Below are 57024 nucleotides of genomic sequence, written 5' to 3'. Positions count from 1 at the left end.
GACCGGGTGAAGCCGGTCGCCTTGGCCGTGTCGAAGTCCAGGGTGGTGTCGTAGCCGCCGCACACGGCGGGCCGGTGTTCGACCACGGTGTCGGGGTCGGCGACCTGGGCCAGGTTCGCGCCGGGGTGTCCGGGTTGTGCGCCGGGGCGGCGGGTTGTGGTCCCGCGTTGGGATCGGGGTGGGGGTTTGCGGTAGGGATTGTCGGAGGACGGCGGCTTGGAGGAGTTCGAACTGTCGGCTGCCAGAAGGCGTTTCAGCTCGGCGATCTCGATGTCCTGCTCGGCGATCCTGCGTTCCAGCCGTTCGATGGTGTCGGCCTGGTCGACGATCAGGCGTACGAGGTCGTCGTACGACGGACGACGCTTCGACAGGCTCACGGTCAGTCCAACGAGCTGATCATGCGCAGGTCACACCACCACATGAGTAGTTACGCAATCACGTTGCGCTACAACCAGACGGTCCCGACGGGAGGCGTTGCCCGGTTAACTTCGAAGTCCCGGAAAACCTAGGAGTTATTCTTCGACGGCTCCCTGGTTACGGGGCAACCTGTAGCCCGACTTCACTCATTTATTTGAGGAGTGACTCTCGGGAATCCCAGTTGCGGCAAATTTGGGACCTGATGGAGTCGATTCGAGAGGGGCGTTAGAAATAGAAGACATCTTCCATTCGCCATTCTCGAGATGCATCATTTCACGAACATTGAGCTGCTCTCCAGTGTCTCCGCGAGTCCCGTTGAACGTGACTAGCCAGAAATCAGGAAAATCGCTCCGCCAAGTGAATGAGACATCCTTCCAATCTTGCCCGCCGTATTTGTCGATACGTTTTTGGGCGTCACCCTCCTTGACTGTCGGACCAAGATGGGTATTTAGTTTGCTTGTATTCTTTGAATTCAAGAGAGTCACGTAATCCCTGAGGTATTTTCTCAGTGACGCATCTTGACTTTCATTGGATTCTCCACTGCATCCGGCTGAGAAAATCAGGACTGCGAAAATTGCAGCCGACAGCATTGCGCATGCCCGAAGTGGGGTGCCGAGAAAGGCGCCCCACTGCGGCTTTGAGCGAGAGTAGGTCATATACCAGGTCCGCCAGGCCCAGAACGAAGAACCAGAGGTGCGGTCGAGGAACGCTTGCATGGAGATGTCGCGAGTGTTGTTCGTGTGGTACGAAAGATACGGGGAATCGGCCGACCGGTAATTTAAACATTGCCGAATGGTCTTTCACTCCGTCGTTGTTAAAGTCTATCTGGAGCACGTCGTCTTTGCCCATATACCAGACGTTGCTGAGTGTGTAAGCCCTGCCCGTGTACGCGGTGAAGTTGAACCAGGAGCCCACGTTGATCCACGAGGAGGTTTGGCTGCTCTGGCTGTACCACCAGTTGTCCGAACCGTATGGGTTGTATCCGTCGTACGCATCGGTCCATCCTCCGTAACGGAGGGCCTGGCTGATAAAGTTTGTGCAGTCATTTGACCACGAGCGGTACCACTGGTTGTAATCCAGTGCGTAAGTGTACGCATATCATCCCATGGCGTCGTAGTTCAGCCCCGACATCGACCGGCCGGAAATGATCGCCTTGTCGTTCTGCGGTACGGCCAGCCTCGTCCCCGACGATTCGGGAACATCGGCACTACGCTCCGCCCCGACTGCGGAAACCGGTGGAAGGGTGCGGGGCGTGATCTGGTTGATGGTGCCGCCGCCATCATCCAGCGACTTGTTCTCGGAAAGCTGCCAACGGCCGTTCGAAGTTTGGTTGAATTTTACGACATGCCTGGCCTGGAAGGCCGTATCGTGCGGCTCGTCGCCACGTATTTTCTTGTAGACCAGTGAGGTCGTCTCGGTCAGGTCGAGAGTCACGCTTCGGCCGGACTTGGTGGTCTTTTCGACCGATACTTGAACGTTCGAGCTTGTGTAGGCCTCGCCGCCCGAATTCAGTCGTTGTTTGCGTTCGCTGAGCTTGGTGCGAGTCTGCTGATCGTTTTTTGCGACCCCAGAGGCGGCTTTGATTTTGGAGTTCGGAAGAACCTTTGCTGCCATCTTCTGGTCTGCACCATCAACAAGTGCATCGGTTCGTTCTGTAATTAGCTGCTTTACGGCGTCAGTCATGTCCTGAAGTTCAGCTGCGCTGGGGGCGGCCGACGCGGCTTCTACGGGGGTGGATCCCAGGAGGGCCACCCCTAGTGCCATAGTGCAAAGGACGGAAATCGATTTTGCTTTTCGCACTTGCTCTCTTTCTTCCTGCATGCCGGATACCTTGTCGGTATGATCGCTTTTTGACAGTAACTGGAGGTAAGCGATGTAGCAATAGAGTTCGTAAACTGGAGGCAATTATTCCTCTTTTGGAGATGATTCGATGCAAACATTCAGCTGGTTCACGCCGTGTGACGGTTTCGGGCGTGGGGTGACGGCTGGTGACCGGTGGTCAACGGTTGGACGCGGCGGTGGCGGTCAGGCGGGAGCGCGAGCCGCGGGTGGGAGCCAGGTGAGGCCGGTGAACGCACCGCGTAGGACGGTCCGACGGAAGGTGGCCAGGGAGCAATGATCATGAGTTAAAGTCTTTCGTGTGATGATCTTCGGGTGAAGCTAGATGAAGCTGCGGCTGCGGGGCGGCTGGCGGATGACGTGTCGATCGGCCTGTTGGCCACGGTGTTCTCCGAGGAGATGGTGGCGGCCGCGATCGATGAGGCTGGTGCCCGGGAGTGGCGTGTCCGGTCGTTGCCGGCTCGGCTGATGGTGTATCTGACCTTGTCGTTGTGGTTGTCCCCTGGTGTGGGCTATGTCCGCACCCTGCGGGGCCTGCTGGAGGGGTTGCGGTGGTCGCGGGGCGGCTGGGACGGCTATCGGGTGCCCAGTGACGGGGCGATCTCCCTGGCCCGCTACCGCCTGGGTGAGGCGCCGTTGCGGAACCTCTTCGACGAGGTCGCCGCCCCGGTCGCCGACCCGGTGCGGCAGCCGGACGCCTTTTGGCGCGGCCTGCGGTTGATGGCGGTGGACGGCGCGGTGTTCGACCTGCCGTCGAGTCCGGACAACCGGGCCGCGTTCGACACCCCGGCTGGTGGGTCCCGTCCTCAGGCCAGGATGGTGGTGCTGGCCGAATGCGGCACCCTGGCCCTGGCCGGCGCGGTGTTCGACTCCACCGGGGTGGGTGAACGCGCTCTGCTGACCCGACTGCTGGACCGCCTCAAACCCGGTCAACTCCTGCTGGCTGACCGGGGGTTCCCGTCCTATGCGCTGTACATCGCCGCCGCGGCGACCGGTGCGGATCTGCTGTGGCGGGTGTCGTCTACCTTTGCCTTGCCGGTCAAAGAACGTCTGGCGGACGGCACGTACCTGTCCGAACTGTGTGGTGACAGGCGGTCGGAGCGGGCCACGGTACGGGTGGTCGAGTACAGCGTGGCCGACGACGACGACGACGGCGTCGGTGAGGTGTTCTGTCTGGTCACCACGTTGCTGGACCCGGAGGCCGCCCCCGCTTTGGAACTGGCCCGCGTCTATGCCGAACGGTGGCGGGTGGAGGTCCTGTTCAAACTGGTCAAGGTTGACCTGCGGACCCCCGGCGGGGTGTTGCGGTCGGGGAAACCCGAAGGGGTGCGCCAGGAGTTGTGGGCGTTGTTGTGCGTCTACCAGGCGCTGCGGACGCTGATCGTGAAAGCCGCTGTCATCGCGGGTGTCGACCCCGCCAAGATCAGCTTCCCGCCCGTCCTGGATGCCGTCAAACGGTCCGTCGGGGCGGCTTTTTCCCCCTGAGCTCCTGGCCCGCGCCCTTCAGTTCCTGATAGCCGACCTACCCGGGACGCTCATCCGCGACCGGCCGCCACGCGCCGCGCCCCGCGTCACCAAACGTCCCTCGCTGAGTTACCGGACCCGTGGTCCGACCGATCCCGGCACCCGGCGCGTCACCCGCACCATCGCGCTTCATTCACTGACACCTGAACATCTCTAACTCATGGCCATTGGGGCAGGGGAAGGCTCGACCACCCGAAATCAGGTTCGGGATTCCGGCCCGGCGTAGGCCCGGCATCGGCCTGACCAGAGGTGCGGCATCGGCCTGACCGGAGGTGCGGCCACGCATGTTGTTCCTACAAGAAGACTATCGGGCTGAAGGTGTGGCAATTCGTGGCGTTCGGATTCAATAGGCGCGCCCCGCACTGAATCGGATTCCCGCTGGTGAAACTGTGGCGTATTCCACCTGGACGACAAAAATGTCGGCGATGGTCGTCTGAATTCGCCGGCACGTCCAACGCTGCAGCTGAATTTTGGGAAGGACGACGGTGAGACGTTCGATCAGTATCTTGGCGGCCGGGACTCTCGCGGCGGCCGCCATGGCCCCCGTCGCGACGGCACAGGGCGCCGACGGGGTATCCCGGCAGTGGGGCCACGGTCTCCAGCGCGCGGCCGACGGGGACGACGCCGACGGCACCGGCGTCCTGCGCAGCCGGACCATCACGGTGGACCCGGGCTCGTTCGCCGCACTGTGCACACCGGCGGACGGTGCCGCGGACGTACGCGAGGTCAAACTGTTCGACGACGTGACGGTGTCGGCGACCGCCGAGGTGGTGCGCGTCAACGGGATCGGCGTCCTGGAGTGGTCGGGCAGTGTGACCGACGTCGAGGACACGGCGGTCAGTTTCGCGGTCACCGGGGCTTGCGGTGGCGGCGGGAAGTCGCTCGCGGGCCTGATCCAGCTGGGCGAGCTGTGGTATCGCCTGACCCCGGTGAGCGCGACCACCTCGCTGGTCGAGGAACTGGAGTCCGGCGGGATGCCCGAGGCCGAGGCGGACGAGCAGCCCGGTGACGGCGATTCCGCGGCGCTGCCGCGGACGTCCCGCCCCGCACTCCCCGACACACCTGACGCTCCCCGGGCGGCCGCCGACAATCCCGCGGCGAGCACCATCGACCTGGTTCTGGGCTACACCCCCGCCGTCGTCGCCAAGCTAGGTTCCAAGGCCAATGTGGAGACCCGGCTTTCCGCCGCTGTGAACGCCGGCAACAAGGCGTACCGGGACAGTGGGGTGCCGGTCCAGGTCAACCTGGTTGCCACCCTGGAGTTGACCGGGTGGAAGTCGTCGGACGCGATCAAAGACATCGCGGGCAAACTGAACGACAGGAACGACGCGGAGATGGCCCCACTGCGTGCCCTGCGTGAGGAGAAGAAGGCCGACCTCGCGCACGTGGTCACCCAGTTCGACCCGCCGCAGGGCGTTACCTTCTCCGCCGGTGTGGGCAACTACGTCGACAACCCGCAGGCGTCGGTCACGTCCCACGCGTCTGAGGGTTTCAACGCGCTGATTTTCCTGGACGGCACCCTGGCCCACGAGATCGGCCACAACCTGGGTCTGACCCACGACTACGTCACCGAGCCGGACGCGCCCGCGAACAACAACAACGATTTCCCGGACAACCGCGGCTACGTCCCGCCGTCCAAGAAGTGGCACGACATCATGGCCTACGGGTCGGCCTGCAACAACTGCGCCAAGCTCATGCAGTACTCCTCTCCGGACCGCACCTACAACGGCGAGGCCATGGGCGTCCGCCTGGGCCAGCCCAAGCCCGCCGACACCACGCGCGTGCTGAAGCTGACCGCGCCTGAGGTAGCCAAGTACCGCATCGCGGCCGCGCCGCCGGTCCGCTACTCCCTGGCCACGGCGGGCGAACCGGCCGCGGGCGGCACCGTCGACCGGAGCGCTCCCGGTGAGCAGGACGCGGGCACCAAGGTCACCGTCACCGCGCAACCCGCCTCCGGCTACCGCCTCGCGGGCTGGACCGTGGACGGCGTCGACGCGGGGAAGACCAACCCGCTGCAGCTGACGATGGCCAAGAACCGTACGGCCACGGCCCGCTTCGAGGTCGCGCCGCCGGTCAACGTCACCGTCACCGCGACGGCCGATCCCGCCAGCGGCGGCGACGTCGAGGTCGTCCCGGCCGGGACCAGTTTCCGCGAGGGCACCAGGGTCGTGGCGACCGCGACCCCCCGCCCCGGCTTCGACTTCGTCCGCTGGGAGGACAAGGGCCGCGCCCTGAGCACCTTGCCGCGTCTGGAGCTGACCGTCGGCGTGGACCACGCCTTGGTGGCCAGGTTCGCGCCCGAGCGGTTCGCGCTCAGCGTGACCGCGCAGGACGGTCACGGCACCGTCACCCCCTCCGAGGCCGGACCGCACGCCGCAGGCCAGGGCGTCGTGGTGTCCCAGAAGCCCAAGCCCGGCTACAAGTTCAAGGGCTGGACGCTGGACGGCAAGGACGTCGGCATGGCGAGTCCGCTCACCGTGCGGATGACCGCCAGCCACGCACTGGTCGCCCGCTACGAGACGGCGTGCGCCATTGCCTCCACCGGGCCCATCGGTGACACCTGGCGCTCCCACGGCGCCGACCAGAGCGTGCTGCTGTGCCCGACCGGGGCGCAGAAGCCCACGGCGGACGGCAAGGGCAGCTACCAGTTCTTCGAGGGCGGTTCGGTCTACTACAGCCCGGAGACGGGCGCACACCCGGTGACCGGCGCTATCAGTGACGCGTGGGAGCTGACCGACTCCGAGTCCGGGCCGCTGGGCTACCCCGTGGAGGATGCCAAGGGCACCATGGACCACGGCTTCACCCAGCGGTTCAAGGGCGGCATCGTCGCCTGGAGTCCGAGTACGGGTGCGCACCCGGTGCGCCGTGGCATCCTGCGCAAGTGGAACGAGACGGGTGCGGAGCGGGGCGAACTCGGGTTCCCATTGGACGATGAGTCCCCGAGGGACGGGACCAGGCTGGTGCAGCGGTTCCAGAAGGGCACGGTCGTCTTCGACCCCGCGACCGGCGAGACCAAGGTCGGCTAGCCGGCACCCGGGGGCCGGATCTTGACGGGCCGGTGGGGTGTCCGCGGCACATGCCGCGGACACCCCACCGGCCCGCACTCTTTGTCAGGCCCGGTCGCCACGGCGTCTGCGGGCGATGGTGATCTGCGCGACCGCCGCAAGGCCCATGAGCGTCGAGCCGGCCGCGAGAAGCAGTAGGCGGTCCGACTCTGCGGCCCCGCCGCCACCGGCGCGGACGCCGTTGCGCGGATGCTGGCCCTTGGTCTTGTGTGGCGCCGTACCGGGCTTGTCCGGCTTGGCGCCCGGGGGGACGCCGTGGCCCGGTTTACCCGCGGGTTCACCCGGACTACCGGGCGTCTGCGGCGTGGTTTTGGTGGGCTGCCCGGGCTCGGCGGGCTTCACGGGCTCAGCCGGCTTGACCGGGTTCGCCGGTGGGGCGGCCGCGACCGAGGCGACCACCCGCACGGTGCCGGTGGCGGTATCGCCGCTGGTGCACGTCACCTTCACCGTGTAGGTCCCGGGGGCGGTTCCGGCGGGAAGGGTGAAACTTCCCGTCTGGGCTTTCTTGTTGCGCGTCGGCCGGGTGGTGAAGGTGCCCCCCGACGAGACGGTGCCCGCCGCTGCGGTTTCGGTCTCCCCGCACGCGGCGGTGTTGACCGCGACGCGCTCGTCGTCCACGTTGGCCACCACACGGGGTGTGACGTTGAGGGGTGAGTCGGCGGCGACCGCCATGGACGACGTGCCGAGGGCGGCCCCCGTCAGCACTGTGACCGCGAGGGTGCGCGCGACCCGCATTCCGTACCTCCGAAGCGTCCGGACGCCTCCAGCAGGTGTCCTTCCGCTCCAGCAGAACGTGAGCGCGGCCGCCCCGCACCTCGGCCCGACGGGTCCGGTTGCGCCGAGTGGGCGCTACAAAACAGCAGATGAGCGTATGACTACTGCGTCAGTGAGTCCGGGGTGTATTCGCGGTTCACTCGTGCGAGTGACGCCCATCGGGTTGGGGACTCGCCCGATAACGGTGTTGGTGCGACTTCTCTGTGCAGTCGCCTGTTGGCACAAGGTTGCCGCTATGTCGTTCGTCAAAAAGCAGTAGACCGTTCTGAGGTGGTTTTGTCCTTGGCGGTTTCATGCGGCTGCCGTGGCACAGACGGGCATGCGGGATTTGTGTGCCGTCGCGGAGCATGGCGGACAGGGTGCTGATGCGTTGGCGGCCGAGGCGGAGCAGGTTCTGGTCACGGGAGGTGCGAAGTTCTCCGGCATTCCCGGCATCACCTGTCCGGTGGAGACGATCCGCTGATCCGGTCTTCCACCGGTAGGCCTTCTCGGCGGTGTCGGTTGATGTGCTCCACAACCGTGCACAACACGACGGAGGCCCACCCCGTCGGGGTGGGCCTCCGTTGCTTTTCCTTCAGATTCCGTACGGTGCTTCAGGTCCCGTACGGCCTACTCACTTGCCCGACGGCGGGTGGGGCTTCTTCGAAGCCGTGCCATCACCTTCCGAGGTCTTGCCCGCTGTCTTGCCGGACCGGAACTCGTCGGCCGGCTTCCGTGTCTTGACCTCGTCGGCGACGACGCCTTCGGGGGCGATCACCGGGACGGACTGCGTGAGGTCACTTGCGTCGACCTTCTCCACCGAGGGGGTGCCGGGCTTGGTGACCATGCCCAGGTCACGTTCGACTGTGGCGTCCTTGGTCGAGCCGACCCGGCTCGGGAAGGCGGGCGCCAGGTCGGGCTCGTCGGTCAGCCACTCGGGGTCGGTGTTGCGCCGACGCCACCAGTGCCAGCCGGCCGCGGCTCCACCCAGGACGGCGGTGACTGCCAGGAACCTGCGGCGCCGCCGTACCCGTACCTTCTTCTTGGCCAGTTTGTTGATCTCCTGGGCGGTCACTTCGCCGCGCAGCGCGTGCATCGTGGCCTCGGTGCGCAGCCGGGCCTCGTTGCGTACGGGAGCGGTGGAGGTCCGGGCCACCTCGACGGCGTGCTGCACCCGCGGGGTGACGTCGCGGTCGATGCGGTGGCGGGCAGAGTCGACCGCGTGTTCGACACGGGGAGCCATCGCGTCCCGGGCCTGCTCAAGTGCGGGGACCACCCGTTCGCGGGTGACCACGACAGCCCGGTCGCGTGCGGTGCCCAGCACCGGGGCGACCCGGTGCCCGGCTTCCACACCCTTGTCCTTGGCCAGGGCCAGGGCGTGTTCGAGTTTCGGGCCCATCCGATCGCGGGTCTCAGCTGCGTAGTGGACCGTTACGTCACGGGCGTGCGTGGCGTGCGGGGCCAGGCGGGTCATCGTCTTGCCGGTCGCTTCGCGCACCGTGTCCTTGCGGCTCACGTCAACCTCCTCCTCGGCGAGTACTGAGCTGTTCCTTGTGCCTTTGAGTGCTGTCGGGCTGGTGTCCGCCCCACGCTCTGTGACGGGCCGACGCCCGGCAGTGTGGTGACAACCCGAAGACATTCGCTATGTGTTCCCGTGGGTCCGGGCTTCATGCGCCACTGACCCGGATGATCTGACTGTGCGGCGGGAGCGGCCGAAAAGGTCGAAGCGGACGCGCTTGTCCGGTCGCCTGGGTGCCTGGACGCCGTGCGTGCGAGGATTCTCGTTTGTGTGTGGCATCCGGCCGGCGGCACTGCCGTCGGGTTTTTGCCGCCGCGACGACCGTGAATTCTGTTCGGAAGGTTTTCCTGTGGCCCAGGACCTGTACGCGACCCTCAAGACCAACCAGGGCGACATCAAGCTCCGGTTGCTCCCGAACCACGCGCCCAAGACGGTGGCCAACTTCGTCGAGCTGGCGGAGGGCACCCGTGACTGGGTCGACCCCCGCGACGGTGAGAAGAAGAGCAAGACGCCGATGTACGACGGAACGATCTTCCACCGGGTGATCTCCGGGTTCATGCTGCAGGGCGGCGACCCGGCCGGCACCGGGCGTGGCGGCCCGGGTTACAAGTTCGCTGACGAGTTCCACCCCGACCTGCAGTTCGCCAAGCCGTATCTCCTGGCGATGGCGAACGCCGGTCCTGGCACCAACGGCTCGCAGTTCTTCATCACGGTGAAGCCCACCCCGCACCTCAACCGCAAGCACACCATCTTCGGCGAGGTCGTTGACGAGGCCAGCCGCAAGGTCGTCGACGCGATCGAGGGCGTTGCCACCGGCGCGATGGACCGTCCGAAGTCGGACGTGGTCATCGAGTCGGTCGAGATCGAGCGCGTGGGCTGAAAGTTCTCATGGTGTTCCGCATACCCGGTCGGGTGAGCAGTCGGGAACGACAGTCTTGATCATTCCGTTGGTCGTCCTGTGACGACTTCGTACAACGGACCAGAAGACGCGTCGGCCGACCCCCGTGGGGGACCGGCCGCCGCGCCGGTCTGCTACCGCCACCCGGGCCGTGCGGCCAACGTCCGCTGCGTGCGCTGTGACAAGCGGATCTGCAGTGAGTGCATGGTGAGTGCGTCGGTGGGTTTCCAGTGCCCCGACTGCGTAAACGAAGGACGTCGTACGGTTCGCCAGGCGCGGACGGTGGCCGGTGGCACGGCGCGGGACCCGGCGGTGGTGGGCCTGGTCACCAAGGTGCTCATCGGCCTCAACTTCGGCGTCTTCGCGCTGGTCTACATCGTCGGTGACGTCGTGATCGACCGGCTGATGCTGGTGGGCGGCCCGGTCCTGAGCCCCCGCCTCGGCGAGATCATCGGGGTCGCGGACGGTGAGTGGTACCGCCTGCTCACCGCGATGTTCCTGCATGAGCAGCCGCTCCACATCCTGATGAACATGTGGGCGCTGTGGGCGCTGGGGCCGACGCTGGAGTACGCCCTGGGTCGCCTCCGGTTCACCGCGCTGTACCTCGTGTCGGGCCTCGCCGGCAGTGCGCTCTCCTACTTCATCGCCGCGCCGAACCAGGGATCGCTGGGTGCCTCCGGGGCCATCTTCGGCCTGTTCGGCGCGATCATCGTGCTCGAACGGAAACAGAAGTTCGACCTGCGCCCGATGTTGGCGCTCCTGGCAGTGAACCTGGTCTTCACCTTCACGGTCAGCAACATCGACTGGCGGGCCCACGTCGGTGGCCTGGTCGCAGGCACGCTGCTCGCTCTGGGGCTGATGTACGCGCCCAAGCAGCACCGCGACGTGGTTCAGGCGGCGGCGGTGGCGTCGGTTCTCGCGGTGGTGGTGGTTCTGGTCCTCGTGCGGACGGCGCAGCTCAGCTGAGCCTGCGGGCGGCCCGACCGTGACCCCGCGGGGTCCTCGGTCGTTGAGTCCTATGAAAGTTGTCCACAGGCTTGTGGTCGGTTATCCCCACTGTGGATAACTCTGTGGACAATCATGTGGGCTGATGATTCGGAAGTCAGTCCGGTGCAGGTCAGAGGGCTAAGCGAGTGTGGAACCGACGGCGGAGCCGATGCGGCGTGCTCCCCCGTCAACGGCAGTGGTCTGCTGGTGGGACGTGCGAAGGCCGGGGTCTGTGATCAAGACCCCGGCCACCGGGAAGACTGTCGGGAACAGCACCCGAGGAACAGCGACTTGAAGAACGGCGCAGCGATGGCTGCGTTACTTCCACTGCGTGGAGACGGCGAACCCACCCGCGATGAAGCCGAAGCCCACCAGGATGTTCCAGTTGTTCCACGCCTCGACCGGGAAGTCGCCGCCGGTCACGTAGAAGGTGACGATCCACAGCAGGCCGATGAGGAACAGGGTCACCATGAGTGGCGCGACCCAACGCTGTGAATCCAGCCTGACCGAGATCTTCTTGGCCGGGGGCGGCGTGAAGTCGGTTTGCTTGCGGGTGCGGGACTTGGGCACGGGGAGCTCCTGCTTGTCGAAGCAGTCCTGGCGCTTGCACGAGATGTCTGCATTTGCGTTCGGCTGCGACACGACCTGTGGACGTGTCGGCTAGCGTAGTGGCTTACATGTCGTGAAGGAGGACGCGGGACGTGCGAATGTCCGAGGTGGGAGCCCCACGCTCGTCCTGGCGTGCGATCGTACCCCGGTTGTTGACCGTTCTGGTGTTCGCCATGGCGGGTCTTCTCTTCTGGATCAGCGCCGACACGTCGCACGGCAAGAGCCTGCGCAGTGACAGTTCGCTCCTGGAGATGTCCGACCTGGTGCGTAAGCAGGGCCAGCGCAACGGTGCCGACGAGCGCGATCTGGCCCGGCTGCGCGGCGAGGTCGACCAACTGACCCGGGAGCAGGCCGTGGACCCGGCCACCCAGGCGAAGATCGACGCGCTGCAGAATCCGTCCGGGCTCAGCCCGGTGACCGGACCCGGCGTGTCGGTCACCCTGACGGACGCGCCGCCGGACGCGGTGTCGAAGATCCCCGGTGTCCGGCCGCCGAACCCCGACGACCTGGTCGTCCACCAGCAGGACATCCAGGGTGTCGTCAACGCGCTGTGGTCCGGTGGCGCCAAGGGCATCCAGATCATGGACCAACGGATCATCGCCACCAGCGCGGTCCGCTGCGTGGGCAACACGCTGATCCTGCACGGCCGGGTCTACTCCCCGCCGTACGTCATCACCGCGGTCGGTGACCCTGACAGGTTGCGCAAAGTCCTGGACACCGACGAGGCGATCTCCGACTATCTCCAGTACGTGGACGCGTACGGGCTTGGGTGGAAGGTGGACGACCGCAGAAAGGCCGACCTTCCCGCCTACACCGGCCTGCTGGGCCTGCAGTATGCGAAGGTGCCTTCTTGATCACGATGTTGGTTGTGCCTGCCACGGCGCAGAGGGGATTGTAGACAGCGCATGCGTACCGCGATCCGCGGCCTGGGTGAAATCTTCATCACCCTGGGCGTAGCCATCCTGCTGTTCGTCGTTTACCAGCTGTACTGGACCGGCGTTCTGGCGGACCGGGCCAACGCTGAGGCGCTGGACAAGCTCAGGGCGCAGAAGAAGGTTGCCGCGCCCGTCGCCCCGCCGGCCCCGGGCAAGCCCGTGGAACCCGTCAAACCGCCGCCCTACACGCAGGGTGAGCCCGTCGCGTCCATGTACATCCCACGCCTCGGCGCGGACTGGCACAAGGTGATCATCGCGGGCTCGTCGCCGTCGATGAAGGAAGACCTCAAGAAGGGCCTGGGCGCCTACCAGGGCGGTGCGCAGGCCGGTCAGGACGGCAACTTCTCCATCGCCGGCCACCGCAAGACCTACGGCGACCCCTTCATCGACTTCCCTGACCTGAGGGTCGGTGACAAGGTGATCGTCGAGGACGCGTACAACTTCTACATCTACACCCTTGACCGGCCACAGGTGATGGGCGACAAGGACAAGGCCGTGTACCTGACCCTGCCGGAGGACGTGCATGTCGTCGACACGGTGCCGGAGAAGGGGTACGGCACGACTCCGGGCAAGTACATCACTTTGACCACGTGCGACCCGGAGTGGGGGAGCAGCCACCGGCTCATCGCGTGGGGTCACCTGGAGCAGGTGCTGCCGAACACGGGTCAGAAGCCCGACGTCCTCAAGGGGTGAGCGGGCGGGTGCGGATACTCAGGTCGACGAGGTCGGAAGGGTTTTGATGTACGGCTGGATCTGGCGTCATCTGCCGGGCAACGTATGGGTGAAAATGCTGATTTCACTCCTGCTCGCGATGGCGGTCGTCTACATCTTGTTCATGTGGGTCTTCCCGTGGGCCGAGCCGCTGCTGCCCTTCGGTGACGTGACCGTCGACAGCGACAACGGCACGACGATGAACACCCCGGTACCCTCTGACGCGGGGACGGGGCTGCCGGGATGAGCGCGCGCATCCTGGTCGTCGACAACTACGACAGCTTCGTCTTCAACCTGGTCCAGTACCTCTACCAACTGGGCGCCACGTGTGATGTCCGGCGCAACGACGCACTCACCGCCGAGGACGCCCAGGGGTACGACGGAGTGCTCCTCTCCCCGGGGCCGGGCACTCCGGAAGCAGCCGGGGTGTGCCTCGACATGATCCGGGCCAGCGACGGCACGGTCCCTGTGTTCGGCGTCTGCCTGGGTATGCAGGCGATCGCCACCGTGTTCGGGGCTACCGTCGGCCGCGCACCGGAACTGCTGCACGGTAAAACGAGTCTGGTATCCCATGAGGGGGCGGGGGTCTTCGCGGGCCTGCCGTCGCCGTTCACTGCAACGCGCTACCACTCGCTCGCGGTGGACCCGGAGACCGTTCCGGACGAATTGGAGGTGACCGGATGGACCGCGAGCGGCGTCATCATGGGGCTGCGCCACCGCGACCTGCCGGTCGAAGGCGTGCAGTTCCACCCCGAGTCGGTGCTGAGCGAGCACGGACACCGGATGCTGGCGAACTGGCTGGTGACCTGCGGGGACAAGGACGCGGTGACACGATCGTTGGGTCTGGCGCCCGTGGTGGGACGGACCGGCCTTCCCCTGATGTCACAGCCCCCGACTCCATAGCCGTGGGCGGCCGGGCCGCCCGCCGCAGGGCCGCCAAGCCGTCCCTGGGCGCCCGGACGATCACCGGTACAGCCAGGTTCGTCGGCGAGAGCGCGATGACGCTGGGCGTCATCCTGGTGCTGTTCGTGGTCTACCAGATGTGGTGGACCAACGAGGCGGCCAAGGCGAACGCCCAGCAGAACGTGGAAAGCCTGGAGGACGAGTTCAAGGACGGGGCCCCGGCGGGCGACCCGAGGAACCCCGGGACCTTCAACGCGGGCTCCGGGTTCGCGCTCATCCACATACCCAAGCTGAACGTGAAGGCCCCGATCGCGGAGAGCGTCGACAAGGTCAAGGTGCTCGACAAGGGCTGGGTGGGGCACTACACCGACCCGAAGACCGCGATGCCGTGGGACACACAGGGCAACTTCGCCATCGCCGGGCACCGAAGGCTGCACGGCGAGCCCTTCCGGTACATCAACAAGCTGGTGGCCGGCGACGAGGTCGTGGTCGAGACGGCGGGCGTGTATTACACGTACATCGTCGATTCGACGCTGCCGGAGACCTCGCCCGGCAACATCGGCGTGCTAGCCCCCATCCCCAAGGGCGGCCCGTACACCAAGCAGGGGCGCTACCTCACGCTGACGACCTGTACGCCGGAGAACGGCTCGACCTACCGGCTGATCGTGTGGGGTCACCTGCAGGAGGAACGGCTGCGCAAGGACGGGAAACCGGACGCGCTGCTCAAGGAAAAGTGACAGGCGACGTGCCTCTGTCGGCGAACCCTTGTCTGTGTCAAGCTGACCCGTCATGAGCGTATTGCGCAAAGGGATCCGCGGAGCCGCAGAGATCGCGGTCACTCTCGGGCTCGTCGGGCTGCTCCTGTGTGTCCACCAACTGTGGTGGACCAACTTCGAGGCTGAGGCACGCGCCCAGGACGAAGTCTCCGAGCTGCGGCAGGCCTGGGGCTCGCCCAAGCCCGGTCCCGCCGAACCTGGTGCTGTGGCCTCCCCGGGCCCTGAGTCCACCGACACACCGCCGTACCTGGCCGACGAGGACGCTGGCCCGGCGGACGTCGGACTCGACGGGCAGAAGGACGGCACGAAGGTTCAGGGTTCCGGCGGCACCATCCGCGGCAACGTCTTCGCGGTGATCCACATCCCGCGGCTCGGGAAGAGCTTCGAGAAGCCGATCGTCGAGGGCACCAGCCTGAAGTCGCTCGCGCAAGGTGTCGGGCACTACACCTACGAGCCGTACGCCGGTGCCGGGCAGGTCGGGAACTTCGGTCTGGCGGGGCACCGCAACGGGCACGGGGAACCGTTCCGCTACCTGAACAAGCTCCGGGCGGGCGACGCCGTGGTCGTGGAGACGAAGGACGCCTGGTACACGTACAGGATCCTCAAGGGCCCCTACATCACCAAGCCCAGCGAAGGGGACGTGCTGGCCCCCGTGCCGCCGCAGTTGGACGGCCAGGGCGGGCAACGGCTGATCACACTGACCACCTGTGATCCGGAGTTCACCTCGAAGAACCGGCTGGTCTACTGGGGCAGCCTGGCCGCCACCGACGGCAAGAAGGCGGGGTTCCAGCCGCCCGCGCTGCGCGGCTGACTTTCCGCACGACGTCGTCCGTACGAGAATTCCGTACGCTGAAAAAATCAAGGTGGCCCGCATCCGGAAGTCGGCTGCGGGCCACCTTGGTATTCCTCAGTTCAGGTGGTTCTGGTCACCAGGGCCATTTGATATCGGTGCTGTTGCTGGTGCCCCCGTGGTTGCCCCGGATGACGCCGCCGCGGGTGCTGCTGGGCGTGGTGCTCGGCGGATTGGATGTGCTGGGGCCGCCGGTGTTCCCGCTGACCAGGCCGCCGAGGGGATCGGCGGTGTTCGAGGGCGGGGGGGACGTGGCGGGCGCCGGACCGGTGGAGACGGTGATGGTGACGGTGGTGCCCTTCGCGTACTCGCCACCCGGCAGCGGGCTCTGGGAGACCACGAGGTCCTTGGGCACGGTCTCGTTCGCCGCACTCGCATTGCCGACCTTGAACCCGGCGGCCTTGAGCGTGTCGGTGGCCTCCTGCTTGGTCATGCCGACCACCGACGGTGCCTGGATGGTCGTCTTGCCGCTGTTGACCTGGAGCTTGACCGTGGCGCCCTTTTCGACGTCGGTGCCTTCGGCCGGGTCGACCTTGCAGACCGTGTCCAAGTCGCACTTGTAGTTGGGGCTGCGGTCCGACACCGCGACCAGGCCGGCGTCCGTGATCGCCTTCTTGGCTTCGTCTTCCTTCTTGCCGGTGAGGCCGGACGGCACCTTCACCTTCGCCGGGCCGTCGGAGAACGTCACCGTGACGGTGCTGTTCTTCTTGACCTCGGACAGGGCCGCCGGATCGGACTTGCAGACCGTGTCCTTGGGCTGGTCGCAGTTCTCGTTCTTGGCGGCCTTGGCGTACTTCAGGTGGATGTTGTCCAGGGCTGTCTGCGCACCGGCCTCGGTGAGCCCGACCAGCGACGGGACCTTGGCCTTGTCGTCCCCACCGCCGTTCAGGAACTGCTGGCCCAGGAAGATCGCGCCGACCAGCACCGCGACGCACGCCACCCCGAGCAGGATCCACGACCCCGTACGGCGCCTCGGCGGGTCGTCGTAGTAATCGTCGTCGTCCAGTTGGTACTGGCCGTTGTTCGGGCCGTTGGGATGCCCGCCGTTGCCGGCGGGTGTCGGCGGGAGGTGCTGCGTGGCCGAGTCGTCGCCGTAGCCGCCCGCCATCATCCCGCCGACCGGAGCCGCCACCGGCTGGCCGCTGAGGGCCCGCTCGATGTCCGCACGCATGTCATCAGCGGTCTGGTAACGGTCGTCGGGGCTCTTGGCCAGCGACTTCAGCACGATCGCGTCGATCGCCGGAGGGACCTCCGGGTCGTACGCGCTCGGCGGCAGCGCCTGCTCCCGCACGTGCTGGTAGGCCACCGCGACCGGCGAGTCGCCGACGAACGGCGGACGCTCGGTCAGCAGCTCGTACAGCAGGCAGCCGGCCGAGTACAGGTCGCTGCGGGCGTCCACGGTCTCGCCGCGGGCCTGCTCGGGCGAGAGGTACTGCGCCGTGCCGATCACCGCGGCGGTCTGGGTCATGGTCATGCCGACGTCACCCATCGCGCGGGCGATGCCGAAGTCCATGACCTTGACCGTGCCCTGCCGCGTCAGCATGACGTTGGCGGGCTTGATGTCGCGGTGGATGATGCCGTTGCGGTGGCTGTACTCCAGTGCCTGCAGCACGCCCGCGGTCATCTCCAGGGAACGCTCCGGCAGGAGCCTGCGCCCGGAGTGCAGCAGTTCGCGCAGCGTCGACCCGTCGACGTACTCCATCACGATGTACGGATTTGTGATGCCGTCGATGTAGTCCTCGCCGGTGTCGTACACCGCGACGATCGCCGGGTGGTTCAGCGAGGCGGCCGACTGGGCCTCCCGGCGGAACCGGGCCTGGAACGTGGGGTCGCGGGCGAGATCGGCGCGCAGTGTCTTGACTGCCACGGCCCGTCCGAGGCGGATGTCGCGGCCTAGATAGACCTCGGCCATTCCGCCACGGCCTAGGACCGCGCCGATCTCGTACCGGTCGCCGAGACGACGCGGCTCGTCCATATGTGCAGCCCTTTCCCTTACCGGTCCACGGCCTTCGGCCCCAGTAGGGAAGCACGGCGGCCGGCCGGGGAGACCATGCTCACCCGGCACGTTCTCCGACACGGTACCGGGAGCCTGTGGCGCCCGGTTGTCACGAAGTGATGAAGTCCCCTAAGGGGCCTACGAGTGTCCGGTGCTCACTGAGGCCACTCCGGTCTGTAGATCATTGTGTGGGTCATTTGCCGAGCACCGCCTGCATGACAGCCTTGGCCGTCGGCGCGGCGAGGCTGCTGCCGCTGATCTCGCTGACTTTGGCGTCACTGCCGGAGACGACCACGGCCACGGCGACCTTCTTGCCGTTCGCCTCGCCGTAGGAGACGAACCAGGCGTACGGCGTGCCGTCGTTCTTGGTGCCGTTCTCAGCGGTGCCCGTCTTGCCGCCGACCCGTACGCCGTCGATCTGGGCTTTCTGGCCGGTGCCGTTCTTGACAACACCTTCCATCATCTTCTGCAACTGCGAGGCGACCTCGGAAGTGACCGGCTGGCTGATCTGCTCGGGGCTGGTCTTCGAGATGGTGCCGAGGTTCTGGTTGCGCAGCTCGTCGATCAGGTAGGGCTTCATCAGCTTGCCGTCGTTGGCGATGGCCGAGACGACCATGGCCATCTCCATCGGCGTCGAGGCGACCGAGAACTGGCCGATCGACGACTGCATGGTCTGTGCGGGGTTCAGACCCAGCGGGAAGATACTCGGCTCCACCCGGGTCGGGATGAACAGTGAGTTCTTCTGGTCCAGCGGCTTGCCGAAGTTGTTGAAGCCGAACTTCTCCGCCTGCTTCTGGACGGCGTCGGCGCCCAGGTCGGCGCCGATGCCGGCGAAGGTTGCGTTGCAGGACTGCTCAAGGGCGACCTGCAGGGTCGCCTTGGTGCAGATGCCCTCGTGCTCCCTGTTGCCGAGGTCGCTGTTGGTCTGCGGCAGCTGGATCGGCGAGTCGAACGGCGTGGCCTCGTCCGGCTTGTACTTCCCGCTGCTCAGCGCCGCGGCCGCGGTCACCAGCTTGAACGTCGAACCCGGTGCGTAGATCTGCCGGATCGGCCGGTTCAGCAACGGTTCGGCGGGATCCTTCTGCAGGGCGGAAAGCGTGTTGCCGACCTTCGGGTCGTGCGACGAGAGGTCGTTCGCTTCGTACGACGGTGTGCTGACCATCGCCAGGATCTTGCCGGTTGTCGGATCGATGGCCACCGCGGCGCCGGTCTTGCCCTGGAGGCCCTTGAACGCGGCCTCCTGCGCCTTGGAGTTGATCGTCAGCGCCACGTTGCCGCCGCGCTTGTCCTTGCCGGTGATGGTGTCGAGGGCCCGGCGGACGAACAGCCGGCTGTCGTCACCGGTGAGGATGCTGTCCTCGGTGCCTTCGAGCAACTGGTTCGCGAAGTACGGCGAGGAGTAGCCGATGACCGGGGCGTACAGCGGACCGTTGACGTAAGTCCGCTGGTAGACATAGCGCTTGCCGTTGGTCTTGACCTCGCCGGTGATCGGCTTGTTCTCGACCAGGAAGTCACCGCGGGGATGCGAGTAGATCTCGAACACCGCCCGTTTGTTCTTCGCGTGGTGTGCGTATTCGTCCGCTTTGACGACCTGGACGTAGTTGACGCGGATCATCAGTGCGGCGATGAGCACCAGGCAGAAGACCGCGACGCGGCGCAGTGGTTTGTTCATGGCTTACCCACCTCCTCAGCTGTTCCTCTGGTCGGACCCGTGGGACGGTCCGAACGGGTCGTCGGGGGACTGCGGCGCACCCGGTGGCGGCCCGGGGGGCCGTGGCGGGGGACCGGAACGGTTCAGTGGCGGGGACATCCTGGTCTCGTCTTCGGTTCCGGCCGGCGGCGCGGAACCGCCTCCGGGGGTGTCCGGCGGACCTCCGGCAGAGCTGTCGCGGTTGGCCGGACCGGTCGCCGGAGTCATCGAAGTCTCCGCGTCCGGGTCGTTCACCGGCTCGGTGCCGCCGTCGACCGGGGTGACGCCCTGCGCCGGAGTGCTCGGCGGAGCGGAGGCGTGACGGCGTCCGCCGCGCGAGTTCTGCACAGCGGCGACCTGGCCGCGCTCCACCGGGGGCGCGGGCCGGCGGGCGGTGTGGCTGACCACGATCAGCAGTGCCACCACAACCCAGTTGGTGATGACCGACGAACCGCCCTGTGCCAGGAACGGCATCGTCATACCGGTCAGCGGGATCAGGCCGACGACACCGCCGGCGACCACGAAGATCTGCAGACCGAGGGTGACCGAGAGGCCGGCCGCGAGGAGCTTGCCGAACGGGTCACGGGCGGCCAACGCGGTACGGAAACCCCGCTCGACGAGGAGCGCGTACACGACGAATATCGCCATGAGCCCGGCCAGACCCAGTTCCTCGCCGAACGAGGAGAGGATGAAGTCGCTCTTGACCGCGAACTGGACCTCGGTGCCCGCGTAGCCCTGGCCCCAGCCGGTGCCGAGGATGCCGCCGCTGCCGAGACCGAACAGCGACTGCGCGATCTGCTCCGTCTGCACGGCACCGGGCGGCGGCTTGTAGCTCGGGTCGTAGACCTGGAAGGGGCTCAGCCACGCGTCGACACGGGTCTTGACGTGGGTCAGGAAGGAGCCGACCGCGAACGCGCCGGCCGACGCCATCGCCAGGCCCATCAGCAGCCAGCTGGTGCGCTCGGTGGCGATGTACAGCATCACGATGAACAGGCCGAAGAACAGCAGCGAGGTTCCGAGGTCCTTCTCGAAGACCAGGATGAGCATGCTGAGCAGCCAGACCACCAGGACCGGGCCCATGTCCCGGCCGCGGGGGAAGTACAGGCCCATCACCTTGCGGCTGGCCAGCGCGAGCGCGTCCCGCTTCACCATCAGGTAGCCGGAGAAGAAGACCACCAGCACGATTTTGGTGAACTCACCGGGCTGGACGGAGAACGGGCCCGCCTTGATCCAGATGCGTGCGCCGTAAACCGCGGGGAACGGCAGCGGCGAGACCAGCAGCACCAGGGCCAGGGCCAGCGAGATGTAGGTGTATCGCTGCAGGATCCGGTGGTCCTTCAGGAACACCACCACGCCGATGAACAGGACTACGCCTATCGCGGTCCACATCAACTGCTGTGGCGCGGCCGAGAAGGCGAAGAATTCGTTCCGCTTCTTGCTGTACTCCGTCGGCTCCTTGTCGAGCCGGAAGATCATGACCAGGCCCATTCCGTTCAGGAATGTGGCCAGCGGCAGTAGCAGCGGATCGGCGTACGGTGCGAACTTCCGCACCACCAGATGTCCGATCCCGGCCATCAATCCCAGACCCAGTCCGTACGAGACCAGTCCGGCAGGAAGGGAACCATCCCCGGCCAGGCCGACGTTCGCGTACGCCAGCACCGGAACCAGGACTGCGAAACCGAGCATCATCAGCTCGGTGTTGCGGCGGTTCGGGGTGGACTGAGGAGTGATCGTCGTGTTGCTCACGGCGTTGCTCCCCTCATCGGCCCACAGGCGGGACATCGCACTGTGGGATCAAGTTCTCTTCTTCAGACGTGAAGCCGGCGGGCGGTGGCGTCTGGGACTGGGCGGTGTTCGGTGGTGCCTGCGGCGGTGCGCTGCTGGCCGGGGTGCTGCTCGCGGACGGGTCGGCGCTGGTGCCGGCGGCGTTGCCGCGCCCGGTGGCCTTCGCACCCGGCGCCGGGCTGCCGGTGATGCGGGAGACGTTGCCTTCCGTCCCCTCGCGGTTGTTGCGGCCGACCGTCCCCGCGGTGGACGCCGGTTCGGACGCGCGCAGCGCGAACGCCCGCACATCGTCCGCCGCGGGGTCGGTGAAGAAGCTGACTGGGTTGCCGCTCGCGGCACCCGTCGTGTTGCCGACCGCGCCCGACGGGCCCGGCGCGGGCTGCTGCCCGATTGGCGCCGGCGTGCTCTGTTGCCCGGCCCGGTTGTTGTTGTCGATGACCTTCTGGCAGACGGTGGCCTGCTTCTGGAGTTTGGCGACGATGCCGCGCGCCTCCGACAGGCTGCCGGTGTCCAGGGAGCCTTCGACCGCCTTGCGGTTCCCGGCGCCGATCAGGGTCAGTTTCACGTCGTCGTACTGGTTGTACGGGCTGGACAGGCCCACGCCGAGCACAGTCGCGTCGACCCCGCGGTAGACCGCTACGTGATCCCCGTTGGCGGCGACGAAGTACTGCTGCTGCGTCCACCAATAGGACCCGCCGACACCTGCCGCGACCACAGCGCCGACCACGACCCACGGCACCGTACGACGCCACATCGGCTTCGGCTTGCGCCGCCGGGTGCCGCCGCCCTCGCCGACCAGCTGCTCCGGCGCGTACTCCTCGTCGTCGTCGAACTCCCCGCCGAAATCGCCGTACTCACCGTGCGTCAGCTCCCGGGCCCGGGAGGCCGGAGTGGTCGGCAGAGTGGCGGTCTCGTGCTGGTGGACGGGCCGGTCGTCGTCGGCGACCGCGCCGACCACCAGCGGGTTGCTGTTGACCGCGTTGCCGGCCTCGACGACGTCGGCGACGACACACGTGATGTTGTCCGGGCCGCCGCCCCGCAGAGCCAGCTGGATCAACTCCTGTACGGCGTGCGCCGGATCGGCGTACGACAGGAGAGTCTCCTGCATGGTGTCCTGGGACACCGGGCCCGACAGACCGTCGGAGCAGATCAAGTAGCGGTCGCCGAGGCGTGCCTCACGCAGTGAGACGTCCGGTTCCACCGTGCCGCGGCCGTCCAACGCCTTCATCAGCAGCGAACGCTGCGGATGATGGTCGGCTTCCTCGGCGGTGATGCGGCCTTCGTCGACCAGGCGCTGCACCCATGTGTGGTCCTGGGTGATCTGCTCCAGGCCACCGTCGCGCAGCCGGTAGGCGCGGCTGTCGCCGATGTGGACGAGGCCGAGCTTCCCGCCCGTCCACAGCATTGCGGTCAGGGTGGTACCCATGCCTTCGAGCTGCGGATCGTCGTCGATCATCACCCGCAGCCGGTCGTTGGCGCGGTCCACTGCGCGGCGGAGGTCGTCCAGGAGATCGGCGCCGGGAACGTCTTCGTCGAGGTCCACGATCGTGGACAGCACTTCGGACGACGCCACTTCACCCGCGGCGGCACCGCCCATGCCGTCGGCGACCGCGAGCAGCTGCGGTCCGGCATAGCCGGAGTCCTCGTTGCCTTCCCGGATCATCCCTTTGTGGGAGCCGGCGGCGAAGCGGAGAGAGAGGCTCATTCAGGCTACCTGCGCAGCTCGAGTGTGGTCTTGCCGACCCGGACCGGTGTCCCCAAGGGAATGGGGGTCGGCGTGGTCAGCTTGGTGCGGTCCAGGTAGGTGCCGTTGGTGGAACCGAGATCTTCCACCACCCAGCTTCCGTCCGGAGCCGGGTAGAGCCGGGCGTGCCGGCTCGACGCGTAATCGTCGTCGAGGACGATCGTCGAGTCGTGCGCACGCCCTATCGTGATCTGCTGGTCTGACAGGTTCATGGTGGTGCCGGCGAGCGTCCCTTCGGTGATCACCAGCTTGCTCGGCGTGTTGCGACCGCCGCGGCGGCCGGACCGGCCGGAGCCGCGTCCACGCCCTGACTGTGGTGGTGCCGACTGCTGGGCGGGCCCAGCGGACGCACCGCCTGCGGCGGCGGACGGGGCGGCACCACGCCGCGCCGGCCGCTGGGTGACCCGCGTGCCGAATAGGTCGCTGCGGATCACCTGAACGGCGACGATCACGAACAACCAGAGCACAGCAAGGAAGCCCAGCCGCATGACGGTGAGGGTCAGATCAGACATCCGGCGATGTCACCCCTCGGTTTGGCGGAACACGACAGTGGTACTGCCGAGCACGATTCGGGATCCGTCCCGCAGGTCGGCGCGCTGGCAGTGCTGCCCGTCGACGACGATCCCATTGGTGGAGCCCAGGTCGGTGATCGACGGTGGATTCCCGAGGCGGATCTCGGCGTGCTGCCGGGAAACGCTCGGGTCGTCGACGCGGATATCGGCCTCAGTGCTGCGGCCGAGAGTCAAAGACTGGACGGTCATCTCGTGGCGCACCCCGTTGATCTCCAACCAGGTGCGCTGCTGTGCCGCCCGGGGCGGCGGTCCGGCAGACTGCTGCCGGGACTGCTGCTGACCCTGCGGCGGAGTGTAGGGGGACGGGCCCTGGCCGCCTGGCGGCGGGCCGTAGCCGGGCGGTCCCTGTGGGGGCGGCGGAACGCCGGGGCCCTGCGGATAGCCCGGAGTCGGCCCCTGCGGCGGCTGCCCGGGGCCGTACGGACCGTACGGGCCGGGTGCCGGGTGTTGTCCCGGCTGTCCCTGCTGGCCCGGCGGTGGTCCTTGCTGCCCCGGCGGCGGATAGCCCGCTCCGGGCCCGTAACCGGGTGCTCCACCCTGCTGTGCCGACTGCATCTCGTATCCCGAGTTCGGCGTCGCATCGAACGGCGACGCGCCCTGATGGGACTGGCTGCCGGCCAGGGCCTGGCTGCGCACCCGGTACAGGCCGGTGTCCAGGTCGTCGGCCTGTTCGAAGTGCACTTCGACCGGGCCGATGAAGGAATACCGCTGTTGGGTCGCGTAGTCGGTGACCATCGACGCCAGTTCGTTGCCGAGTTGCTGGGCGTACGGGCTCAGTCGTTCGTAGTCGTGCACGCCGAGCTCGACGACGAAGTCATTGGGGACCATCGTGCGGTCCCGGTTCCAGATCGTCGCGTTGTTGTCGCACTCGCGCTTGAGCGCGCTGGCGATCTCGACGGGCTGGACATCGGACTTGAACGCCTTGGCGAAGGCACCGTTGACCAGGCCTTCGAGCCGCTGCTCGAATTTCTTGAGGACGCCCACGGTCACCTCCTTCCCTACGCGTTGTGCGGTCCGGTGCGTTGAAGTCTTCCTACAGTCTGCTCACTGATCGTATCCACGCGCGGCAGCGGGGCGACGGTTCCCCGCCGTCGCCACTGTAAGGAGTGTCGTCGCGAAGCGAGACTCCTACACCCTTGTATGCCTCTGCGGTGCGCCGTACGGTCGGCCCGTAGCGGGTTCGGTAGCCGTTCCTGTCCGTTCCTGTCCGCGACGGCGCACGGTAAGCATGCCGTAGACGGCGCGTCCGTGGGTCGTCCGGGCGGCAGTTGCGGACCGATTCCTGCCTGTGAGTGATCGTTTTGTTGCGTCAGGTGTGAACCGATGGCCGCCGGGGAACTCTTTGGAGTCCTCCATGGTCATCGTGATATGGTTCAACCACAGCGAGCGCAAGTGGCGGAATGGCAGACGCGCTGGATTCAGGTTCCAGTGTCCGAAAGGACGTGGGGGTTCAAGTCCCCCCTTGCGCACCTCGCAGAGGCTCCAGATCTTCGGATCTGGAGCCTCTTCTGCGTTCCCGGCCGGTACGTTCGGCATCGTCGTGCTTCGGCGACAGGGGAGAACGGGGTTCGGGATGACCATCGGGACTGCTGCGGAACAGACGGAACAGATAGCACAGATAGAACAGACGGAACAGACAGGACATGCGGAATGGGCCGGACAGCCGCTGGCGGGGCGGGACTTCGACGTCCCGGGATTCCGCCGACACGGTGAACTCGGCTACCGCGAAACGGGCAAGGCCCTGCGCAAACGGGTGCCGCGCGGTGCGCACGCGGCGTTCACCCCGGCCGCGGACCGGCCCGGTGTGCTCGACATGGTCGAACAGACCAACGTCGGGCGGCTCCCGGAGCTCATACCCCTGCGGATCGGCCGGATGGCCGCGACGCCGTTCGCCTTCCTGCGCGGCTCGGCGGCGCTGATGGCGGCGGACCTCGTGTCCGCGCCGACGACTGGGCTGACCACGCAGATCTGCGGCGACGCGCACGCGGCCAACTTCGGGATCTTCGGTACGGCCGAAGGCAACCTGGTGATGGACGTCAACGACTTCGACGAGACCGTCCCGGGGCCGTGGGAGTGGGACCTCAAGCGGCTGACCGCGTCGCTCATCGCGGCCGGCCGGGTCGGCGGCTCGTCCGAGGCCGAGTGCTACGACGCGGCGCACGACGCGGCGAGCTCGTACCGGCAGACCATGGCGTTCCTCGGCGGGATGCCGGTCATGGAGGCGTGGCACGCGATCGCGGACGAGTCGCTGGTATCGCACGCCGAGGCGTACGACCTGACCGGCGTGCTGAAGCAGGTCGCCAAGAAGGCCAGGCGGAACACCAGCGCGAAGGTGGCGGCCAGGTCCACGGTCATGACTGACGACGGCCGCCGGCGCTTCGTGCCCGAGCCGCCCGTACTGACATCGGTCGACGCCGTCACCGCGGCGGCGGTGGCCAACGGCCTGGCGGGCTATGTGGACTCACTGTCGGCCGAACGCCGTCCGCTGCTCTCCCGCTACGCGGTGCACGACGTGGCGTTCCGGATCGTGGGCACCGGGAGTGTGGGTCTGCGGGCGTACGTCGTGCTGCTTGAGGGGACCGGCGGGGAACCCCTGATCCTCCAGGTGAAGGAGGCCCGCCCGTCGGCGCTCGCGCCCTACCTCGGCCTGCCAGAGCACGGGCACGACGGGCGGCGGATCGTCCGCGGGCAGAAGTGGATGCAGGCAGTCGGCGACATCCTGCTCGGCTGGACCACGGTGCAGGGGCGGCACTTCACCGTCCGGCAGTTCCGCAACATGAAGGGCAGCATCGACGCGTCGCTGCTGCCGGCCTCCCAGTTGGACGACTACGCGCGGATGACCGGCGCGCTCCTCGCCCGCGCGCACGCGCACTCGGTGGACCCGGAGGTGCTGGCCGGTTACGGGGGCACGGGCGACAAGTTCGACCGGGCCTTCGCCGACTTCGCGGTGACCTACGCGAACCGGACCGAGGCCGACCACGAGGCGCTGCTCAAGGGCATCAAGTCCGGGCGGATCCCGGCGGAGACGGGGGTCTGACCGGGGTCCGCGCGGGGACTTCCGAAACGGGCACTTCGAAGCACGGGCCTTCAGATGTCGCGCCAGACGGAGCCGGCCAGGTCGCGGTAGTCACCTGGGTGCCGGTACGCACCCCGTGTTTCACCGCGGCCTCGCAGGTGCGCCGCATTGTGGTGGGGGCACCCGCGCGGAAGTCACCGGCGACGTCGGCGTTGCGGTCGAGGCCGTGCCGCATGTTCTGTTCCACTGCCCCGTGAAGCCACGTCCTGCGGGATTCGCCCGTTCCTCACGAACCCCTCAGGCCGTCGCCCTCACTACGCGACCGGACTCTGGCCGACGTGGTCTTCCCGTTGGCCGGAGGGAGACGTCTCCGGCCGACGGTACCCGCATACCGCTGTTGTTTATGTGGTTGGTCCCGGTGGTGCGGACGCTTCCTCAGGCCCCCGTCTGACGCGCGGCCTCCACTGCCTTCCGGGTGAACTCGACAAGGTACTGGCGCTGTGCGGCCTGGCCCTCCGGGGTCTCCCCGTCGGGGCCGATGAGCACCCGGGCGAGTTGCGGCATGGTCGAATGCCAGGCTGCTGCGCCCAGGAGCGTGAACAGAAGACGCGCGGCCTCGGTGCCGGGCTTGAGGCCGAGGTGTTCGGCGAACTCGGCGACCTTGGTCTGGTAGGCGGCGGCACGGCGGTCCTCGTCCGGTATGGGCTCGGTGCCGTAGTACAACCCCTCCCACAGGAGCAGGCGCAGCAGTTCCGGGCGTTCGCGGACGAAGTCGTACACCTGGCCGATGTATTCGGCCGGGTCTGCGTTCGGCGCGGTGACCGTTGCGGTCAGTTCCTGCAACGATTCGCCCAGTACGTGCTGGAAGAGCTGCTCCTTATTGCCGAAGTAGGCATAGATGCGCTCTTTGTTCACCCCCGCTCGCATGGCGATGCGGTCGACACGGGCGCCTGCGATTCCGTGCTCAGCGAATTCGGCGCGCGCTGCGTCGAGGAGTTTTGCTCTGGTTCGTGCGGTGTCCGGCGGCATGGCTGGTTTGATTCCCCCTCTAGCCAACTGCTTGATTGGTCCCTCTCGTCAGGACCGTCCCCGTTGGTCTGGACGGACCTGACCATGCCTGCCCTACCACATACGCTGGGTCGTGGTCCCGGTTCTCAATTGATCTTCTCGACACCTGAGACATGCTGTGGACGGGCAAGGTCGAATCGGATACTCCGGCAAACCAAACGGTGACGCAACGTCAGAATGCCTGATTGCCAAGGTTGTTGCAGGCTTTCCTGAAACGTTGGCTGACTCTTGGTCGAAATATACTGATATGTACGGCCTGGCAGAAGGCCGGAATGAGTACTGAACGGCGGATTGATCTCGATGCGCGATGAGCGCGATGCGCGTGACGGAAATGACACCGGCACCGGCGACAACACGGGTCACCGGACCGAAAGTGCCGGTGACAACGGTGACAACGGTGACAACGGTGACAACGGCGGCAGCGCTACCGGCGGTCTGGAACAGCAGGTCACCGAGGCCGAGACCGCGCTCCTGGACGCCGAGGTGGACTTCGCCACCCTCCAGGTGGAGTTGGACAACTTCGCACTGCTGCACCACCGGGTCCTCGGGCCGCTGTACGAGCGGCTCGACGAACTCGACGCGCTGGTCGCCGAAGCGGTGGCGGCCCGCACCGGCGACCCGGAGGACATCCGCCGGGCAGTGCAGATCCGCGCGCTGGTCGAGCCGATGCCCGACTTCGACGAGCTGATGGCGGCGGTCGGCGGGGCCGCCCCCGAGGCCGCGCCGCCATCGGAGGTGCGCCGGGTCCGGCCGGCCGAAGAGGCCAAGCGGATATACCGCGAACTCGCCCGCCGGTCCCACCCGGACCTGGTCCAGGACGAGACCGAGAAGCGCCGCCGCGACGCGTTCATCGCCCGGGTCAACGCTGCGTACGCGCGTGGTGACATCGAACAGCTCAAGGCGCTCGACGTGGAGTGGGCGGCCGGTCCCGACTGCACCCCCGAGGTCGGCACCCCCGACCGCGGGAGCTGGCTGCACAAGCGCCTGGACTGGCTCCTCGAGCGGCGGCGGCAGCTCGCCGACCTGCGGGAGACGCTGCTCAGCGGGCCGATGGGCCAACTGCTCGCACTGGCCCCCGACGACCCGGACAGACTGCTCAAGGAGCTCGCCGAGCAGCTGCTCGCACAGGTCGAGGAGCGGGAGAAACTGCTCGCCGACGTGCTGGCGGCGTGAGCGAGCCGGTGGAGTCTTGACCGGTTCAGTACAGACGCTGCTGCTTCTGTGAAACCCGCAGGGGGTGCCGTCCAGTGGTTACTGGGCGGCAACCCCCTGCGGGCGATTTTGTCAGTGACGTCTGCGACAAAACATCGGAAAGCAGCCGTACGGCGCGGCTGCTGTGCCGATAGCCGACAATGTGTGGTGTCCGAGTGAGCCGAAGACCGCGGCCCGCCGAACTGATGACGGAGAGACGATGAACATGTCGCCGACGCCCGCCGTGGACGCCGCCGCGCTGCTCCAGGACGTCTTCATCCTGGACGTCCGCGAAAACGACGAATGGACGGCCGGGCACGTCGCCGGGGCGCTGCACATCCCCATGAGCGGCTTCGTCGAGCGCATCGGCGAGGTGCCGCAGGACACCCAGGTGTTCGTGATGTGCCGGGTCGGCGGTCGCTCCGCGCAGGTCGCGCAGTACCTGAACCAGCAGGGCTGGGACGCGGTCAACATCGACGGCGGCATGATGCGCTGGGAGGCCGCGGGCCGCCCGATGGTCAGCGAGACCACTGAGCCGCCCGCAGTCGTCTGAGCCGGCCCCCCGCGGGCTATTTGACGGCCGGTACCGCCGGGCCGCCGCCGATCTGGTTGTTGTCGATCTGGTTGTTGTTGATGAACACGCCGCTCGCCTCGGCCGTCACCTGGCCGTTGAACCGGATCTCCCCGGTGACGAAGTTCTTCCGGCCCTCGCTGCGCACCCAGCGGCCGGTCAGCTCCAGTTCCACGCCGTACGGCGTCGCCCGCCGGTAGCGGATGTCGAGGCCCGCGGTGAGTCCGGGCCGCCCGGCCGCCGAACCGGCCACGCCGAGCAGCTGGTCGAGCACTGTGGCCACCAGGCCGCCGTGCACCCGCCCGGGCGGGCCGCCGTGCTGGGCGGTCAGCGTCACCCGGCCGCGCACCTCGTACGACCGCGGCTCCCCGCCGGGCCGTGGCGGTGCCGCCGCGTCGAAGAAGTCGAGCCGCATCGCCTGTGGGTTCAGCCGCCCGTTGGCGGCCTGGGTGAGGTGCTCGAAGCGGCCGTCCGCGTGCCGGACGAGGATCACCACCTCGTCCCGCTGAGCGGCCTTCAGCTCCTCGGTGATCGCCGCGATCCGCTCGGCCGCGTCGGCCCGGACGACCGACGGGACGTCGGTGAGAACCGCCGCCTCGACGAGGTCGCGGATCCGGTCGACCAGTTCCAGGGCTTCGGGGGCGATGCCGTCGGCGAGCGGCAGCGCTCCGCCGAGGCGCATCGCGAGATCCATCGCCGACGGGCCGCCCGAAGTCGGCTTGCTGGTGTCCTCCAGGGTCATGCGAACCTCCGCGCAGAGTGCGTCGACCGGTCTCCCGAGCTGAGATCCACGAAGGCGTTTCTCTGGAAGCCGATCCTTGACCCTGCTAACAATGCACCGGACGGGGCGTCAGATTGCTTACGGGGTGGGACAGATGGCTGAAACGATCGCTGAAATGGTGGCCGGGCAACACCACGACCACCGCACTGGCCTGCTGTTCGAGGACGCCCGGCTCACCCACCACGAACTGGCCCAAGGCGCCTGCGTACGGGCCGCGCTGCTGCGCGACCGGCTTCCGGCAGGGGCATTGCCGCACGTCGGCGTGCTGCTCGACAACGTGCCGGAATTCCCCCTGTGGCTCTCGGCGACCGCGCTCGCCGGGGCGACCCTCGTAGGCATCAACGCCACCCGGCGCGGCGCGGAACTGGCCCGTGACATCAAGCACACCGACTGCGCGCTGCTCGTCACAGAATCCGTGTACCTGCCCCTGCTCACCGGGCTCGACCTCGGAATTCCGGTTCTGGTCGTCGATGAACCTCCGTACAAAAGCCTTCTGAAGGAGTATCAGGGCGCGGGGCTGCCTGACCTGAGCGGTGTCACCCCGGCCACCCGGCAGCTCATCGTCTTCACCTCGGGCTCCACCGGTGCCCCCAAAGGGGTCATCTGTTCGCAGGGCCGCCTCGCCCGCTCCGGCACCGCGCTCAGCGACCGCTTCGGGTTCGGCCGGGACAGCGTCAACTACGTCTGCATGCCGATGTTCCACGGCAACGCGCTGATGGCCAACTGGGCCCCGGCACTGCGGGCGGGCGGCGCGGTCGCACTGCGGCGGCGGTTCTCCGCCTCCGGATTCCTGGACGACATAAGGAAGTTCGACGCCACGTACTTCACCTACGTGGGCCGCGCGATCTCGTACCTCCTGGCCACCCCCGAAGGCCAGGACGACACCGGCAACCCGCTGCGCAACGGCTTCGGCACCGAGGCCGGGGCCGTGGACCAGGCCCGGTTCGAGCAGCGCTTCGGCTGCGCGCTCACTGAGGGCTACGGAAGCTCCGAAGGCGGCGCGAGCGTCAACCGCACCGCGCAGACCCCCACCGCGGCCATCGGCCCTTGCCCGCCGGACTCAGCGGTGCTCAACCCCGGGACGGGCGCGGAATGCCCCCGCTCGGTCTTCGACGACCGGGGCCGTCTCGCCAACGGCGACCAGGCCATCGGCGAACTCGTCAACCGCGGACGCAACGGCTTCGAGGGTTACTGGCGCAACGAAGAGGCCACGGAAGAGCGCCGCCGTGCGGGGCAGTACTGGACCGGTGACCACTTCCACCGCGACGCCGACGGCTACCTCTACTTCGCGGCCCGCGCCGCCGACAAGCTCCGCGTCGACGGTGAGAACCTGGCCGTCGCCACGATCGAGGGCATCCTCGCCCGGCACACCCCGGTCGAAGCGGTCGTCGTGTACGCCGTACCCGACCCCGTCACCGGCGACCAGGTGATGGCCGCACTCCAACTGCGCCCCGGCGGAGAGTTCGACCCCGCCGGCTTCGGCCGGTTCCTAGCCGAGCAGGACGATCTCAGTACGAAGATGCCGCCGCGCTTCGTCCGGATCACCGGGCGGATCCCGACCACGGCGACCAACAAGGTCGACAAGACCGGGCTGCGCCGCGCCGGGTTCCGGACGGACGACCCCGTGTGGTGGCAGCCCGTACGGGACGCCCCGTACAAGACCTTCACGGCAGCCGACAGGGCCGCCCTGATCGCCGACTACACCGCGCACGGGCGCGGTGACGTCCTCGCCGTGTGACGGGCGCGATTCCCGACCCACCTGACCCGGGACAGCCAAAGCCGGTAGCGTGCGCAACCGGACAGGTCGACATGTGATCCCGGAACGGGAGGGGGAAGCGAATGCCGCCGCACGACACCGACGTGCAGACCGGGCCCGACCCGGCCAGCCCTGACCCCGCTGGTTCCGACGTTGCCGGTTCCGCCGCCGCAAACACTAAGCACACAGATCCTGAGCCGGAGGGCCTGCCGCCCTTCGAGGGAGTCCCAGCCGACGGGCAGCCCGCGCCCCCGGCCGGGTCTCCGCCGGTCGAACGCACCTACGCGGTGAAGGTCGCCTCCGCGCTCATCGCCGTGTTCCTGGTCGTCCTCACCGGCTACCACCTGAGCATGGTGTTCCTGCACGTCGCACCGACGAACACGGTCTCGAAGGAACATGCCGCGCAGGTCGACAGATGGATCTACCCGTACTTCGAACAGAACTGGAAACTGTTCGCGCCCAACCCGGTCCAGGAGAACACCCACATCGAAGTCCGCACCAGGACCCGCGACGCTGACGGCACCGTCGTCGAAGGCCCCTGGACCGACCTGAGCGCGGACGACATCGCGCAGATCCGGCACAACCCGTTCCCCAGCAAGGCCGACCAGAACTTGCTGCGCCGCGCCTGGGAGTACTACATCTCAGCGCACGGCGACGACGAACGCCGCACGGACAACCGCGGTGTGCTCGCCGAGGACTACCTGCGGCGGATCGCCGTGGGCCGGCTCAAGGACAGCGGCGGGGCCGACAGACTGACCGCCGTCCAGGTGCGCGCGGTCACCACGGCCATCGCAGCCCCGGACGCGACCACCGCACCGGAACCGTCGCACCGCGAACTGGGCTGGTGGGAGACGCAGACCGATGACTTCCGTTGAGCAACTGACGGTGGAGACCGCCCGCCCGCCCGCACCGGGCCGGCGCGCGCCCCTCGACGTCCGGATCCTGCGGGTCGTCGGCCAGGCCACCGACAAGCTGACCCAGACGCCGTACGGCCTCTACCAGGCGGCCCTGCTGCGCATCGGCTACAGCGCGGTGTTCCTGATCTCGCTCCTGCGCGAGTTCTTCAACCGCGGGGAACTGTGGGGACCTGACTCGCCGTGGAGCAATCCCATGGCCCGGCAACTGCTCAGCAACATCGGCGGGCACAGTCTGCTGCTGCTCAGCGACAACCGCTGGGTCTTCGAGTCCGTCTACCTCGCCGCGATCGCGGTGTCCGCACTGTTCATGCTCGGCTGGCACACCCGGGCGATGAGCGTGCTGTTCTGCCTGATGGTGGTGTCGTTCAACAGCCGGTCCATCCTGATGACCGACGGCGGCGACACCGTCCTGTCGCTGATGGCGATCTACCTGGTGTTCACCGGGTGCGGGCGGCGCTGGTCGCTGGACGCCCGACGGGCCCGGCACTCCCGCGGCACCGACCACCCCGAGCCGGGGATCATCGCCGCCCTCGTCGCGGTGGTCGCCGCGAACCTGTTCGTCGGGCTGTGGGCGCTGCTGGCCGCGCCGCTGGTGCTCCTGGGCCTCGTCCGGCCGCCGACCGAGGTGGAACAGGTGCGCAAGGCGCTGGTCAACGCCGTGCACAACTGCGCGCTGTTCGTGATGGCCGCCGAGATGTGCGTCGTCTACGCCTGCGCGAGCCTCTACAAGGTGCAGGGTTCGCGCTGGCAGGACGGTACGGCGATGCACTACGTGATGAACCTGGACTACTTCCAGCCCTGGCCGGCGCTCAGCCACCTGATCGACGGCAGTTCCACCATGGGCCTGGTGGTCAGCTACCTGACGGTTTTCCTCCAGGTCGGCTTCCCGTTCCTGGTGTTCGCCGTCCGGGCGAAGTACGTCGCGGTGGCGATACTGATCTGCATGCACGCGGGAATCGCCGTACTCCTGGGCCTTCCGGCGTTCTCCGCTTCGATGTCCATCGGCGACGCACTGTTCCTGCCGACGGTCTTCCTGCTGTTCGTCCGCAAGAACGGCGCGGCCTACGTGCGGGCCAGGTTCCGGCGGGAGCCTTCTACCCTTAAAGCATGATCGAGCAAGAGACGGCCGTACGGAATTGGCGGCAGGCCGCGCCGGAGACCGTACTCTTGGACGGCTTCCACGCGCTGAAGCACGCGCTGCGCTTCGGCGCCGAAGTCCCGGTCGCGCTCACCGCGGACAAGATCGGCACTCTGGCCCTGGCGGCAGAACTCGCCGACGACTTGTCCGCAGTACTCGACCGGACCCTTGTCGAGGTGCCCCTGGAGACCTTGCGCGGGCTGGTGGCGAAGGTCCACCCGACAAAGGTCGCGGCCCTGGCCGTCAGGCCGTCCGTACGGTCGAATCTTGAAGCTCTGGCCCGGTGCCCCAGGCAGTCGCCGATCGTGCTCCTGGACAACCCCCGCAACCTCGGCAACGTCGGCGCGGTGGTGCGGCTCGGGGCCGGGTTCGGCGTCACCGGGGTGGTCACCACCGGCGATCTGGACCCGTGGCATCCGAATGTCGTACGGGCCGGAGCAGGGCTGCATTTTGCCACCGCCGTCGAACGGCTTGAGTACGGGGATCTGCCGGTGGGGCCCGTCTACGCGCTGGACGCGGAGGGCGAGGACATCCGGTCGATCACCATCCCGGACGACGCGCTGCTCGCCTTCGGCTCCGAGCGGCACGGGCTCTCCACGGAGCTGCGCGGGCGGGCGACGAGGCTGGTGTCACTGCCGATGAGGCCGCAGGTGTCGAGCTACAACCTGGCGACGAGTGTGGGGATGACGCTGTTCCACTGGAGCACCCGGACCTGAAAATCCGCGTCGGGCCTGTACAGAAACCCCCTTAACGATCTCCGAAGGGGACTTCTGTACAGGCCCGACACGGGTGGTCTCTCAGCCCATGTCCTCCAGGCGCATGCCCTTCGTCTCGGTGATGAACTTCTTCACAAAGACGAACGACAGCGCGGCACAGACCGTGTAGATCACATACGAACCCGACAGGCTCCAGTCGGACAGTGACGGGAACGACGCGGTGATCGCCCAGTTGGCGAGCCAGTTCGCGGCGGTGGCGACACCGATCGCCGAGGCGCGGATGTGCGCGGGGAAGAACTCTCCGAGCAGCACCCACAGGACGACACCCCACGACAGGGCGAAGAAGAGCACAAACGAGTGCGCGGAGATGATCGCCACCACGTCCCAGGGGGAGTCGAGGGTCACCTTCTTGTCATCACCGCTGCCGGTGGTCGTCGCCTGGGCGAACGCGATGGCCGTCACACCGAGGGCGAGCGTCATACCGGCCGAGCCGATCAACGCCAGCGGCCGGCGGCCGATCTTGTCGATCAAGGTCATCGCGATGATCGTGCCGATGATGTTGATGATCGAGGTGGAGAGGCTGATCAGCAGCGAGTTGCTGGTGTCGATGCCCACCGACTGCCACAGCGAGTTCGAGTAGTAGAAGATCACGTTGATGCCGACGAACTGCTGGAACACGGCCATCCCGATGCCGATCCACACCACCGTCAGCAGACCGAAGGACGGACCCCGCAGATCGCTGAAGGACGGCTTCTTGTCGGAGGCCATCAGCGAACGGATCTCGGTGATCCGGGCGTCCGCGTCGATGCCGTCGCCCTCGACCTCGCGCAGCACCTTGGCGGCCTGCTCGTCACGGCCCGACTGGACCAGGAACCGCGGCGACTCGGGGATCATCATCGAGAACATGAAGTAGAAGAGCGCCGGGACCACACAGGCCATCAGCATCCACTGCCAGGCCTCCAGACCGCCGAGCTTCCCCCGCTCCGTGCCGCCGGCCGCCTCGTTGATACCCCAGTTGACCACCTGGGAGACGGCGATGCCGAGCACGATCGCCATCTGCTGGAAGGACGCGAGCCGACCGCGGTAGGCGGGCGGCGCGACTTCGGCGATGTAGGCCGGGCCGATCACCGAGGCGATGCCGATGGCGATACCGCCGATGAAGCGCCAGACCGCGAGGTCCCACAGGGCGAACGGCAGCGAGGAACCGATCGCGCTGGCCGCGAAGAGCACGGCGGAGATCTGCATCACCCGGATGCGGCCGATCCGGTCGGCCAGCCGGCCGGCCAGGGTCGCGCCGAGGGCACAGCCGATCAGCGCGATGGCGATCACCTGGCCGAGCGCGAGGCCACCGATGTCGAACTTCTCCCGGATCGCCGGCACCGCGCCGTTGATCACGGCGCTGTCGTAGCCGAACAGGAAACCGCCGATCGCTGCGGCGGCGGCGATGAAGACGACGTGGGCCAGGTGTTCGGGTGGGACGCTGGGCGCTTTGCCCGGAACTGCGGACGCGGGTCGTGTGTTGCTCACACTCACTCCTGATGGCTGACAGACAGACGGGGTAGGGTTGATGCTTTGCCCGAATTGCTAATTTTTATGGCATTTAGTTGATCCTATTGGTTGGCGTCTGCCCCGCGCCCGCTGGTGATACTCGTGTCGTGCACATGAGCTACGACGTGGTGGTCCTGGCCGGCGGCGGCGCACGCCGCCTCGGCGGCATCGACAAGCCCGGCCTGCGGGTCGGCGGCCGGTCGCTCCTGGAGAGCGCCGTCACGGCCGGTACGGGGGCGGGCCTGACCGTGGTCGCGGGGGAGCGCCGGCCGCTTCCGGCCGCGGTTCAAGACGTGACCTGGGTACGGGAGGACCCACCCGGCGGCGGCCCGGTGGCCGGGCTCGCCGCAGCGCTGCCACACGTGCGGGCGGAGGTTGTTGTCGTGCTCGCGGCCGACCTGCCGTTTGTCACCGCAGCCGTGGTCGAAGGCCTGGTGGCAGCGGTCGGCGATGCGGACGGTGCGCTTCTGGTCGACGCCGGAGGGCGTGAGCAGTACCTGCTGGCTGCATACCGTACAAACGTCCTTAGACAGCGGACCGCCGACCTCGGTGAACCCCACGGAAAACCCCTGCGCCGGGTCGTCGCAGGACTCCGGATCGTCCGCGTACCGGACTGGACCGGTGCCGCGTTCGACTGCGACACCTGGGGCGATGTACAAAAAGCGCAAACCACACTCGGAGAGGACACCCACCGTGCAGGAGATCAACGGGCTTGAAGAGTGGCTCGGCACCGTCAAGGCCGCGCTCGGCGTCGAGCTCGACATCGACGTCAAAGGACTGCTCGACATGACCCGGACGGCCGCACACAACGTCCAGCGCCCGGCCGCACCGCTGACGGCATTCCTGGTCGGGTACGCGGCGGCGATGAACGGCGGCGGAGAGCAGGCGGTGGCCCAGGCACTGGCAAAGGCCGTCGAACTGGCTGACGGAGAAGCAGAGCTGCGCCGCAGCGGGCGCGGTCCGGAGTGAACCAGGACATGGACTGGGACCAGGCGCGGGCTGTCGCCCGCGCCGCTGCCCGGCCGCTGCCCGCCGTCGTCCGCGCGCTGCACCACGCAGTCGGCCACACCCTGGCCCGGCCGCTGCCCGCGCTCATCGACCTGCCGTCCTTCGACACCTCCGCGATGGACGGCTGGGCCGTGGCCGGGCCAGGACCGTGGCGGATACACGGCCGGGTGCTCGCCGGGGACTCCCCCGACGACCTGCCCGACGGGCGGGCGACGGAGATCGCCACCGGCGCCCGGCTGCCGCACGGGGCCACCGGAGTGCTGCGCAGTGAACACGGCAAGGTCGACGCGCGACTGCTGTTCGCCACCCACGGGGAGCTGCAGCCGGGGACCGATATCCGCTGGCGCGGCAAGGAGTGCCGGACCGGCGACGAACTGCTGCCCGCCGGCACCCGGCTGACCCCGGCCGCCATCGGGCTCGCCGCCGCCGCCGGATACGACGAACTGACCGTGGTGGACCGGCCGCGGGTCGAGCTCCTGGTCCTCGGTGACGAACTCCTGGACGCAGGCCGGCCGGGGGGCGGCCGGATCAGGGACGCCCTCGGGCCCCTGCTGACCCCGTGGCTGCGGGCGGAGGGCGTGGACCTGCTGCGGGTCCGCCGGGTCGGCGACACCCTCGACGAATTGCGCCGCACGGTCGAGGCCTCCCGCGCGGATGTCCTGATCACCACCGGCGGCACGGCCGGCGGCCCGGTGGACCACGTGCACGGGCTCCTGCGCGAACTGCGGGCCGACCTGCTGGTCGACGGAGTCGCCGTACGGCCTGGTCACCCGATGGTCCTGGCGACGGTGCCGGGTGGTCAGCCTGGCGGCCCGCCGACCCCGGGAAGATTCGTGGTCGGCCTGCCGGGGAACCCGCTCGCCGCGGTGGCCGGGATGGTCACGCTCGGGCTGCCGTTGCTGCGCCGCCTTGCCGCACGATCTGACCCGAAGCCACGCCGGATCCAATTTGGTGATGATATTTCAGGACATATACAGGACACTCGTCTCGTGCCCGTACTCGCTGATCAGCTCCTCCCGTTCACCGGACCCGCGATGCTGCGCGGCCTGGCGCTGGCCGACGGCCTGGCCGTCGTCCCGCCCGGCGGCCTGCGGGCGGGGGAGCACGCCCAGGTCCTTGAGGTGCCCCGGTGAAGGCCGGACGTACGGCCGGGGGAGTGCTGCGATGAGCACCGTGCGCACTGTCGGAGACAAGGTGCCCCGATGAGGACCGGACGCACGGCCGAGGACGACGGCCCGCAGCGCCGCGGACCCACCGGCACGGTGGCCCGCCCGATGGTCACCCGTCCGTCGCTGCCGTACGGCAAACGCGACCGCTCAAGCGCCGCCGGGCAGTCCGGGGCGTCCGTCAACTTCCCCCACGAACGCCCGGGACCGCTGAAGCAGGTGCTGCGCCGGCTGGCGATGGCCCTGTTCGTCCTGTTCCTGACGATCATGGTGGTGTACGTCGACCGGGACCACTACAGCGACGCGTACGACAAGCACGTGTCGTTCCTGGACTCGGTGTACTACGCCACCGTCACCCTCTCGACCACCGGCTACGGCGACATCGCCCCGACCGGCGACGGCGCCCGCCTGGTGAACGTGCTGGTCGTGACGCCACTGCGGGTGGTCTTCCTGATCATCCTGGTCGGTACCACCCTCGAAGTCCTCACCGAACGCACCCGGGAGGACTGGCGGCTCTCCCGTTGGAGGAAGACCTTGCGCGATCACACCGTCGTTGTCGGATACGGCACCACCGGCTACAGCGCCGTACACACGCTGCTTGCCCAGGGCGTGCCGAAGGACAAGATCGTCATTGTCGACGGTGAGCCCGACACGGCGGCTCAGGCCAACGCGGACGGCCTGGTCGTGATCACCGGCGACGCCACCAGGGCCGAAGTGCTGCGTCGCGCCGAGCTGGAACGCGCGAAGAACATCATCGTGGCGGTCAACAAGGATGCTACGGCCGCGCTGGTCACCTTGACCGCGCGTCAGGTCAACCGCAAGGCCTGGACGGTGGTGGCGGTCCGTGAGGACGAGAACGCTCCGCTGATCCGGCAGTCGGGGGCCGACTCGGTCATCACCACGGCGAGCGCCGCCGGGCGGCTGCTCGGGGTGTCGCTGCTCAGCCCGAACGTGGGCGAGGTCGTCGAGGACCTCCTGCACTACGGCAAAGGCATGGACCTGGTCGAGCGGCCGGTGGACAAGCGCGATGTCGGCAAGCCGGTCACCGGGGTCAAGGATCTGGTGGTGGCGGTCGTCCGGGGGCACCGGATGCTCAGGCACGACTCGTCGGAGTGCGGGATGCTGCAGGCGGGGGACCGTCTTGTCGTGATCAAGACGATGTCCGAGCCGGATGTGGACACGGGCGCGTAGGAGGCCGCTGGAGATCTACCGCCGGGCCCGCGCTGACGCGCGGACTTAGTGTGGGTTGCATGTATGCCATCACGTTCACCGAACCCGGCGGTCCCGACAACCTGACATGGGCCGAAGTCCCCGACGAGCGGCCGGAAGCCGGTGAGGTGCTGGTCGAGGTGGTCGCCACCGCCGTCAACCGGGCCGACCTGATGCAGCGGCAGGGCTTCTACCCGTCGCCGCCGGGGGTCGCCCCGTACCTCGGTCTGGAGTGCAGCGGCCGGATCGCGGCGCTCGGCGACGGCGTGACCGGCTGGGCGGTGGGCGACGAAGTGTGCGCGCTCCTGGCCGGTGGCGGCTACGCGCAGTTCGTCCGGGTGCCGACCGGGCAGCTGCTGCCCGTGCCCGAGGGCGTGGACCTGGTGACGGCGGCCGGGCTGCCCGAAGTGGCCTGCACGGTGTGGTCCAACGTGTTCATGGTCGCGCACCTGGGTGAGAACGAGACTTTCCTCGTGCACGGCGGGGCGAGCGGCATCGGCACCATGGCCATCCAACTGGCCCGCGCGGCCGGGGCCAGGGTGTTCACCACGGCGGGCTCCCCGGCGAAGCTGGAGCGCTGCCGCGAACTGGGCGCCGAACTCGCGGTCAACTACCGGGACGACGACTTCGTCGCCCGGGTCAAGGAGGCGACCGGCGGGACTGGTGTGGACGTCATCCTCGACAACATGGGTGGGAAGTACCTCGACCGCAACGTGGACGCGTTGGCCGTCAACGGCCGCCTGGTCGTCATCGGCCTGCAGGGTGGCCGCAAGGGCGAGCTCGACCTGAACAAGCTGCTGACCAAGCGGGCCGCGGTCGCGGCGACGTCGCTGCGTGGGCGTCCGCTGGGGGAGAAGGCCTCGATCGTGGCCGCAGTGCGCGAGCACGTGTGGCCGCTGGTGGCCGACGGCCGGATCAAGCCGGTGGTGGACAGGGTGCTGCCCGTCGCGGAGGCAGCGGAGGCGCACCGGGTCGTCGAGGCGGGGGAGCACGTCGGCAAGGTGCTGCTGTCGGTGTCCTGAGGTCACGGGCGTGACGGCGCGGGCGTGACGGCGCGGGCGTGACGGCGCGGGCGTGACGGCGCGGGCGTGACGGCCTGTCGGCCTGGAATCCGGCGGTTTTGCGGCCTGCCGGCGTCAGGTCGCGGGGCTGGGCTTTCCAGGCCCGAGCGCTGTGGCATTCGGATGATCTAAAGATTGTGACGAATGTCAGGCTTTGACCGATATGATCCGTCGCTTAGTGTCCGTCGTGGAAGAACGGTGACCACCCGCGGCGGCCCGCTCCATGCACGGGGTGCGTGTCCGCCGCGGGTGGCTGGCGATGGGGAGGGGGTGAGCCCTGATGTGCTTTTCCGGGTTGGCCCTCGCCCTGCTGCCGGGGCTGTGCATGACGCCGTCCTCCGCCAGTCCGCCAATCCCGACTGGGACGGACAGGCCTGTCGTGGCCGCCCGGTCGACGGCGCAGGTTCCCTTCCTGCCGTCCACGCCTTCAATGCCGTACGGGATTTCAGCCGTCGCGGCCCCGCGACCGCACACGCCGCAGAAACCTTCCCAGCAGCCGGGCCGGCCGCAGAAACCACAGCAGTCTCAGCAGCAGCCGCACGTCCGTCCGGTGGTGCCCGCGGCTGAGCCCGCCGCGTTGCCCCCGCCGCCTGCCGCGGTCGAGCAGCCCGCTGCGCCATCTGCTGTGCCGCCCGCCACCCCGCGCGAGCCCGCGTTGCCGCAACCTCATCCACAGCCAGTCCAGGCCCCGCCGACGCAGCCCGGCCCGGCCCGGCCCCGTCTGCTGCGGCAGCCCGACGGTGTGCGCCTGTCGCCGCCGCAAGGCCGTACGCCGTCGTCATTCCGCGCGGAGCGCGGTCTTCGCTCCGACCGCACGGCCGCCACCGACTCCGACAATCCCTCCCAGGCGTCCTGGAACCTGCTTCTGGAACGGCTGTCGCGCTACGGCGCGCAGCCGGTCACCGACGAATCCGGGCAGGCCGTCCTGACCGTCGACCGGGAACTCGTACTGCGGGGGAACCGGGAAGCACTGGACGCCATCGCCTCCTGGGGCGCGGAAGTCCTCCCCGGCGGTCGGCCCGGGGTGTTCGTCATTCGGTCCGGTGGTCGGATCTCGGCGTGGTACCTCCTCGAAGAAGAGCAGTCGTCAGTGGTCGGACCACAGCTGCTGGCCGTCACCGGACCTGCGGATCTCCCCCTTGGACTGTCCGCCGGTGCCGGTTTGGTCGGTGTCGGCGGACTGCTCGTCCGGCTCGCGCGCCGACGATGTGATCAGGCCAACCTTTTCGTCAGTGCTCACAAGTAAGCCGCCGTCAGCGCGGCCGCGTACCGTATTCAGGTCAACCTGTTCCGTCATTCTGGTTCGTGCCAGAGTCCGTACCACGTGTGCGGTCTGGTGCATCGGGCGTGGACTGGGCACCCTCGACGGGTGCGGCAGATTTGACGCCGCGATATCTTCCCGCGCAACAGTGGGGATTGCCGCAGACCCGGCGAAGGGAGGGTGCGATGTGGGGCGTCCGCAAGATGATGCGGCGCATACCGCTCGGCCCGCCGTTGATCGCCCTGGCCATCATCGTCATGTTGTGCCTGCTCAACGGGTCCGGCGGGGACACCACTGGTGCCGGACGCCAGGACGCCGCGTCCCCGTGGGCGAAGGACCTCCCCCTGCCCGCTGATGAACGGCTGCCCAGGAAGTCCCCGTCGCTCACCACACCCGCGCCCGGACCATCCCCCGCAGTGGGGGCGTTGGCCCCGGGGACGGTTGTGCCACACCCGCCCACAAGCACCGAGACCGTGCTGAGGACCGTCACCGCGACACCGCGAACGACCCCCCAGACGACCTTGCCGGCTAGGCCGACGCTGCCTTTTGCCGACCCGGGCTTCCCGATTCCGATCGCCACTCCGGATGCCGTCGAGAATCCCGTGAGCCCGCTGCCTGAGCCGCGGATGCGGGTCACCCGGGTCGTCGTCAGCAGTGACCGCGGCAAAGGCGCGCTGGTGCGCTGCGACGGCCGGGACGAAATCATCCTGGCCGCCACGGTCATGTTCGACGGCGGTGTGGGCGACATCGTCTTCCAGTGGGTCTTCGACGGCCAGCGGGCCTGGCCGGTGGACATGCTGCCGGTCCTCGGGAGCGGGCCGCGGCAGTTGACCATGGCGATCCCCTGGCCGGTCGGGGTCAGGACGAGTGGCACGCGGGTCAGGGGCACGGTGCAGATGCGCATCATGCAGCCGTCGGCCACGGCACAGACGAAGCCGTTCACCGTCGACGTGAAGTGTGCCTGAGGCTTCCCAGACGTCGATGGACTTCGGCGGACTTCGGCGGACTTCGACGGACTTCGACGGACCTCGATGGACCTCCCGGGACTCCCCGGGACTCCCCGCGACTCCCCGCGACTCCCCGGAACTCCCGGTGATCGACAACTGATTCGACTTGGCAAGCTGCGACATACTCGGTATACATACTCAGTATGTCGATCAAGCATGGACTGCTCGCGCTCCTGGAACAGGGGCCGCGCTACGGCTATCAGCTGCGCGCCGAATTCGAGGACCGCACCGGCTCCACCTGGCCGCTGAACGTGGGTCAGGTCTACACGACCCTAGGCCGCCTTGACCGCGACGGGCTGGTCGAGCCCGACGGTGAGGACCCCGAAGGCCACGTCTTCTACAAGATCACCGAGTTGGGCCGGGCGGAACTCTCCGGCTGGTTCAACGCGCCGGTCTCCCGGACCAACCCGCCCCGCGACGAGTTGGCGATCAAACTGGCGATGGCCGTCACGGTGCCCGGTGTGGACGTGTCCGCGGTCGTCCAGACCCAGCGCGCCCACACCCTCAAGGCCCTGCAGGACTACACCCGCCTGAAGGTCCGGACCACGGCGGACGATCTCGCCTGGCAGCTCGTACTCGAAAACCTGGTGTTCCAGGCGGAAGCTGAAGTCCGCTGGCTGGACCACTGCGAAGCCCGACTGGCCCAGCGCGCGGTGCGGGCACCCGTGGCGCAGCCGTTGTTGGGAAAGGCTGACCGGCCGCTGTCACTGCGGACCCGACTGCGTGGAGGCAAGTGATGAATGCCATGAACGTTGTGCTGGAACTCCGGGATCTGAGCCGGACGCACGGCACCGGTGAGACCGCCGTGCAGGCTCTGGACGGTGTGAGTCTTTCCGTACGGCCCGGCGAACTCCTCGCCGTCATGGGCCCGTCCGGCTCGGGCAAGTCCACGCTGCTGATGCTCGCCGGCGGACTGGACAACCCCAGCGGCGGTTCAGTGGTGGTCGAGGGCAGTGTCCTGGGCTCGCTCAACAAGCGGCAGCTCGCGGCACTGCGGCGGCGCAGTATCGGTTACGTCTTCCAGGACCTCAATCTCATCCCGGCGCTGACCGCGGCTGAAAATGTCGCGCTGCCGTTGGAGCTTGACGGCACGTCAGCCAGGAGGGCCCGGGTGGCGGCGCACGCGGCCCTGGAAGAAGTCGGCGTACGGGAACTGGCCGACAGATTTCCTGATGACATGTCAGGCGGCCAGCAGCAACGGGTCGCCATCGCGCGGGCGTTGGTCGGGGACCGACGCCTGGTGCTCGCCGACGAACCGACGGGGGCGCTCGACTCGGCCACCGGCGAGTCGGTGATGCGGGTGCTGAGAGCCCGGTGCGACGCGGGTGCGGCCGGGGTGCTGGTCACCCACGAGGCCCGGCACGCGGCCTGGGCCGACCGCATAGTGTTCCTGCGCGACGGGCGCATGGTCGACGACACGCGTACGGACGAAGCCGAGTCGCTGCTGACCCAGGGCGGGTCCAGGTGAGCCTGTCGAGTTGGCGGGCGGCACTGCGGATCGCCCGCCGGTCGGCGTGGCGGGCCAAGGGCCGCAGCGCGCTGATCATCGCCATGATCATGCTGCCGGTCCTGGGCATGGTGGCGGCCGATGTCACGTACCGCAGCGCGCAGTTGGACCCGGATGAGAAGGTCTCCCGGAAGCTGGGCCGGGCCGACGCGGAGCTGAGTGGTTCCGTCGGCGGTGGGGCGATCCTGCAGAAGCCTGACGGCTCGGATTCGAGGCAGGCCCCGACGAGCACGCAGCCCGCAAACCCGCAAGCGCCGGCTGGTTCGGTATCGCCCGATGCCCCGCCGCTCAACCCGGGGTCGCCCACCGGGGAGCCGCGACCGTCGCTGCCGACCGCCGACGCGCTGAGGTCGGGCGTGCCGGGGGTGGCGGGCGCAGTCGTCGACGAGTCCGCCATGGCCACGGTGAGCACCGCCCATGGCCGCACCCAGGTGATGTTCCGGGAGTTCGAGTACACCGATCCGCTGTCCTCCGGAATCATCCGCCAGCGCAAGGGGCGCGCGCCGGAGACGACCGGTGAGGTCGCGGTGACCACCGCGTTCCTCAAGGACGGTGGCTACCGGATAGGTGACAGCCTCACCGAGCAGGTCACCGGGAAAGCGTTCCGCATCGTCGGTACGGCGGACCTGCCCGACAAGTTGCAGGAAAGGACAGTGCTGGCAAAGCCTGGCGCACTGATCGCCCAGCTGCTGTCGAGGGGTGACATGGCGGTCGCCTCCCACCATCTGTCCCTGCTGGTCAAGACCAAGGCGGCGATCAACTGGCCGATGGTTCTGGAAGCGAACAAGCGCGGCCTGACCGTGACTTCCCGGCAGGTGATGCTGGACCCGCCGCCGGACAGTCAGGTGCCGTACTACCAGTTCAGCCCGGAGGGCCGCCTAGGTCTGCTGATCAACGACAAAATGCTGTCGCTTGCCGTCTTCGCCGTCGGACTCGGGCTCCTGGAGATGGTGCTCCTGGCCGGGCCCGCCTTTGCGGTCGGCGCCCGCCGCCGCCGCCGTGAACTGGGCCTGGTCGGGGTCGTCGGCGGCAGCCGACGGCAGATCGGGTCGATCGTGCTGGCGGACGGCGTGGTGCTCGGCGTGGCCGCCGGAGTCGTCGGAATCGTCTTCGGCACGGTCGCCGCGGTGTTCCTCCGCCCCTGGTTCACCGACCAGGCCGGCAAGGAGATGGGCCGGATCGACCTGCGGCCCACCGAGATGCTCGGCATCGCGCTGGTCGGCCTGTTGGTCGGGGTCCTGGCGGCACTGGTCCCGGCCGTCCTCGCCGCGCGGGAGAGCGTGGTCGCCTCGTTGACGGGCCGTCGGGGAGTCAGGAAGGGATCGCGTGTGATGCCGGTCCTCGGCGCGCTGACCGCCCTGGGCGGTGGAGCGCTGGCCTACTACGGAGCAGTCAGCAAACGGGATCAGAACATCCTGCTGTTCGGCATCATCATCGGCGAACTCGGCCTGGTCGCCTGCTGTCCGGCCCTGGTCGGCATGGCCGGGAGGATCGCCCGGTTCCTGCCGCTCGGCCCGCGCCTCGCCCTGCGGGACGCGGCGCGCAACCGACCCCGTACGGCACCCGCCGTGGCCGCGATCATGGCGGCGGTGGCCGGTGCGACCGCCGCCGCGGTGTTCATGGCCGGGAACGAACAGTCCGACCGGAACAGCTACATGGCCGGTGCCAGGGACGGGCAGGTGTACATCAACCTGGAGCAACCAGGGCCCCCCGGAGGGGGCGCGGCCGCCGTCGGCGAAGCCGCGAGAGTGCGGTCCATCGTCGACCCGCTGCTCCCCGGGGTCGAGGGCCTGGTCCTGCGGGCCGGGGATTCCAACTGCTCTCCGCAGCCGGGAAAACCGTGTGTCGTGCAGTCGGTGGTGTTGCCCAAGTCCCAGCAATGTCCGTTGTGGCAAGGAGAGTCTGCTCAGGGTCCGGGTGCTGTCCAGAAGTTCCAGAACGACCCCCGTTGCGCAGAGCAGAGGTCCAGGGGCGGTAGGTATCCGTCGACCCTGGTCGGCGACGCGCGGACCGTCCAAGCGGTGACTGGCGCCGACGATCCCCGGATCGAGAAGGTCCTGGCCTCCGGCGGGGCGGTCGTCACGGACCCGCTCTACGTGGTGGACGGGATGGTTGAGGTCTCCGTCAGCACGATCGAGTCCCCGGGTTCGGCGCCGGGCGCCGCGTTGCCGGAGAAGTCGAACGAACCGGTGATCACTAAGATCCCGGGAATCGCCGTCGCCGCCCCGTTCCCGGTGTACAGCGCCTTCCTCGGGGAAACCGCGGCCCGCAGGTTCAGAATGGAGACTGCTGAGCGGGGTGTGCTGTACAGCCCGGCGAAGACGCCGTCCGAGGCCGTGGAGCAGAAAATCGCCGCTGCCCTGCCGGACGACTCCCTGCACGTCGAGCGGGGGTTCCAGGGCAAGCCGAACGTCATCCTCCTGATGCTCACGCTGTTCGCCGGGATCATCGCCCTCGGTGCGTCCGGTGTCGCCACCGGGCTGGCGCTGGCCGACTCGCAGCGGGATCTCAACACCCTCGGCGCGGTCGGCGCCCCGCCGACGGTGCGCCGTACGTTCTCGGCCTTCCAGAGCGCGACGGTCGCGCTGCTCGGCACGATCTTGGGCGTGCTGGCCGGAATCGTCACTTCGGTGACCATCAGGTGGGGTCAGCAGGAGACCCTGGCGAACGTGATCGGCAACTACGGCCGTGAAGTGACACCCGTGGTGATCCCGTGGCCCGCCCTCGGCCTGGCCCTGGTGGGCCTGCCGCTCCTCGCCGCGCTCCTCGCCGGTGTACTGACCCGCTCAAAGACGGTCCTTCGCGGCCGTACGGGGTAGGTCGCGCACGTCAGCCGAGAGGGCCGTGTCCAGCACGGTGCTGGACACGGCCCTGCGTCTTCAGTCGGCGCGTGGTCGCCAGGCTTCGCTTCGCCGGAGGGCAATACGGCCTCCAACCCAGATGGTTCCCACCGTCATGGCACCAGTCACGGCGAGCATGGTGAGGATGAGACCCCAGGACAGGTCCGCTCCGTATGTGCCGTAAAGCATGGGCTGAGCTAGCGCGACGTGAGTGAGTACGGCCACAACGCCGGCAATGGCGATGGGTGCGCCGAGTGCCCAGGCCGCCGTATCACGGAACAGGTTGGTCCGGCCGGTGAGCACGGCCAGTGGAGCCAGGCTCTTGCTGAACTGGTGGAACTCCGAGAGAGCGGTGACCAGCATGGAAAACAGCAAGGTCAGGGCCCCGATGGTTGCCAGGAACGGGAGCCAGCGTGCATGGTAACCGTTCACAAACGCGCTGCCGCCGGATTCAGCAAGAGGCAATACATTGGCCTTAACGCTGAGTTGAGTGTGTGCGGCGCGCTTGATCGCGGGGATATCCAATGGCTTTCCGTCTGACGTGAAGACGGTGAGATACAGCGAACCGTTTGGTTCGAGCTTGGCGAGTTGTCCGGTACGTATTTCGGCCGGGATGGGGCCGAATCTGTCGAAACTGATCTTCCGGTACCGGCGGTCCAGATTGTGGTAGTCCACTGAAGCGATCTGACTGGTTGGCGGGCAGGGAAGCCGAAGTGCTTGTAGATCGGGGCATGGTGCTTGGATGAGACGGACCGATGACGGACCGCTGATTGCACTGTCTGCTCGGCCAAAGGAGATCACATGGCTGCCTTGAGGTAGGGCGGCGCGGAATTCTTCGAGTGGGGACCGTCCGTTTGCCTGGATGAGTGCCATAGTCCGGCCTTCAGTAGTCCGGAGTTGTTCCATATCACCGGAGCCCTTTGCCATCCAACTGATGATCAGCTGGGATTGCCCGATCATACCGATGCCGATTACAAGTGCCGCGGTTATGCGAACTACACGACCAGGTTGGGTCGCTGTGGTCCGTGCGGCGATCAGGCGCGCCGGGTCTCCACTTCTTCGCGCATGGAGTACATACCGGGCACTTAGTTTGGAAACGGCCCAGCCGATGAGGGTTATTCAGAAGTCTGTTGAAGGAAGTACAGGCCGATGACCGCGTGGAAGGTTTCGAGGAAGGTCTCCAGGGGGCGGCGATAGTCGGTGTGGAGCACCCTCCATACCTTCAGGTTGGCTATGGCGCGTTCGACCGGGACACGGAGGCGGCTGACCTCGTTGTTGAAGGCCTGGTCGGCGGTGGTGAGTTCGTCACCCTCCGGTTTGCGGCGTGGGGTGAGGTACCCGACACCGATGTAACCCTTGTCCGCGATCACCGTCCCGGCCAGGGCCAACAGTGCCTCGACGGGGGTCTCCCTCAGCGCCCGCATGTCATGGGCGCACCCTTCCACCGGCTCACCAACGTAGAGGACCGCTCCGGTGCGGTCGGTGACGACCTGGACGTTGAACCCGGTGGTCTTGTGTTTCCCCGCCCACAACCGGGGGTGCCCGGCCCAACTCCACACCGGGGCCAACGTGCCGTCCACCAGGGCGATCCCACCTCTGATGTGTTCCGCGGCGTCCGCCGGCGTCGGCACCAGCGCCCGGGTCACCGCGGCGATCGGTCCCGTCAGCGCGGTGACGACACGCGAGACGGTCGCCTGCGCGACACCGTACATATCGGCGATCACCTCCTCGGGGAGGTTTCGCCGTAGATAGATCACCGTGACCTCGACCGCCGCGGACAGGGACCAACGCCCGGGGCCGCCCACGTCCGGACGACCAGGGACGGTCCAGGACTTCGGCCACCCCCGCCACCAGGCTCTCCAGCTCCGTGTCCGACAGTTTCGAGGTAAGCTTGAACCTCAACAGCCCCGCCCCCGTTCGACTCGATCTCAACACTCAAGTCGTAGCAGGTGTGGGGCTGTTGCCGTTGCGGTTCCGCGGATCAAGGACCGGTGTTCGCTGCCTCACCGGAGGCATTCTGAATAACCCTCATTGTCTGATCTTGACTTGAATTGAAGTGCTATGACGTGAGTTTCCGCGTGACCCCGGAGTGCCGTCTTGTGGCGCAGGTCACGTTGGTTCCGGTCGGCGGTGACGGATGCGACCAGGAGTGGGAGTGCGATTCCGACGCCGTCGAAGCGGTCATTTGTCCCTGTGCGGGGTAAGTCATACCTATTGGTGAGGAACCGGGCGTTCCGCTCCTGAGCCTGTTCATGGATCGCAGCTGATCCGGAACCTGACGGGCGGGACGCCTGGGGTGTGCATAAAGATGGGGGCATGGACGTGCCGAGCAACGAAGCACAGGGCGAAGGCCCGCAGGTCATCATCATCGGTCCCGATGGGATGGCTGTGGGCGGTGGACCAGCCGGGGAGACCTCGGTGGCCGACATGGTCGAGCAGCCGGCGAAGGTCATGCGGATTGGCAGCATGATCAAGCAGCTGCTCGAAGAAGTCCGCGCGGCTCCTCTCGACGAGGCCAGCCGGGTCCGGCTCAAGGACATCCACCACCAGTCGGTCAAGGAACTCGAGAAGGGCCTCGCGCCCGAACTCGTCGAGGAGCTGGAGCGCCTGTCGCTTCCGTTCACCGACGATTCGATCCCGAGTGACGCGGAGCTGCGCATCGCGCAGGCGCAGCTCGTCGGCTGGCTTGAAGGACTGTTCCACGGGATACAGACAGCACTGTTCGCCCAGCAGATGGCGGCCCGCGCCCAGTTGGAGACGATGCGCCGGGCGCTGCCGCCCGGCACACAGACGCAGTCCGGCGGTCAGTCGACCTCAGGGCCGTACCTGTAGAGCGCGGACGGTTGGAGTTCCGCCGCGTACTTCCCCGGCATGATGGGGCCGTACGCGGCGGAATTTCGTCTACGGCGAGCCGTGCAGAACAGCTTCAGAACAGAACAGCTTCAGAACAGAACAGCTTCAGAACAGAACAGCTTCAGAACAGCTTCTGTGCAGAACAGCTTCAGAACAGAACAGTTCCGTAAAGAGCAGCGCAGAACAGAACACAAGGGGTGGCGTGGCGAAGTCTCGGAGCAGGTCCGGGTACGGAATCGACACCCTGTCCGAAGGCCGCTACCGCCTGGAGCAGCGTCTCGGCAGCGGCGGCATGGCGATGGTCTACCAGGCGTACGACTCCGCACTGGACCGCGTGGTCGCGGTCAAACTCCTGCGCATCGACCTGGCGATGGACGACATCGCCCGGGAGCGGTTCGCCCGGGAGGCGGCGAGCGTCGCCCCGCTCAACCACCCGTCGATCGTGTCGGTCTACGACACGGGCGAGGACGAGACGCCGTCGGGGCCCGTGCCGTGGATGGTCATGGAGCTGGTCCACGGACACACCCTGCGGGAGCTCCTGGACGAGTCAGGGCCCATGCCGTGGCGGCGCGCACTGGCGGTGACCGCCAGGATCCTGGACGCGCTGGAATACAGCCACGACGCGCAGATCGTGCACCGGGACATCAAGCCGCCGAACGTGATGGTCGCTTCCGACGGCGCGGTCAAGGTCATGGACTTCGGGATCGCCCGCACGCTCGACGACGGCATGCCGTCGATCACCGCGGCGGGCCGGGTCATGGGCACTCCGCACTACTTTTCACCCGAACAGGCGCTCGGGCAGCCGGCGACTCCGTGCAGCGACCTCTACTCAGTCGGCTGTCTGTTGTTCGAGATCCTCACCGGCGCTCCGCCGTTCGACGACGACGATCTGATGAGCGTCGCGCAGCGGCACGTCCGCGAGGAGCCGGTGCGCCCGTCGGCCCGGCAGCGCGGCATTCCCGGGGCGGTGGACGACGTGGTGCTGCACGCGCTGCGCAAGGACCCCCGGCTGCGGTACGGCACGGCCGCGCAGATGCGCGAGGGGGTCGGCCGGATCCTGGCCAGGACTGAGAACGGCGGCCGCGACGAGCTGCTGGCCGCCGGGGGACCCGGAGGGGCGTCGCCGAGCCGGCACCGTTCCGGCGGGCGGGTCCGCAACCGCGGGCTGCCGGCCCAGACCCGGCACCGGGCCGCCGGACGGGCGGCGCCGAAGACCGGTCGGGCGGTGTTCAAGAGCGGCCGAACGGTGTTGAAGACCGGACGCGGTCGGCAGACTTCCCGCTTTGGTGCGACCGGTCAGTTGACGCTCGCCGCGGTGGGTGCGTGTGTGACCGTGGTCGCACTTCTGTTCCTGCTGCTGCACTGAAAGTTACGGCGTCGCACCCGGTATCCGGCCGGTTCGCTCCGACATGCTTACGGATATCTGTACTGCACAGGTCGGGTGATGGTGCGTCCGGTAATCTTGCGGACGACTTCGAGCCGTCGGACACCGGTCCCCTGTCGCCGATCGGCCGGTCGGCCTGCTTGACGCCCTGGGTGCCACGTGCGAAGACTCGAAGGCACACCAACACACACGAATGCCCGGCCGCGCCCGTCGGTGGGCGTGAGGGGGCGGTCCGATGCGCGACGGTGCTGTGCTCCCGGGACACGTCCTGAGACCACGCGACGGCCGGAGCGCGGGGAACCGCCCCGGTGATCACTGCGTCACACTGAAGGCCGACGGTTCCGGTTTCCAGCCGAAGGTCCGGGGGCAGCTCCCGGGCGGACACAACGGACCCTCAGCCCGTGCCTTTGCGGGCACACTGTCGTTGGGCAGACGTGTTCCTCGGCGTGGCCGCTCATGCGCTCGTACCACCGCTGCACTGCCCGACCGCGTCATGCGCACCACGTACGCCGTACGCACGGCCCTGTTCCCCGGGTGCCCGCGCACTGTCGGCGTCCTGGCGTTCACGGTGTCCCGTTTTTCCCCATGGAGCCCGGCGCTGCCACTGCTGAGACCCGCGGTGAACTCCGCGGAAGCGGGCAGGCGTCGGAACTGCGGGTGGAAAAGAACAGCGCGGCCGTTTCCGTACGGCCCGCCCCGATCACGTTGGCGAGGGACTGAGGAGTGATGGCTGAGCAGCCACGCCAGGACGAGCGAGAAGACGGTTCTGCGGCCCACACCGTCGGTGAAGGGCGCTATGAACTGGGCGGACGGCTCGGCCGCGGTGGGATGGCCGAGGTGTTCATGGCCCGCGACGTCCGGCTCGGCCGGACCGTCGCGGTCAAGACACTGCGCGCAGACCTCGCGCAGGACCCCGTCGCCCGCTCCCGGTTCAGCCGCGAGGCGCAGAACGCGGCTTCCCTGAACCACCCCGCCATCGTGTCGGTCTACGACACCGGCGAGGACCTCGTCAACGGCGAACTGCTGCCCTTCATCGTCATGGAGTGCGTCCACGGCCGGACCATCCGCGAAGTGCTCAACGAGAGCGAAGACGCGATACCGCTGGAGCAGGCGCTGCACATCACTGAAGGTGTGCTCGAAGCGCTGGAGTACAGCCACCGCAGCGGCATCATCCACCGGGACATCAAACCGGCCAACGTGATCATCACGGACGCCGGCGCGGTCAAGGTGATGGACTTCGGCATCGCCCGCGCCCTGCACAGCGCGGCCACCACGATGACCGCCACCGGCATGGTCATGGGCACCCCGCAGTACCTCTCCCCGGAGCAGGCGCTCGGCCGCACCGTGGACACCCGCAGCGACCTGTACTCAACCGGCTGCATGCTCTACGAACTGCTCGCCCTGCGTCCGCCGTTCAACGGCGACACGCCGCTGTCGGTCGTCTACCAGCACGTCCAGGACGAGCCGCGCCCACCGTCGTCGATCGACGCCCGGGTGCCGGTGAACCTGGACGCCATCGCACTGAAGGCGCTGGCCAAGGACCCGGACCACCGCTACCAGAGCGCCGACGAAATGCGGATGGACATCCGGCGGGCGATGCACGGCCAGCAGGTCGCGGCGGCGTTCGGTGGCACGGCCACCCGCGGGCCGGCCCAGTCGCCGCGTACCGGCACCGGCAACCACGTCCCCGCCTGGGCGCCCGCCGCCGCCGCGGCGAGCACGGGCACGTCCGCGACCAGTCCGGGGCAGCAGCCGTACAAAACCGGTGCGACCGAGGCGATCCCGCGGCAGTCGCCGTCGCAGCGCAGGGGCACGCCGATAGACGGTTCGCCGATCCTGCCGACCCGGCACGACGACTCCCGGGCGAACATCGCCGCCGTCCCGCTGCCGCGCAGGCAGCAGGACGACCGGGACCACCAGCGCAAGGGCGCGCCGTTCTACGCGCTAGTCGCGCTGGGCGTGATCCTGGTCGTCGTCGGTGCGTGGTTCATCGCGCAGGCGATGAGCGACAAGGGGAACGACAAGACGGATAAGAAAATCCCGACAGGTGTAGTGAACTCGGCTCCCGTCGGGACACCGGGCGCGCAGGGTGGTGGCCCGGCTCCGTGGGGCGGCAGCAGCGGGGAAATCGTCCCGCCGGTTACCAACACGAAGAAATCCCCAGGCCAGACAACCACTCCGAGCCCGGGGTCCACCGCCCACAACGACACGACCGCCGGGCAGACCGGTGCGCCGCCGGTGAGCAACAAGCCGTCGAACCCCCCGTCGACGGCGACTGGCACCAAGGGCAGCACGACCGGCAGTACCAGCGGCACGACTACGCCCCCGGCCAGTCCGCCGGTCACCCAGCCGGTCACGCCACCGGCCTCCCCGCCCGTCGAGCCCAAAGAGTCGCCCCCGGACAAGCCGTAACACCCCGATCCGCACCGAACGGCCCTCCGGCACACAGTCCCGGAGGGCCGTTCCGCGTCTCACTCCAGAAAAGCGCCAAGCACCGTGTCGTACGCCTCGGTCCACCACACCAACAGGGCGTCGCGCAGCAGGAACTTCCGGCCGCAGTGCGGACTCCGCACGAAGTAGTGCCGCTCCAGCATCCAGAGGTCGTTGAGCCGCTCCCACCACAACCGGTGCACCGCGGCGGCCAGCTGCGCCCGGCCCGGGTCGAGGACCGCGCGGTAGCCCTGGACGTACGCCCGGACCTTGGTCAGATCGAGGGTCCCGGTGCCGCCGTCGGTGAAGAACAGCAACCCGGCGCGGACTACCTCCTCGGCGTCGGGGAGGGTGCCGAGCCGGTCCCAGTCCAGGACAGCGACCGGGTCCGCGTCCTGGTAGAGGACGTTCAGCGGGTGGAAGTCCCCGTGGACATAGCCGACGTGCGGGGCTTCGTGGTCGGGTGGCCGCCGGTGCCGGTGCCGGAGCAACAGCGCCTTTCGCGCGGTCAGGCGCTGCTCGGCGCGGTCGTCGAAGTCATGTCGTACGGGTAGAGCCCGCACATGGCCGAGCAGCCGGTCGGCGTTGGCCAGGGCCGCGTGCGCTTCGGTGGCGGGCAGCAGGAGCGGCTGTTGCACTGGCGGCAGCAGCCGGCTGAGGGTGCCGTGCAGGTCGGCGAGGAGTGCGCCCAGACGGACGCAGTCCTGGACCTCGAAGCCGGTGCCGGAGCGGTGGCGACCCTCGACCCACGGGTACAACGCGAACTGCCGTCCCCGTACGGTCACGGTCGTTTGTCCCGACCTGTCCCGGCAGGGCGCCGTCACCGGCAGTCCGTGCCCGGCCAGGCGTTCGGTCACCCGGTGCTGGAAGGTGATGGCCGCCGGGTCCTGGTCGAGGTAGTGCTTGAGGAACCAGCGCCCCTGGGTCGTGCGGACCTCGTAGCCGCGGTTGAGCAGCCCGGTCACCACCGGGCGGAATCCGGTTCCGGCACCTACCCGCGCATAGCGGCGCAGCAGTGCGGCCAGCGGTGAGTCCGGCCTGACTGCCCCAGGCGGTGTGAGCACTCCGTAACTTTATGCTTACCTGACGTGGATTTTTCGATCACCAGCCGGTCATGTCACGTACTGATCGGGATCACGCCGTACAGGATCACATCCGGCGGGATCACGGTGAAATGTCGAACAGCTTCTCGATGACTTGCGCGACGCCGTCCTCGTTGTTGCTCCCGGTATGCGTCGCGACCGCCGCCAGGACCTCCGGGTGGGCGTTCGCCACCGCGTAGGCCTGCCCGGCCCAGGCCAGCATCGGCAGGTCGTTGGGCATGTCGCCGAACGCCACCACCTCGGCGGCGGAGATCCCGCGCTGCTCGCAGAAGAGGGCCAGCGTCGTCGCCTTGCTGACGCCCAGCGCGCTGATCTCCAGGAGTGCCGCCACCTTGCTGGAGTGGGTGATCTCCACCAGGCCGCCGATCAGCGGCCGGACTTCACTCAGGAAGGTGTCGGGGTCGGACGTCGGGTGCCGGACGAGCAGTTTGACCGCAGGACCGGTCAGCAACTCCTCCACCGGGGCCACTTGGTGGTGCGGGGTGAGGTCGTTCTCCCACGCGGGGTAACCCGGCTCGTGGGCGAACGAATCGCCGGTCTCCACCGCGAACGCGACGCCCGGACAACCGGCCCGCAGCAGCCGTACGACCTGGAGCGCCACCGCGACCTCCATCGGCCGGGTGGAGATGACCTCTTCGCGGCGCATGTCGTACACGACCGCACCGTTGGCGCAGATGGCCAGGCCGTGGTTTCCGGCGGCGGTGGCGACCTGGTCCATCCAACGGACCGGGCGGCCGGTCACGAAGACCACGGTGGCGCCTGCCGCCTCCACCGCTTCGAGCGCGTTGACCGTACGGTCGGAAATGGTCCTGTCGTCCCGCACGAGAGTCCCGTCCAGGTCGGTGGCCACCAGGCGGGGTGCTGTGTTCGTCGTCACGTGGCCATCTTCGCCGACTGCCCGGTCGGCGCACAGGCAGCCCCCCGGCTAGTGTCGACAGATGCGTATCGGCATTGTGATTCTCCCGGTGTACCGCTGGCAGCAGGCCGCCCAGGAGTGGCGGGGCGCGGAGGAAGCCGGGTTCGACTCGGCCTGGACCTACGACCACCTCTCGTGGCGGGCTGAGTTCCGCGAGGGGCCGTGGTTCGGCGCGGTTCCGACGCTGACCGCGGCGGCCGCCGTCACCTCGCGGATGCGGCTTGGAACCCTGGTCACCAACCCGAATTTCCGCGAACCGGTGACCCTCGCGAAGGACGTGATGTCGATCGACGACATCTCCGGCGGGCGGCTGACTCTGGGCATCGGCGCGGGTGGCGACGGCTTCGACTCGACGGTGCTCGGCCAGGAGCAGTGGACCCCGAAGGAGCGCGCGGCCCGGTTCGGTGAATTCGTCCCGCTGCTCGATCGGCTGCTGACGTCGGACGCGACCACGTACGAAGGCCGTTTCTATTCGGCGTTCGAGGCCCGGATGATCCCCGGCTGTGTGCAGCGGCCCCGGTTGCCGTTCGCCGTCGCGGCGAACGGCCCGCGCGGGATGCGGCTCGCGGCGGCCTACGGGCAGCAGTGGGTGACGACGGGGGACCCCAAGCGGTTGGCGACTCCGGAGGACGCGCTCGCTGCCGTCCGGGGCCAGCAGGAACGGCTGGACAAGGCCTGTACGGACGCGGGGCGCGACCCGGCCACGCTCGGCCGGATCCTGCTCACCGGCTTCCTCCCCGAACGCCCGCTCGAATCGGTGGACGCCTTCGTGGACCTGTGCGGGCGCTACGCGGAGGCGGGGATCGGGGAACTGGTGGTGCACCGGCCGATCCCGGAGACTCAGTTCGCCGCAGATGAGGCTGCGTTCCAGCGGATCATCAGCGAAGGGTTGGCACAGGTGCGGGCGCTCTAGTGCAGCGCGTCGGAAGTCCTTTGCCGGTCGCACCGGCTGCCTTGATCACTCTTGGTAGTCGGCGAGGTGGATGAGGGCGGCCGTCTCGAAG

50 protein-coding genes, 1 tRNA gene and 3 pseudogenes (1 of these 54 only partly in view) are annotated in these 57024 nt (G+C 68.0%); 33 read left to right on the top strand and 21 right to left on the bottom strand.

Going from position 1 to position 57024, the window contains the following annotated elements:
• The 4 genes and pseudogenes from AC0Z36_RS15430 to AC0Z36_RS15415 form a co-directional block, all read right to left on the bottom strand.
• On the bottom strand, window positions 1-377 hold the beginning of the coding sequence (locus AC0Z36_RS15430; protein WP_485463441.1) for an IS66 family transposase. 844 nt of this gene lie to the left of the window's left edge; 377 of the gene's 1221 nt are visible here — the first part of the coding sequence; the start codon lies at window positions 375-377; its stop codon lies beyond the left edge, outside the window.
• Between the two features lie 186 nt (window positions 378-563).
• Window positions 564-1133 (bottom strand): hypothetical protein, encoded by a 570-nt coding sequence (locus AC0Z36_RS15425; protein ID WP_485463440.1) that lies wholly within the window; start codon window positions 1131-1133, stop codon window positions 564-566.
• A 79-nt stretch (window positions 1134-1212) separates the two neighbouring features.
• A pseudogene (locus AC0Z36_RS15420) lies at window positions 1213-1503 on the bottom strand (amidase domain-containing protein); the annotation flags it as partial.
• A 12-nt stretch (window positions 1504-1515) separates the two neighbouring features.
• A complete protein-coding gene (locus AC0Z36_RS15415; protein WP_485463439.1) occupies window positions 1516-2100 on the bottom strand; it encodes a hypothetical protein in 585 nt (194 codons plus the stop codon).
• Between the two features lie 471 nt (window positions 2101-2571).
• On the opposite strand from AC0Z36_RS15415, the gene AC0Z36_RS15410 reads away from it, so the two are divergent.
• Together AC0Z36_RS15410 and AC0Z36_RS15405 are read left to right on the top strand one after the other, a co-directional pair.
• Window positions 2572-3741, top strand: coding sequence for an IS4 family transposase (locus AC0Z36_RS15410; RefSeq protein ID WP_485463438.1), 1170 nt, complete (start codon window positions 2572-2574; stop codon window positions 3739-3741).
• Between the two features lie 524 nt (window positions 3742-4265).
• Complete coding sequence (locus AC0Z36_RS15405; RefSeq protein ID WP_485463437.1) at window positions 4266-6806, top strand: InlB B-repeat-containing protein; 2541 nt, start codon at window positions 4266-4268, stop codon at window positions 6804-6806.
• Window positions 6807-6890: 84 nt separating this feature from the next.
• On the opposite strand, the gene AC0Z36_RS15400 is transcribed toward AC0Z36_RS15405, so the two are convergent.
• On the bottom strand, window positions 6891-7580 hold the full coding sequence (locus tag AC0Z36_RS15400; RefSeq protein ID WP_485463436.1) for a hypothetical protein: 690 nt from the start codon (window positions 7578-7580) through the stop codon (window positions 6891-6893).
• A gap of 343 nt (window positions 7581-7923) precedes the next feature.
• On the opposite strand from AC0Z36_RS15400, the gene AC0Z36_RS15395 reads away from it, so the two are divergent.
• Window positions 7924-8082 (top strand): hypothetical protein, encoded by a 159-nt coding sequence (locus AC0Z36_RS15395; RefSeq protein ID WP_485463435.1) that lies wholly within the window; start codon window positions 7924-7926, stop codon window positions 8080-8082.
• Window positions 8083-8232: 150 nt separating this feature from the next.
• On the opposite strand, the gene AC0Z36_RS15390 is transcribed toward AC0Z36_RS15395, so the two are convergent.
• Window positions 8233-9114, bottom strand: coding sequence for a DUF5324 family protein (locus AC0Z36_RS15390; protein WP_485463434.1), 882 nt, complete (start codon window positions 9112-9114; stop codon window positions 8233-8235).
• A 352-nt stretch (window positions 9115-9466) separates the two neighbouring features.
• Here AC0Z36_RS15390 and AC0Z36_RS15385 point away from each other — a divergent pair, with 352 nt between their 5' ends.
• The gene (locus AC0Z36_RS15385; protein ID WP_485463433.1) at window positions 9467-9997 is read left to right on the top strand and encodes a peptidylprolyl isomerase; all 531 of its coding nucleotides are present in this window, start codon (window positions 9467-9469) and stop codon (window positions 9995-9997) included.
• 78 nt (window positions 9998-10075) lie between these two features.
• Window positions 10076-10981 (top strand): rhomboid family intramembrane serine protease, encoded by a 906-nt coding sequence (locus tag AC0Z36_RS15380; RefSeq protein ID WP_485463432.1) that lies wholly within the window; start codon window positions 10076-10078, stop codon window positions 10979-10981.
• Window positions 10982-11320: 339 nt separating this feature from the next.
• Here the strand turns inward: AC0Z36_RS15380 and crgA are convergent, their stop codons facing one another.
• The gene (gene crgA, locus AC0Z36_RS15375) at window positions 11321-11572 is read right to left on the bottom strand and encodes a cell division protein CrgA (RefSeq protein ID WP_485463431.1); all 252 of its coding nucleotides are present in this window, start codon (window positions 11570-11572) and stop codon (window positions 11321-11323) included.
• 212 nt (window positions 11573-11784) lie between these two features.
• On the opposite strand from crgA, the gene AC0Z36_RS15370 reads away from it, so the two are divergent.
• Genes AC0Z36_RS15370 through AC0Z36_RS15345 form a run of 6 tightly spaced genes read left to right on the top strand, consistent with a single transcriptional unit; the run spans window position 11785 to window position 15747 of the window.
• On the top strand, window positions 11785-12465 hold the full coding sequence (locus AC0Z36_RS15370) for a DUF881 domain-containing protein (protein WP_485463430.1): 681 nt from the start codon (window positions 11785-11787) through the stop codon (window positions 12463-12465).
• A 51-nt stretch (window positions 12466-12516) separates the two neighbouring features.
• Window positions 12517-13239, top strand: a complete 723-nt coding sequence (locus AC0Z36_RS15365; RefSeq protein ID WP_485463429.1) for a class E sortase — start codon at window positions 12517-12519, stop codon at window positions 13237-13239.
• Between the two features lie 46 nt (window positions 13240-13285).
• The gene (locus tag AC0Z36_RS15360; RefSeq protein WP_485463428.1) at window positions 13286-13504 is read left to right on the top strand and encodes a hypothetical protein; all 219 of its coding nucleotides are present in this window, start codon (window positions 13286-13288) and stop codon (window positions 13502-13504) included.
• Window positions 13501-14160 carry an aminodeoxychorismate/anthranilate synthase component II gene (locus AC0Z36_RS15355; RefSeq protein ID WP_485463427.1) on the top strand — a complete coding sequence of 220 codons (660 nt, stop codon included), beginning with the start codon at window positions 13501-13503 and terminating at the stop codon, window positions 14158-14160. Before AC0Z36_RS15360 ends, AC0Z36_RS15355 begins: the two co-directional genes overlap by 4 nt.
• Before the next feature lie 2 nt (window positions 14161-14162).
• A complete protein-coding gene (locus AC0Z36_RS15350) occupies window positions 14163-14897 on the top strand; it encodes a class E sortase (protein WP_485463426.1) in 735 nt (244 codons plus the stop codon).
• A gap of 52 nt (window positions 14898-14949) precedes the next feature.
• The gene (locus AC0Z36_RS15345) at window positions 14950-15747 is read left to right on the top strand and encodes a class E sortase (protein WP_485463425.1); all 798 of its coding nucleotides are present in this window, start codon (window positions 14950-14952) and stop codon (window positions 15745-15747) included.
• A 115-nt stretch (window positions 15748-15862) separates the two neighbouring features.
• Here AC0Z36_RS15345 and pknB read toward each other — a convergent pair whose 3' ends face one another.
• From pknB to AC0Z36_RS15315, 6 genes and pseudogenes are all read right to left on the bottom strand, one after another.
• Window positions 15863-17761: a Stk1 family PASTA domain-containing Ser/Thr kinase gene (pknB, locus tag AC0Z36_RS15340; RefSeq protein WP_485463424.1), complete on the bottom strand. Its 1899-nt coding sequence runs from the start codon at window positions 17759-17761 to the stop codon at window positions 15863-15865.
• 214 nt (window positions 17762-17975) lie between these two features.
• Window positions 17976-19454 (bottom strand): peptidoglycan D,D-transpeptidase FtsI family protein, encoded by a 1479-nt coding sequence (locus AC0Z36_RS15335; protein WP_485463423.1) that lies wholly within the window; start codon window positions 19452-19454, stop codon window positions 17976-17978.
• 393 nt (window positions 19455-19847) lie between these two features.
• Window positions 19848-21254, bottom strand: a pseudogene (locus tag AC0Z36_RS15330) (FtsW/RodA/SpoVE family cell cycle protein); the annotation flags it as partial.
• The gene (locus tag AC0Z36_RS15325) at window positions 21232-22962 is read right to left on the bottom strand and encodes a PP2C family protein-serine/threonine phosphatase (RefSeq protein WP_485463422.1); all 1731 of its coding nucleotides are present in this window, start codon (window positions 22960-22962) and stop codon (window positions 21232-21234) included. The pseudogene AC0Z36_RS15330 and the gene AC0Z36_RS15325, both read right to left, overlap by 23 nt.
• Window positions 22963-22967: 5 nt before the next feature.
• On the bottom strand, window positions 22968-23513 hold the full coding sequence (locus AC0Z36_RS15320; RefSeq protein WP_485463421.1) for an FHA domain-containing protein FhaB/FipA: 546 nt from the start codon (window positions 23511-23513) through the stop codon (window positions 22968-22970).
• A gap of 9 nt (window positions 23514-23522) precedes the next feature.
• The gene (locus AC0Z36_RS15315; RefSeq protein WP_485463420.1) at window positions 23523-24557 is read right to left on the bottom strand and encodes an FHA domain-containing protein; all 1035 of its coding nucleotides are present in this window, start codon (window positions 24555-24557) and stop codon (window positions 23523-23525) included.
• Between the two features lie 402 nt (window positions 24558-24959).
• Between AC0Z36_RS15315 and AC0Z36_RS15310 the strand changes: the two genes are divergently transcribed.
• Together AC0Z36_RS15310 and AC0Z36_RS15305 are read left to right on the top strand one after the other, a co-directional pair.
• Window positions 24960-25042 (top strand) — tRNA-Leu (locus AC0Z36_RS15310).
• Between the two features lie 104 nt (window positions 25043-25146).
• A complete protein-coding gene (locus AC0Z36_RS15305; RefSeq protein ID WP_485463419.1) occupies window positions 25147-26610 on the top strand; it encodes a DUF2252 domain-containing protein in 1464 nt (487 codons plus the stop codon).
• Here AC0Z36_RS15305 and AC0Z36_RS15300 read toward each other — a convergent pair.
• Together AC0Z36_RS15300 and AC0Z36_RS15295 are read right to left on the bottom strand one after the other, a co-directional pair.
• Window positions 26573-26857 (bottom strand): annotated as a pseudogene (locus tag AC0Z36_RS15300) (LamB/YcsF family protein); the annotation flags it as partial. The gene AC0Z36_RS15305 and the pseudogene AC0Z36_RS15300 overlap by 38 nt on opposite strands.
• 167 nt (window positions 26858-27024) lie before the next feature.
• A complete protein-coding gene (locus AC0Z36_RS15295; protein ID WP_485463418.1) occupies window positions 27025-27618 on the bottom strand; it encodes a TetR/AcrR family transcriptional regulator in 594 nt (197 codons plus the stop codon).
• 339 nt (window positions 27619-27957) lie between these two features.
• Here AC0Z36_RS15295 and AC0Z36_RS15290 point away from each other — a divergent pair, with 339 nt between their 5' ends.
• Window positions 27958-28830, top strand: a complete 873-nt coding sequence (locus AC0Z36_RS15290) for a J domain-containing protein (protein WP_485463417.1) — start codon at window positions 27958-27960, stop codon at window positions 28828-28830.
• A gap of 238 nt (window positions 28831-29068) precedes the next feature.
• On the top strand, window positions 29069-29401 hold the full coding sequence (locus AC0Z36_RS15285; protein WP_485463416.1) for a rhodanese-like domain-containing protein: 333 nt from the start codon (window positions 29069-29071) through the stop codon (window positions 29399-29401).
• Window positions 29402-29417: 16 nt separating this feature from the next.
• Here the strand turns inward: AC0Z36_RS15285 and AC0Z36_RS15280 are convergent, their stop codons facing one another.
• The gene (locus AC0Z36_RS15280) at window positions 29418-30161 is read right to left on the bottom strand and encodes a PaaI family thioesterase (protein ID WP_485463415.1); all 744 of its coding nucleotides are present in this window, start codon (window positions 30159-30161) and stop codon (window positions 29418-29420) included.
• Between the two features lie 133 nt (window positions 30162-30294).
• Here AC0Z36_RS15280 and AC0Z36_RS15275 point away from each other — a divergent pair, with 133 nt between their 5' ends.
• The 4 genes from AC0Z36_RS15275 (at window position 30295) to AC0Z36_RS15260 (ending at window position 34727) form a co-directional block, all read left to right on the top strand.
• Window positions 30295-31938: an AMP-binding protein gene (locus tag AC0Z36_RS15275; protein ID WP_485463414.1), complete on the top strand. Its 1644-nt coding sequence runs from the start codon at window positions 30295-30297 to the stop codon at window positions 31936-31938.
• Window positions 31939-32039: 101 nt separating this feature from the next.
• The gene (locus AC0Z36_RS15270; RefSeq protein WP_485463413.1) at window positions 32040-32831 is read left to right on the top strand and encodes a DUF5819 family protein; all 792 of its coding nucleotides are present in this window, start codon (window positions 32040-32042) and stop codon (window positions 32829-32831) included.
• Window positions 32818-33984 carry an HTTM domain-containing protein gene (locus tag AC0Z36_RS15265; RefSeq protein WP_485463412.1) on the top strand — a complete coding sequence of 389 codons (1167 nt, stop codon included), beginning with the start codon at window positions 32818-32820 and terminating at the stop codon, window positions 33982-33984. Before AC0Z36_RS15270 ends, AC0Z36_RS15265 begins: the two co-directional genes overlap by 14 nt.
• A complete protein-coding gene (locus tag AC0Z36_RS15260; protein WP_485463411.1) occupies window positions 33981-34727 on the top strand; it encodes a TrmH family RNA methyltransferase in 747 nt (248 codons plus the stop codon). The genes AC0Z36_RS15265 and AC0Z36_RS15260 overlap by 4 nt, the downstream gene beginning before the upstream one ends.
• Window positions 34728-34808: 81 nt before the next feature.
• Here the strand turns inward: AC0Z36_RS15260 and AC0Z36_RS15255 are convergent, their stop codons facing one another.
• A complete protein-coding gene (locus AC0Z36_RS15255) occupies window positions 34809-36254 on the bottom strand; it encodes a sugar porter family MFS transporter (protein ID WP_485463410.1) in 1446 nt (481 codons plus the stop codon).
• Between the two features lie 134 nt (window positions 36255-36388).
• Here AC0Z36_RS15255 and mobA point away from each other — a divergent pair, with 134 nt between their 5' ends.
• From mobA to AC0Z36_RS15205, 10 genes are all read left to right on the top strand, one after another.
• The gene (gene mobA, locus AC0Z36_RS15250; RefSeq protein ID WP_485463409.1) at window positions 36389-36991 is read left to right on the top strand and encodes a molybdenum cofactor guanylyltransferase; all 603 of its coding nucleotides are present in this window, start codon (window positions 36389-36391) and stop codon (window positions 36989-36991) included.
• Window positions 36969-37244 carry a DUF6457 domain-containing protein gene (locus AC0Z36_RS15245; RefSeq protein ID WP_485463408.1) on the top strand — a complete coding sequence of 92 codons (276 nt, stop codon included), beginning with the start codon at window positions 36969-36971 and terminating at the stop codon, window positions 37242-37244. The genes mobA and AC0Z36_RS15245 overlap by 23 nt, the downstream gene beginning before the upstream one ends.
• Window positions 37245-37252: 8 nt before the next feature.
• Window positions 37253-38416, top strand: coding sequence for a molybdopterin molybdotransferase MoeA (locus AC0Z36_RS15240; protein WP_485463407.1), 1164 nt, complete (start codon window positions 37253-37255; stop codon window positions 38414-38416).
• A 69-nt stretch (window positions 38417-38485) separates the two neighbouring features.
• Window positions 38486-39640 carry a potassium channel family protein gene (locus AC0Z36_RS15235; protein ID WP_485463406.1) on the top strand — a complete coding sequence of 385 codons (1155 nt, stop codon included), beginning with the start codon at window positions 38486-38488 and terminating at the stop codon, window positions 39638-39640.
• A gap of 59 nt (window positions 39641-39699) precedes the next feature.
• A complete protein-coding gene (locus AC0Z36_RS15230; RefSeq protein WP_485463405.1) occupies window positions 39700-40680 on the top strand; it encodes an NAD(P)H-quinone oxidoreductase in 981 nt (326 codons plus the stop codon).
• Between the two features lie 664 nt (window positions 40681-41344).
• Window positions 41345-41965: a hypothetical protein gene (locus AC0Z36_RS15225; RefSeq protein ID WP_485463404.1), complete on the top strand. Its 621-nt coding sequence runs from the start codon at window positions 41345-41347 to the stop codon at window positions 41963-41965.
• A 200-nt stretch (window positions 41966-42165) separates the two neighbouring features.
• The gene (locus tag AC0Z36_RS15220; protein WP_485463403.1) at window positions 42166-42945 is read left to right on the top strand and encodes a hypothetical protein; all 780 of its coding nucleotides are present in this window, start codon (window positions 42166-42168) and stop codon (window positions 42943-42945) included.
• A 185-nt stretch (window positions 42946-43130) separates the two neighbouring features.
• Window positions 43131-43724, top strand: a complete 594-nt coding sequence (locus AC0Z36_RS15215; RefSeq protein WP_485463402.1) for a PadR family transcriptional regulator — start codon at window positions 43131-43133, stop codon at window positions 43722-43724.
• Complete coding sequence (locus tag AC0Z36_RS15210; protein ID WP_485463401.1) at window positions 43724-44455, top strand: ABC transporter ATP-binding protein; 732 nt, start codon at window positions 43724-43726, stop codon at window positions 44453-44455. Before AC0Z36_RS15215 ends, AC0Z36_RS15210 begins: the two co-directional genes overlap by 1 nt.
• Window positions 44452-47313, top strand: coding sequence for an FtsX-like permease family protein (locus tag AC0Z36_RS15205; RefSeq protein WP_485463400.1), 2862 nt, complete (start codon window positions 44452-44454; stop codon window positions 47311-47313). Before AC0Z36_RS15210 ends, AC0Z36_RS15205 begins: the two co-directional genes overlap by 4 nt.
• Before the next feature lie 60 nt (window positions 47314-47373).
• Here AC0Z36_RS15205 and AC0Z36_RS15200 read toward each other — a convergent pair whose 3' ends face one another.
• Complete coding sequence (locus AC0Z36_RS15200; protein WP_485463399.1) at window positions 47374-48009, bottom strand: hypothetical protein; 636 nt, start codon at window positions 48007-48009, stop codon at window positions 47374-47376.
• A 440-nt stretch (window positions 48010-48449) separates the two neighbouring features.
• Window positions 48450-49139 carry a transposase family protein gene (locus AC0Z36_RS15195; RefSeq protein WP_485463398.1) on the bottom strand — a complete coding sequence of 230 codons (690 nt, stop codon included), beginning with the start codon at window positions 49137-49139 and terminating at the stop codon, window positions 48450-48452.
• Window positions 49140-49650: 511 nt separating this feature from the next.
• On the opposite strand from AC0Z36_RS15195, the gene AC0Z36_RS15190 reads away from it, so the two are divergent.
• From AC0Z36_RS15190 to AC0Z36_RS15180, 3 genes are all read left to right on the top strand, one after another.
• A complete protein-coding gene (locus AC0Z36_RS15190; protein ID WP_485463397.1) occupies window positions 49651-50166 on the top strand; it encodes a bacterial proteasome activator family protein in 516 nt (171 codons plus the stop codon).
• A 223-nt stretch (window positions 50167-50389) separates the two neighbouring features.
• A complete protein-coding gene (locus tag AC0Z36_RS15185) occupies window positions 50390-51553 on the top strand; it encodes a protein kinase domain-containing protein (protein WP_485463396.1) in 1164 nt (387 codons plus the stop codon).
• 744 nt (window positions 51554-52297) lie between these two features.
• A complete protein-coding gene (locus AC0Z36_RS15180; protein WP_485463395.1) occupies window positions 52298-53983 on the top strand; it encodes a protein kinase domain-containing protein in 1686 nt (561 codons plus the stop codon).
• A 59-nt stretch (window positions 53984-54042) separates the two neighbouring features.
• On the opposite strand, the gene AC0Z36_RS15175 is transcribed toward AC0Z36_RS15180, so the two are convergent.
• Both AC0Z36_RS15175 and AC0Z36_RS15170 read right to left on the bottom strand, forming a co-directional pair.
• Window positions 54043-55065 (bottom strand): phosphotransferase, encoded by a 1023-nt coding sequence (locus tag AC0Z36_RS15175; RefSeq protein WP_485463394.1) that lies wholly within the window; start codon window positions 55063-55065, stop codon window positions 54043-54045.
• Window positions 55066-55165: 100 nt separating this feature from the next.
• Entirely contained in the window at window positions 55166-55981 is an 816-nt protein-coding gene (locus AC0Z36_RS15170; RefSeq protein ID WP_485463393.1) for an HAD family hydrolase, read from the bottom strand.
• Between the two features lie 61 nt (window positions 55982-56042).
• On the opposite strand from AC0Z36_RS15170, the gene AC0Z36_RS15165 reads away from it, so the two are divergent.
• Complete coding sequence (locus AC0Z36_RS15165) at window positions 56043-56933, top strand: LLM class flavin-dependent oxidoreductase (protein ID WP_485463392.1); 891 nt, start codon at window positions 56043-56045, stop codon at window positions 56931-56933.
• Window positions 56934-57024 lie beyond the last annotated feature (91 nt).

This window comes from Kitasatospora sp. UYEF31, assembly GCF_057291755.1.
The sequence above is the reverse complement of the archived record's forward strand: the minus strand, read 5'-3'. Positions and strand labels throughout refer to the sequence as shown.

What these genes read in the sequence shown, in the direction of transcription:
- AC0Z36_RS15325 (WP_485463422.1), bottom strand. Translation starts at nt 22,962, where the DNA reads ATGAGCCTCTCTCTCCGCTTCGCCGCCGGCTCCCACAAAGGGATGATC.
- AC0Z36_RS15280 (WP_485463415.1), bottom strand. Translation starts at nt 30,161, where the DNA reads ATGACCCTGGAGGACACCAGCAAGCCGACTTCGGGCGGCCCGTCGGCG.
- AC0Z36_RS15165 (WP_485463392.1), top strand. Translation starts at nt 56,043, where the DNA reads ATGCGTATCGGCATTGTGATTCTCCCGGTGTACCGCTGGCAGCAGGCC.
- AC0Z36_RS15295 (WP_485463418.1), bottom strand. Translation starts at nt 27,618, where the DNA reads ATGCCGCCGGACACCGCACGAACCAGAGCAAAACTCCTCGACGCAGCG.
- AC0Z36_RS15305 (WP_485463419.1), top strand. Translation starts at nt 25,147, where the DNA reads ATGACCATCGGGACTGCTGCGGAACAGACGGAACAGATAGCACAGATA.
- AC0Z36_RS15425 (WP_485463440.1), bottom strand. Translation starts at nt 1,133, where the DNA reads ATGCAAGCGTTCCTCGACCGCACCTCTGGTTCTTCGTTCTGGGCCTGG.
- AC0Z36_RS15180 (WP_485463395.1), top strand. Translation starts at nt 52,298, where the DNA reads ATGGCTGAGCAGCCACGCCAGGACGAGCGAGAAGACGGTTCTGCGGCC.
- AC0Z36_RS15275 (WP_485463414.1), top strand. Translation starts at nt 30,295, where the DNA reads ATGGCTGAAACGATCGCTGAAATGGTGGCCGGGCAACACCACGACCAC.
- AC0Z36_RS15265 (WP_485463412.1), top strand. Translation starts at nt 32,818, where the DNA reads ATGACTTCCGTTGAGCAACTGACGGTGGAGACCGCCCGCCCGCCCGCA.
- AC0Z36_RS15220 (WP_485463403.1), top strand. Translation starts at nt 42,166, where the DNA reads ATGTGGGGCGTCCGCAAGATGATGCGGCGCATACCGCTCGGCCCGCCG.
- AC0Z36_RS15290 (WP_485463417.1), top strand. Translation starts at nt 27,958, where the DNA reads ATGCGCGATGAGCGCGATGCGCGTGACGGAAATGACACCGGCACCGGC.
- AC0Z36_RS15215 (WP_485463402.1), top strand. Translation starts at nt 43,131, where the DNA reads ATGTCGATCAAGCATGGACTGCTCGCGCTCCTGGAACAGGGGCCGCGC.
- AC0Z36_RS15345 (WP_485463425.1), top strand. Translation starts at nt 14,950, where the DNA reads ATGAGCGTATTGCGCAAAGGGATCCGCGGAGCCGCAGAGATCGCGGTC.
- AC0Z36_RS15415 (WP_485463439.1), bottom strand. Translation starts at nt 2,100, where the DNA reads ATGACTGACGCCGTAAAGCAGCTAATTACAGAACGAACCGATGCACTT.
- AC0Z36_RS15335 (WP_485463423.1), bottom strand. Translation starts at nt 19,454, where the DNA reads ATGAACAAACCACTGCGCCGCGTCGCGGTCTTCTGCCTGGTGCTCATC.
- pknB (WP_485463424.1), bottom strand. Translation starts at nt 17,761, where the DNA reads ATGGACGAGCCGCGTCGTCTCGGCGACCGGTACGAGATCGGCGCGGTC.
- AC0Z36_RS15400 (WP_485463436.1), bottom strand. Translation starts at nt 7,580, where the DNA reads ATGCGGGTCGCGCGCACCCTCGCGGTCACAGTGCTGACGGGGGCCGCC.
- AC0Z36_RS15190 (WP_485463397.1), top strand. Translation starts at nt 49,651, where the DNA reads ATGGACGTGCCGAGCAACGAAGCACAGGGCGAAGGCCCGCAGGTCATC.
- AC0Z36_RS15370 (WP_485463430.1), top strand. Translation starts at nt 11,785, where the DNA reads ATGGCGGGTCTTCTCTTCTGGATCAGCGCCGACACGTCGCACGGCAAG.
- AC0Z36_RS15235 (WP_485463406.1), top strand. Translation starts at nt 38,486, where the DNA reads ATGAGGACCGGACGCACGGCCGAGGACGACGGCCCGCAGCGCCGCGGA.
- AC0Z36_RS15260 (WP_485463411.1), top strand. Translation starts at nt 33,981, where the DNA reads ATGATCGAGCAAGAGACGGCCGTACGGAATTGGCGGCAGGCCGCGCCG.
- AC0Z36_RS15270 (WP_485463413.1), top strand. Translation starts at nt 32,040, where the DNA reads ATGCCGCCGCACGACACCGACGTGCAGACCGGGCCCGACCCGGCCAGC.
- AC0Z36_RS15230 (WP_485463405.1), top strand. Translation starts at nt 39,700, where the DNA reads ATGTATGCCATCACGTTCACCGAACCCGGCGGTCCCGACAACCTGACA.
- mobA (WP_485463409.1), top strand. Translation starts at nt 36,389, where the DNA reads ATGAGCTACGACGTGGTGGTCCTGGCCGGCGGCGGCGCACGCCGCCTC.
- AC0Z36_RS15210 (WP_485463401.1), top strand. Translation starts at nt 43,724, where the DNA reads ATGAATGCCATGAACGTTGTGCTGGAACTCCGGGATCTGAGCCGGACG.
- AC0Z36_RS15355 (WP_485463427.1), top strand. Translation starts at nt 13,501, where the DNA reads ATGAGCGCGCGCATCCTGGTCGTCGACAACTACGACAGCTTCGTCTTC.
- AC0Z36_RS15360 (WP_485463428.1), top strand. Translation starts at nt 13,286, where the DNA reads ATGTACGGCTGGATCTGGCGTCATCTGCCGGGCAACGTATGGGTGAAA.
- AC0Z36_RS15240 (WP_485463407.1), top strand. Translation starts at nt 37,253, where the DNA reads ATGGACTGGGACCAGGCGCGGGCTGTCGCCCGCGCCGCTGCCCGGCCG.
- AC0Z36_RS15365 (WP_485463429.1), top strand. Translation starts at nt 12,517, where the DNA reads ATGCGTACCGCGATCCGCGGCCTGGGTGAAATCTTCATCACCCTGGGC.
- AC0Z36_RS15320 (WP_485463421.1), bottom strand. Translation starts at nt 23,513, where the DNA reads ATGTCTGATCTGACCCTCACCGTCATGCGGCTGGGCTTCCTTGCTGTG.
- AC0Z36_RS15285 (WP_485463416.1), top strand. Translation starts at nt 29,069, where the DNA reads ATGAACATGTCGCCGACGCCCGCCGTGGACGCCGCCGCGCTGCTCCAG.